Annotated in this window: 52 protein-coding genes, 1 tRNA gene, 4 pseudogenes and 1 other annotated feature (1 of these 58 cut by a window edge); of the genes and pseudogenes, 20 read left to right on the forward strand and 37 right to left on the reverse strand. The window is 69.8% G+C overall.

Annotation, left to right across the window (positions count from 1 at the left end; translation table 11 throughout):
- Positions 1–237: 237 nt before the first annotated feature.
- From rplA to CJ197_RS03645, 5 genes are all read right to left on the reverse strand, one after another.
- Positions 238–957: a 50S ribosomal protein L1 gene (rplA, locus tag CJ197_RS03625; RefSeq protein WP_102235392.1), complete on the reverse strand. Its 720-nt coding sequence runs from the start codon at positions 955–957 to the stop codon at positions 238–240.
- 5 nt (positions 958–962) lie between these two features.
- The gene (gene rplK, locus CJ197_RS03630; protein ID WP_102235393.1) at positions 963–1,394 is read right to left on the reverse strand and encodes a 50S ribosomal protein L11; all 432 of its coding nucleotides are present in this window, start codon (positions 1,392–1,394) and stop codon (positions 963–965) included.
- A gap of 226 nt (positions 1,395–1,620) precedes the next feature.
- Entirely contained in the window at positions 1,621–2,499 is an 879-nt protein-coding gene (gene nusG / locus CJ197_RS03635) for a transcription termination/antitermination protein NusG (RefSeq protein WP_102235394.1), read from the reverse strand.
- Between the two features lie 66 nt (positions 2,500–2,565).
- Positions 2,566–2,823, reverse strand: a complete 258-nt coding sequence (gene secE / locus CJ197_RS03640; protein ID WP_102235395.1) for a preprotein translocase subunit SecE — start codon at positions 2,821–2,823, stop codon at positions 2,566–2,568.
- Between the two features lie 72 nt (positions 2,824–2,895).
- Positions 2,896–2,968 (reverse strand) — tRNA-Trp (locus CJ197_RS03645).
- A 446-nt stretch (positions 2,969–3,414) separates the two neighbouring features.
- Between CJ197_RS03645 and CJ197_RS03650 the strand changes: the two genes are divergently transcribed.
- Positions 3,415–4,599 (forward strand): pyridoxal phosphate-dependent aminotransferase, encoded by a 1,185-nt coding sequence (locus CJ197_RS03650; RefSeq protein ID WP_233190638.1) that lies wholly within the window; start codon positions 3,415–3,417, stop codon positions 4,597–4,599.
- Between the two features lie 74 nt (positions 4,600–4,673).
- Positions 4,674–5,660: an adenosine deaminase gene (locus CJ197_RS03655; protein WP_369801477.1), complete on the forward strand. Its 987-nt coding sequence runs from the start codon at positions 4,674–4,676 to the stop codon at positions 5,658–5,660.
- Here CJ197_RS03655 and galK read toward each other — a convergent pair.
- The 4 genes from galK to CJ197_RS03675 form a co-directional block, all read right to left on the reverse strand.
- Positions 5,648–6,904: a galactokinase gene (galK, locus tag CJ197_RS03660; RefSeq protein ID WP_255407868.1), complete on the reverse strand. Its 1,257-nt coding sequence runs from the start codon at positions 6,902–6,904 to the stop codon at positions 5,648–5,650. The genes CJ197_RS03655 and galK overlap by 13 nt on opposite strands.
- A 104-nt stretch (positions 6,905–7,008) precedes the next feature.
- The gene (locus CJ197_RS03665) at positions 7,009–8,097 is read right to left on the reverse strand and encodes a beta-propeller fold lactonase family protein (protein ID WP_102235398.1); all 1,089 of its coding nucleotides are present in this window, start codon (positions 8,095–8,097) and stop codon (positions 7,009–7,011) included.
- Positions 8,094–9,593, reverse strand: coding sequence for a threonine/serine exporter ThrE family protein (locus CJ197_RS03670; protein WP_102235399.1), 1,500 nt, complete (start codon positions 9,591–9,593; stop codon positions 8,094–8,096). Before CJ197_RS03670 ends, CJ197_RS03665 begins: the two co-directional genes overlap by 4 nt.
- 93 nt (positions 9,594–9,686) lie before the next feature.
- Positions 9,687–9,977, reverse strand: coding sequence for a DUF3017 domain-containing protein (locus tag CJ197_RS03675; RefSeq protein WP_102235400.1), 291 nt, complete (start codon positions 9,975–9,977; stop codon positions 9,687–9,689).
- A 104-nt stretch (positions 9,978–10,081) separates the two neighbouring features.
- Here CJ197_RS03675 and CJ197_RS03680 point away from each other — a divergent pair, with 104 nt between their 5' ends.
- From CJ197_RS03680 to CJ197_RS03690, 3 genes are all read left to right on the forward strand, one after another.
- On the forward strand, positions 10,082–11,605 hold the full coding sequence (locus tag CJ197_RS03680) for an aspartate ammonia-lyase (RefSeq protein WP_102235401.1): 1,524 nt from the start codon (positions 10,082–10,084) through the stop codon (positions 11,603–11,605).
- Positions 11,606–11,735: 130 nt separating this feature from the next.
- On the forward strand, positions 11,736–12,053 hold the full coding sequence (locus tag CJ197_RS03685) for a transposase (RefSeq protein WP_102235402.1): 318 nt from the start codon (positions 11,736–11,738) through the stop codon (positions 12,051–12,053).
- A complete protein-coding gene (locus CJ197_RS03690) occupies positions 12,050–12,997 on the forward strand; it encodes an integrase core domain-containing protein (protein ID WP_102235403.1) in 948 nt (315 codons plus the stop codon). The genes CJ197_RS03685 and CJ197_RS03690 overlap by 4 nt, the downstream gene beginning before the upstream one ends.
- A gap of 51 nt (positions 12,998–13,048) precedes the next feature.
- Here CJ197_RS03690 and CJ197_RS03695 read toward each other — a convergent pair whose 3' ends face one another.
- The 3 genes and pseudogenes from CJ197_RS03695 to CJ197_RS03705 all read right to left on the reverse strand — a co-directional run bounded on the left by CJ197_RS03695 (position 13,049) and on the right by CJ197_RS03705 (position 17,293).
- Positions 13,049–14,350, reverse strand: coding sequence for an MFS transporter (locus CJ197_RS03695; protein WP_158239357.1), 1,302 nt, complete (start codon positions 14,348–14,350; stop codon positions 13,049–13,051).
- Positions 14,351–14,399: 49 nt separating this feature from the next.
- Positions 14,400–15,764 (reverse strand): radical SAM protein, encoded by a 1,365-nt coding sequence (locus tag CJ197_RS03700; RefSeq protein WP_158239358.1) that lies wholly within the window; start codon positions 15,762–15,764, stop codon positions 14,400–14,402.
- Positions 15,765–16,089: 325 nt separating this feature from the next.
- A pseudogene (locus CJ197_RS03705) lies at positions 16,090–17,293 on the reverse strand (IS3 family transposase).
- 56 nt (positions 17,294–17,349) lie between these two features.
- Between CJ197_RS03705 and CJ197_RS03710 the strand changes: the two are divergent.
- On the forward strand, positions 17,350–17,811 hold the full coding sequence (locus CJ197_RS03710; protein WP_158239359.1) for a transposase: 462 nt from the start codon (positions 17,350–17,352) through the stop codon (positions 17,809–17,811).
- Positions 17,812–18,032: 221 nt separating this feature from the next.
- Here the strand turns inward: CJ197_RS03710 and ppk2 are convergent, their stop codons facing one another.
- The 3 genes from ppk2 to purN all read right to left on the reverse strand — a co-directional run bounded on the left by ppk2 (position 18,033) and on the right by purN (position 21,697).
- On the reverse strand, positions 18,033–18,938 hold the full coding sequence (ppk2, locus tag CJ197_RS03715; RefSeq protein ID WP_102235407.1) for a polyphosphate kinase 2: 906 nt from the start codon (positions 18,936–18,938) through the stop codon (positions 18,033–18,035).
- A gap of 251 nt (positions 18,939–19,189) precedes the next feature.
- Positions 19,190–20,848 carry a bifunctional phosphoribosylaminoimidazolecarboxamide formyltransferase/IMP cyclohydrolase gene (gene purH / locus CJ197_RS03720; RefSeq protein WP_102235408.1) on the reverse strand — a complete coding sequence of 553 codons (1,659 nt, stop codon included), beginning with the start codon at positions 20,846–20,848 and terminating at the stop codon, positions 19,190–19,192.
- 276 nt (positions 20,849–21,124) lie between these two features.
- Positions 21,125–21,697: a phosphoribosylglycinamide formyltransferase gene (purN, locus tag CJ197_RS03725; protein ID WP_233190633.1), complete on the reverse strand. Its 573-nt coding sequence runs from the start codon at positions 21,695–21,697 to the stop codon at positions 21,125–21,127.
- Positions 21,698–21,776: 79 nt separating this feature from the next.
- On the opposite strand from purN, the gene CJ197_RS03730 reads away from it, so the two are divergent.
- Complete coding sequence (locus tag CJ197_RS03730) at positions 21,777–22,193, forward strand: hypothetical protein (protein ID WP_102235410.1); 417 nt, start codon at positions 21,777–21,779, stop codon at positions 22,191–22,193.
- Here CJ197_RS03730 and CJ197_RS03735 read toward each other — a convergent pair.
- Positions 22,173–23,702 carry a DUF6350 family protein gene (locus CJ197_RS03735; RefSeq protein WP_102235411.1) on the reverse strand — a complete coding sequence of 510 codons (1,530 nt, stop codon included), beginning with the start codon at positions 23,700–23,702 and terminating at the stop codon, positions 22,173–22,175. The genes CJ197_RS03730 and CJ197_RS03735 overlap by 21 nt on opposite strands.
- 179 nt (positions 23,703–23,881) lie before the next feature.
- Here CJ197_RS03735 and CJ197_RS03740 point away from each other — a divergent pair, with 179 nt between their 5' ends.
- A complete protein-coding gene (locus CJ197_RS03740) occupies positions 23,882–25,357 on the forward strand; it encodes an isochorismate synthase MenF (protein WP_158239360.1) in 1,476 nt (491 codons plus the stop codon).
- 29 nt (positions 25,358–25,386) lie between these two features.
- Here CJ197_RS03740 and CJ197_RS03745 read toward each other — a convergent pair whose 3' ends face one another.
- On the reverse strand, positions 25,387–26,637 hold the full coding sequence (locus tag CJ197_RS03745; protein WP_102235412.1) for a S1C family serine protease: 1,251 nt from the start codon (positions 26,635–26,637) through the stop codon (positions 25,387–25,389).
- A gap of 5 nt (positions 26,638–26,642) precedes the next feature.
- Positions 26,643–28,478, reverse strand: a complete 1,836-nt coding sequence (gene menD / locus CJ197_RS03750) for a 2-succinyl-5-enolpyruvyl-6-hydroxy-3-cyclohexene-1-carboxylic-acid synthase (protein WP_102235413.1) — start codon at positions 28,476–28,478, stop codon at positions 26,643–26,645.
- Positions 28,479–28,550: 72 nt separating this feature from the next.
- Here menD and CJ197_RS03755 point away from each other — a divergent pair.
- The 3 genes and pseudogenes from CJ197_RS03755 to CJ197_RS15490 all read left to right on the forward strand — a co-directional run.
- Positions 28,551–29,780, forward strand: a pseudogene (locus CJ197_RS03755) (IS3 family transposase).
- Positions 28,829–28,924 (forward strand) — a sequence feature (AL1L pseudoknot). (Overlaps the previous pseudogene by 96 nt.)
- Positions 29,781–29,909: 129 nt before the next feature.
- Positions 29,910–30,848: a hypothetical protein gene (locus tag CJ197_RS03760; RefSeq protein WP_102235414.1), complete on the forward strand. Its 939-nt coding sequence runs from the start codon at positions 29,910–29,912 to the stop codon at positions 30,846–30,848.
- A 110-nt stretch (positions 30,849–30,958) separates the two neighbouring features.
- Positions 30,959–31,180: pseudogene (locus CJ197_RS15490) on the forward strand (KH domain-containing protein); the annotation flags it as partial.
- 21 nt (positions 31,181–31,201) lie between these two features.
- Here CJ197_RS15490 and CJ197_RS03770 read toward each other — a convergent pair.
- The 4 genes and pseudogenes from CJ197_RS03770 to CJ197_RS03785 all read right to left on the reverse strand — a co-directional run bounded on the left by CJ197_RS03770 (position 31,202) and on the right by CJ197_RS03785 (position 34,258).
- A pseudogene (locus CJ197_RS03770) lies at positions 31,202–32,204 on the reverse strand (transposase).
- 214 nt (positions 32,205–32,418) lie between these two features.
- Positions 32,419–32,646, reverse strand: a complete 228-nt coding sequence (locus CJ197_RS03775) for a hypothetical protein (protein WP_102235416.1) — start codon at positions 32,644–32,646, stop codon at positions 32,419–32,421.
- Complete coding sequence (locus tag CJ197_RS03780; RefSeq protein WP_102235417.1) at positions 32,643–33,626, reverse strand: o-succinylbenzoate synthase; 984 nt, start codon at positions 33,624–33,626, stop codon at positions 32,643–32,645. Before CJ197_RS03780 ends, CJ197_RS03775 begins: the two co-directional genes overlap by 4 nt.
- Before the next feature lie 44 nt (positions 33,627–33,670).
- Positions 33,671–34,258 carry a class I SAM-dependent methyltransferase gene (locus CJ197_RS03785; RefSeq protein WP_102235418.1) on the reverse strand — a complete coding sequence of 196 codons (588 nt, stop codon included), beginning with the start codon at positions 34,256–34,258 and terminating at the stop codon, positions 33,671–33,673.
- A gap of 108 nt (positions 34,259–34,366) precedes the next feature.
- On the opposite strand from CJ197_RS03785, the gene CJ197_RS03790 reads away from it, so the two are divergent.
- The gene (locus CJ197_RS03790) at positions 34,367–35,020 is read left to right on the forward strand and encodes a hypothetical protein (protein ID WP_146007693.1); all 654 of its coding nucleotides are present in this window, start codon (positions 34,367–34,369) and stop codon (positions 35,018–35,020) included.
- Between the two features lie 39 nt (positions 35,021–35,059).
- Here CJ197_RS03790 and CJ197_RS03795 read toward each other — a convergent pair whose 3' ends face one another.
- Positions 35,060–35,452 carry a type II toxin-antitoxin system VapC family toxin gene (locus CJ197_RS03795; protein WP_146007694.1) on the reverse strand — a complete coding sequence of 131 codons (393 nt, stop codon included), beginning with the start codon at positions 35,450–35,452 and terminating at the stop codon, positions 35,060–35,062.
- A gap of 4 nt (positions 35,453–35,456) precedes the next feature.
- Positions 35,457–35,687, reverse strand: coding sequence for a type II toxin-antitoxin system Phd/YefM family antitoxin (locus tag CJ197_RS03800; protein WP_102235421.1), 231 nt, complete (start codon positions 35,685–35,687; stop codon positions 35,457–35,459).
- A 280-nt stretch (positions 35,688–35,967) separates the two neighbouring features.
- Between CJ197_RS03800 and CJ197_RS03805 the strand changes: the two genes are divergently transcribed.
- The 3 genes from CJ197_RS03805 (at position 35,968) to CJ197_RS03815 (ending at position 39,321) form a co-directional block, all read left to right on the forward strand.
- Entirely contained in the window at positions 35,968–36,972 is a 1,005-nt protein-coding gene (locus CJ197_RS03805) for a 1,4-dihydroxy-2-naphthoyl-CoA synthase (protein ID WP_102235555.1), read from the forward strand.
- 5 nt (positions 36,973–36,977) lie between these two features.
- On the forward strand, positions 36,978–38,330 hold the full coding sequence (locus CJ197_RS03810) for an AMP-binding protein (RefSeq protein ID WP_102235422.1): 1,353 nt from the start codon (positions 36,978–36,980) through the stop codon (positions 38,328–38,330).
- 94 nt (positions 38,331–38,424) lie between these two features.
- A complete protein-coding gene (locus CJ197_RS03815) occupies positions 38,425–39,321 on the forward strand; it encodes a 1,4-dihydroxy-2-naphthoate polyprenyltransferase (RefSeq protein ID WP_102235423.1) in 897 nt (298 codons plus the stop codon).
- A gap of 149 nt (positions 39,322–39,470) precedes the next feature.
- Here the strand turns inward: CJ197_RS03815 and CJ197_RS03820 are convergent, their stop codons facing one another.
- Positions 39,471–39,779: a DUF4229 domain-containing protein gene (locus CJ197_RS03820; RefSeq protein ID WP_102235424.1), complete on the reverse strand. Its 309-nt coding sequence runs from the start codon at positions 39,777–39,779 to the stop codon at positions 39,471–39,473.
- Positions 39,780–39,941: 162 nt separating this feature from the next.
- Between CJ197_RS03820 and CJ197_RS03825 the strand changes: the two genes are divergently transcribed.
- Positions 39,942–40,298: a PLD nuclease N-terminal domain-containing protein gene (locus tag CJ197_RS03825; protein WP_102235425.1), complete on the forward strand. Its 357-nt coding sequence runs from the start codon at positions 39,942–39,944 to the stop codon at positions 40,296–40,298.
- Between the two features lie 232 nt (positions 40,299–40,530).
- Here the strand turns inward: CJ197_RS03825 and ccsB are convergent, their stop codons facing one another.
- The 6 genes from ccsB to CJ197_RS03855 form a co-directional block, all read right to left on the reverse strand.
- The gene (gene ccsB / locus CJ197_RS03830) at positions 40,531–41,727 is read right to left on the reverse strand and encodes a c-type cytochrome biogenesis protein CcsB (RefSeq protein ID WP_102235426.1); all 1,197 of its coding nucleotides are present in this window, start codon (positions 41,725–41,727) and stop codon (positions 40,531–40,533) included.
- Positions 41,724–43,475 (reverse strand): cytochrome c biogenesis protein ResB, encoded by a 1,752-nt coding sequence (locus CJ197_RS03835; RefSeq protein ID WP_102235427.1) that lies wholly within the window; start codon positions 43,473–43,475, stop codon positions 41,724–41,726. Before CJ197_RS03835 ends, ccsB begins: the two co-directional genes overlap by 4 nt.
- The gene (locus CJ197_RS03840) at positions 43,475–44,305 is read right to left on the reverse strand and encodes a cytochrome c biogenesis CcdA family protein (protein ID WP_102235428.1); all 831 of its coding nucleotides are present in this window, start codon (positions 44,303–44,305) and stop codon (positions 43,475–43,477) included. Before CJ197_RS03840 ends, CJ197_RS03835 begins: the two co-directional genes overlap by 1 nt.
- Complete coding sequence (locus CJ197_RS03845; RefSeq protein ID WP_233190639.1) at positions 44,302–44,856, reverse strand: TlpA disulfide reductase family protein; 555 nt, start codon at positions 44,854–44,856, stop codon at positions 44,302–44,304. Before CJ197_RS03845 ends, CJ197_RS03840 begins: the two co-directional genes overlap by 4 nt.
- 89 nt (positions 44,857–44,945) lie before the next feature.
- On the reverse strand, positions 44,946–45,593 hold the full coding sequence (locus tag CJ197_RS03850; RefSeq protein WP_102235430.1) for a histidine phosphatase family protein: 648 nt from the start codon (positions 45,591–45,593) through the stop codon (positions 44,946–44,948).
- An 80-nt stretch (positions 45,594–45,673) separates the two neighbouring features.
- Positions 45,674–46,237 carry a MarR family winged helix-turn-helix transcriptional regulator gene (locus CJ197_RS03855; RefSeq protein ID WP_158239361.1) on the reverse strand — a complete coding sequence of 188 codons (564 nt, stop codon included), beginning with the start codon at positions 46,235–46,237 and terminating at the stop codon, positions 45,674–45,676.
- Between the two features lie 146 nt (positions 46,238–46,383).
- Between CJ197_RS03855 and CJ197_RS03860 the strand changes: the two genes are divergently transcribed.
- Positions 46,384–46,914 (forward strand): YceI family protein, encoded by a 531-nt coding sequence (locus CJ197_RS03860; RefSeq protein WP_102235432.1) that lies wholly within the window; start codon positions 46,384–46,386, stop codon positions 46,912–46,914.
- A gap of 98 nt (positions 46,915–47,012) precedes the next feature.
- A complete protein-coding gene (locus tag CJ197_RS03865; RefSeq protein ID WP_102235433.1) occupies positions 47,013–47,318 on the forward strand; it encodes a glutaredoxin family protein in 306 nt (101 codons plus the stop codon).
- A gap of 102 nt (positions 47,319–47,420) precedes the next feature.
- Here CJ197_RS03865 and CJ197_RS03870 read toward each other — a convergent pair whose 3' ends face one another.
- The 4 genes from CJ197_RS03870 to CJ197_RS03885 form a co-directional block, all read right to left on the reverse strand.
- A complete protein-coding gene (locus CJ197_RS03870) occupies positions 47,421–47,519 on the reverse strand; it encodes a 30S ribosomal protein bS22 (RefSeq protein WP_019174583.1) in 99 nt (32 codons plus the stop codon).
- Between the two features lie 135 nt (positions 47,520–47,654).
- Entirely contained in the window at positions 47,655–49,349 is a 1,695-nt protein-coding gene (locus tag CJ197_RS03875) for a dynamin family protein (RefSeq protein ID WP_102235434.1), read from the reverse strand.
- Positions 49,346–51,121 (reverse strand): dynamin family protein, encoded by a 1,776-nt coding sequence (locus CJ197_RS03880; RefSeq protein WP_102235435.1) that lies wholly within the window; start codon positions 51,119–51,121, stop codon positions 49,346–49,348. The genes CJ197_RS03875 and CJ197_RS03880 overlap by 4 nt, the downstream gene beginning before the upstream one ends.
- A gap of 61 nt (positions 51,122–51,182) precedes the next feature.
- Positions 51,183–52,457, reverse strand: a complete 1,275-nt coding sequence (locus tag CJ197_RS03885; protein WP_102235436.1) for an acetoin utilization protein AcuC — start codon at positions 52,455–52,457, stop codon at positions 51,183–51,185.
- A gap of 136 nt (positions 52,458–52,593) precedes the next feature.
- On the opposite strand from CJ197_RS03885, the gene CJ197_RS03890 reads away from it, so the two are divergent.
- Positions 52,594–54,030, forward strand: a complete 1,437-nt coding sequence (locus CJ197_RS03890; RefSeq protein ID WP_369801473.1) for a TrkH family potassium uptake protein — start codon at positions 52,594–52,596, stop codon at positions 54,028–54,030.
- Between the two features lie 113 nt (positions 54,031–54,143).
- Positions 54,144–54,809, forward strand: coding sequence for a TrkA family potassium uptake protein (locus CJ197_RS03895; RefSeq protein ID WP_102235437.1), 666 nt, complete (start codon positions 54,144–54,146; stop codon positions 54,807–54,809).
- A gap of 65 nt (positions 54,810–54,874) precedes the next feature.
- Here the strand turns inward: CJ197_RS03895 and proC are convergent, their stop codons facing one another.
- Positions 54,875–55,729 (reverse strand): pyrroline-5-carboxylate reductase, encoded by an 855-nt coding sequence (proC, locus tag CJ197_RS03900; RefSeq protein WP_102235438.1) that lies wholly within the window; start codon positions 55,727–55,729, stop codon positions 54,875–54,877.
- Between the two features lie 22 nt (positions 55,730–55,751).
- Positions 55,752–55,916, reverse strand: partial view of a DUF368 domain-containing protein gene (locus CJ197_RS03905; RefSeq protein WP_102235439.1) — the end only. 771 nt of this gene lie beyond the right edge of the window; only the last 165 of its 936 coding nucleotides appear in the window; its start codon lies off the right edge, out of view; its stop codon occupies positions 55,752–55,754.

The following is a 55,916-nucleotide window of genomic DNA, read 5'->3' on the forward strand; positions in this document are numbered from 1 at the left end:
GCCCCCAGCGGTCCCTGTGCGTCCCCCGGAGGCGCGCGGAGCTTCTCTGCTCCGGCGCATACAGGGTCCCGGTTCCCGAGCGCGACTTCTACCCCAAAGGTCCCGAAACCACCATGATGACTCATATCCCGGACTTAACCGTTTTGTGCGCGGACGCATCGGTCTCCGATGCCACATACGACGGCGCCCCGCCCACCGCTGGGGTGGACGGGGCGCCGTGAGAGGAACCGAGGAGTCTCAGGACTCGTCGGTGTCCTCCAGGAGGTTGCGGGTGCGGTTCACATCGACCGGGATGCCCGGGCCCATCGTCGTGGACACGGTGATCTTGGTGATGTAGCGGCCCTTCGAGGATGCCGGCTTCAGGCGCAGGATCTCATCCAGCGCCGCGACGTAGTTCTCCACCAGCTGCTGATCGGTGAAGGACACCTTGCCCACGATGTAGTGGAGGTTCGCCGCGCGATCGGTGCGGAACTCGATCTTGCCGCCCTTGATGTCGGACACGGCCTTGGCGGTGTCCATGGTGACGGTGCCGGTCTTGGGGTTCGGCATGAGGCCGCGGGGGCCCAGCACACGACCCAGCTTGCCGACCTTGCCCATGAGGTTCGGGGTGGCCACGGCCGCGTCGAAGTCGGTCCAGCCACCGGCGACCTTCTCGATCAGCTCGTCGTCGCCCACCTCATCGGCGCCCGCCTCCCGGGCGGCCTCGGCCTGCGGACCAGTCGCGAACACGATCACGCGGGACGTCTTGCCGGTGCCGTTGGGCAGGTTGACGGTGCCGCGCACCATCTGATCCGCCTTGCGGGGATCCACGCCCAGGCGCATCGAGACCTCGACGGAGGCATCGAACTTCGCGGGGTTGGACTTCTGGGCCAGACGCAGCGCGTCCAGCGGGGAGTAGGTGCGGCCCTCTTCGATCAGGGCAGCGCCGTTCTTGTACGCCTTGCTACGGAATGCCATCTGTCTCAGCCCTCCACCGTGATGCCCATGGAACGAGCGGTGCCCTCGACGATCTTCGCCGCGGCCTCGATGTCGTTCGCGTTCAGATCAGGCATCTTGGTCTCCGCGATCTCGCGGGCCTGCGCCTGGGTGATCTTGCCGACCTTGTCGGTGTGCGGGGTCGAGGAGCCCTTCTGCAGGCCAGCGGCCTTCTTGATGAGCTCCGCCGCCGGCGGGGTCTTGGTGATGAAGGTGAACGAGCGATCCTCGTACACGGTGATCTCGACCGGCACGATGTTGCCGCGCATATCCGCGGTGCGATCGTTGTAGGCCTTGACGAACTCCATCATGTTCACGCCGGCCGCGCCGAGCGCAGGGCCGACGGGCGGCGCAGGCGTGGCCTGGCCGGCCTGGATCTGGAGCTTGATGACGCTCGCGATCTTCTTCTTGGGAGCCATTGCTCTTCCTTACTGTGGTGTGGTTCGGGCGGAGCTCATCAGGCGCTCCTCCCACGGCTGGACGGTCCCGCGCAGCGCGCGGCACAGTCCGAGGTTCGACGTTACCTGCACATCGGGGCGGCGTCGAGGGAGATCACGCGTGATCTCGGCCCTACCGCGCGGCGGGTCCGCCGCGCACCGCCCGAAACCCGGGATGGATCCGGCCGACGGGGCCGGGTCCGGCGGGTCAGATCTTGGCGACCTGGTCGAAGGCGAGCTCGACCGGGGTCTCGCGCCCGAAGATGGAGACCAGCACCTGCAGCTTGCGCGCCTCGGTGTGGATCTCCGCGATGGTCGCGGGCATGGTCTCGAAGGGACCGTCCATGACGGTGACGGACTCGCCGACCTGGAAATCGGGCATCTTCTGCGCGGCCGCGGGCTTGCTCGCAGAGCCGCCGGAGGAACGCTTCTTCTCCGGCAGGCCCACGGAGGGGGCCAGCAGGGAGTAGATCTCATCGAAGGTCAGCGGCGTCGGATCGGTCGCGTTGCCGACGAACCCGGTCACGCCCGGGGTGTCGCGCACGACGCGCCAGGACTCGGTGGTCAGGTCCATGCGCACCAGCACGTAGCCGGGCACGCGGACCCGTCGGACCATCTTCTTCTGGCCGTTCTTGACCTCGGTCGCGTCCTCCATCGGGACCTGGACCTCGAAGATGTACTCCTCCATGTCCTGGGTCTCGATGCGCGTGGCCAGCTGGGTCTTCACGCGGTTCTCGTGCCCGGAGTAGGAGTGGATGACGTACCAGTCGCCGGGGGCGGAGCGCAGGCGCATGCGCAGCTCGGCGAGGGGATCCTCCTCCGGCTCCTCCTCGGCGGCGGGCACCGCAGACGCCTCAGCGGAATCAGCCGCGTCGGCGGACTCAGGAGCGTCGGTGCCATCGGCGGTCTCGTTGTCGCCCGGGGTCTCCGGCTCCGCGACCTCCGCCTGCTCCTCGACCTCGACGGTCTCCGGGGCGGGCTCGGGGGCAGCGGACTGCTCGGCCTCGGCCTGCGGGGAGGAGGAGAAGCTCAGGGAATCATCGACGTCCTGGTAGGACTCCTCGGGGGTGGAGCTCGTATCGCTCATCGGGGCGGAACCTGCCTTCCTGGCGGCGGTGGTCTGGTGTCGTGGAGGGACGCGGTGCGGCGGGCGTCAGGATGCCGTGAAGGCGATCTGCGAGAGCCAGCCGAAGGCCGAGTCCAGGCCGAAGATCAGAAGGATCATGAAGGTGACGAACAGCAGCACCGTGAACGAGTAGGTCACGAGTTCCTTGCGGGTGGGGACGACGACCTTGCGCAGCTCGGCGATGACCTGGCGGATGAACAGCCCGATCGCCAGGAACGGGTTCGAGGACCCGGAGCCCGGGGCGTCGCCGGTGGGCGTCGCCTGGGTGTTCTGGCTGGAAGTCACAGGTGCGGTTTCCGATCTGGTCGTGATCTCGTGGTGCGGCCTCGTCCCGGCCGGATCAGCCGACCGGTTCGGCAGGGCAGACAGGACTCGAACCTGCAACCTGCGGTTTTGGAGACCGCTGCGCTACCAATTGCGCCACTGCCCTTCACGGAGGAACCCGTGAGACCTCAGGTCCGTGCCGATCGGGTGGATCAGGGCGCGGGCCGTTCGGGCCAGCGAACAGCATACAAGCCCCGGGGCGGCCGTGCGAATCGGTCGGCAGCAGATCACATCTCTCATCCCCCGGCGCTCAGCCCGCCAGGAGCGGCGCGCGGGGGCTCAGCCCCGCCGGGACCGGCGTATGGGGGCTCGGGTCTTCCCGGGAGCGGCGCGGGGGCTCGCGGGCAGCGGCACCGTCCCATCGGCCGCCCCAGACTGCGGCGCCGGTCCGGCCGATGGGACGGCGCGGCCGCGCACCTGCTGGCACCGCGCCGCCGGTTTTGCGAGGATTGGCAGGTGAGCACCGACGACGCATGCACCACCGACCACTTCGACGCCTCGGCCCCGCAGCCCGCCGCCTCTCCCGCGGACGCGCCCTCTGCCGAGCGTCGGATCTCCGCGCGGATCAGCGCGATCCAGCCCTCTGCCACCCTCGCCGTGGACTCCACTGCGAAGGCGCTCAAGGCCGCGGGCCGTCCCGTGATCGGCTTCGGCGCCGGGGAGCCGGACTTCCCCACCCCCGAGCACATCGTCGAGGCCGCGGTCGCCGCGGCGCGGGACCCGAAGAACCACCGCTACTCCCCCACCGCGGGCCTGCCGGAGCTTCGCGAGGCCCTGGCCGAGCACGTCGGCTCCACCAGCGGCCTGCCCATCGAGCCGGCGCAGGTGCTCGTCACCAACGGCGGCAAGCAGGCGGTGTTCCAGGCCTTCGCGACGCTGCTGGATCCCGGGGATGAGGTGCTGCTGCCGGCCCCGTACTGGACCACCTATCCGGAGGCGATCCGCCAGACCGGCGCGGTGGAGGTCCCGGTGCTGGCCGGCGCCGAACAGGGGTATGTGCCCACCGTCGAGCAGCTCGAGGCCGCACGCACCGAGCGCAGCCGGATGCTCGTGCTGTGCTCCCCGTCGAACCCCACCGGCGCGGTGCTCACCCCCGAGCAGGTCACCGCGATCGGCAGCTGGGCACTCGAGCACGGGCTGTGGGTCGTCACCGATGAGATCTACCAGGCCCTCACCTACGGGGACATGCCCTTCACCTCCGTGCTGCGGGCCGTGCCCGAACTCGTCGAGCGCACCGTGATCCTGGGCGGGGTGGCGAAGTCCTTCGCGATGACCGGGTGGCGCGTGGGCTGGATGGTCGGCCCGACCGACGTCATCAAGGCGGCCACGAACCTGCAGTCCCACCTCACCTCGAACGTCAACAACATCGCCCAGCGCGCGGCCCTTGCCGCCCTCACCGGGCCGACGGAGCCCGTGGAGGCGATGCGGGAGGCCTTCGATCGGCGTCGCCGCCTGATCCTCGACAAGCTCGCGCAGGTGCCGGGCTTCTCGGTGCCCACCCCGAGCGGGGCGTTCTACGCCTTCCCGGATGTCTCCGCGGTGCTGGGCCGCGAGATCCGGGGCCGCCGCGTGGACAGCTCGAGCGAGCTGGCCACCGTGATCCTCGAGGAGGCGGAGGTCGCCGCCGTGCCGGGCGAGGCCTTCGGCGCCCCCGGGCATCTGCGGTTCTCCTACGCGCTCGGCGATGACGAGCTGATCGAGGGCATCGACCGGGTCATCGCCCTGCTGAGCGAGTGAGCACCCCGGCAGGTCCGGGCCGGGACCTCGCAGCGCTGCCGAAGGCACATCTGCACCTGCACTTCACCGGCTCGATGCGGCAGAGCACCCTCGAGGAGCTCGCGCGCGAGCGCGGGATCCGCCTGCCGCGCGGCCTCACCGACGGCACGGCCCTGCAGGTGGAGGCCACTCGGCGCGGCTGGTTCCGCTTCCAGCGGCTGTATGACGCGGCGCGCGCCGTCGTGGATTCCGAGTCCGCGATGCGGCGGATCCTGCATGAGGCCGCGCAGGATGATGGGGCCGAGGGCTCCGGGCGGCTCGAGCTGCAGGTCGACCCCACCAGCTATGCGCCGTTCGTCGGCGGGCTGACCCCGGCGATCGAGATCCTGCTGGATCAGGCGGAGATCTCCGAGCGGGAGACCGGGGTGAGCATCGGCCTGGTGATCGCTGCCAGCCGCACCCGGCATCCGCTGGATGCCCGCACCCTCGCCCGGCTCGCGGCGCGCCATACCGGTCGGGTGATCGGGTTCGGGCTGTCCAACGACGAGCGGCGCGGCGTCACCGCGGAGTTCGGCCCCGCCTTCCGCATCGCCAAGGATGCCGGGTTGCTGTCGGTCCCCCATGGTGGGGAGCTGCTGGGGCCCCGCCACGTGCGCGAGGTCGTGGACTCCCTGCAGCCGGACCGGCTGGGCCACGGGGTGCGCTCCGCGGAGGACCCGGCGCTGCTGGAGCGCGTGGTCGAGGCGGGGATCGGCCTGGAGGTGTGCCCGGCCTCCAATGCCTCCCTCGGCGTGGTCGAGGAGGCGCACCACGTACCGGTGCGCGCCCTCGTGCAGGCCGGGGCGCAGGTGGCGCTCGGGGCCGATGATCCGCTGCTGTTCGACTCGCGCCTGTTGGATCAGTACGCGATCGCCCGCAGGATGGGCTTCTCCGATGCGGAGCTCGCGCAGCTGGCGGCCGCGTCGATCCGCATCTCCGCCGCGCCAACGGAGGTCAAGGAGCGCCTGCTCAACGGGGTGCGGGAGTGGCTGGAGGGGCCGACGGACACTGCAGGCCCGGCCCCCGCCTCTCAGCGGTCCTGACCGGCACCCTCTGAGGGCAGGGCCAGGAAGAACTCCGGCGCGTCGAGGCCCTTCTCAGCGAAGGCCGCGGCGATCGCCTGCGCGATGCTCTGCGCCTGATCAGCCTCCACCAGCGCGATCGTGGAACCGCCGAAACCGCCGCCGGTCATCCGGGCGCCATGGGCCCCGGCTGCCCGGGCCGCATCCACTGCGGTATCGAGCGCCTCGACCGTCACCTCGTAGTCATCGCGCAGCGAGTCATGGGAGGCGTTCAGCAGGGCGCCGAGCTCCGCGACATGCTCACGCACGGTGCCGGATTCGAGCAGCGCATCGAATGCCTTGACCCGCTGGATCTCCGTGATGACATGGTGGGCGCGGCGGCGCACAGTCTCGTCGGCGATGGCCGCCAGGCGCTCCTGCAGCTCCTGGTCCCCCTCAACCTCGATATCCCGCAGGGTCTGAACGCCCAGCTCCTGGGCGGCGCGCTCGGAATCGGCGCGGCGAGCCGTGTACTCGCCATCCACATGGGAGTGCTCGGCGCGGGTGTCGGTGATCAGCAGGGCGAGGTCCTGGGAGGCGAGATCCCACGGCACCAGGCGGGTGGAGAAGTCACGGCAGTCCAAGAACAGGGCGTGCCCGGAACGGGAGAGCACCGACGCGGACTGATCCAGGCCCCCGGTCGAGGCACCGGCGAAGTCGGTCTCCGCGGTGATCGCGGCCTGCACGCGCTGCAGCGGGGTGGTGCCCAGCGTCAGCAGCGACTCGATCGCCTCCGCGGCCGCGCATTCGAGCGCCGCCGAACTGGACAGCCCCGCCCCGAGCGGCACCTGCCCGTTGATCATGATGTCCATCCCCCGGGTGGTGGCACCGGAGATATGGGAGCGCAGCGCCCACAGCACCCCGGCCACGTAGGCGGGCCAGCCGGTGATCGCGCCGGGTTCGAGCTCGGTCGCGTCGATCTCCAGGATCTGGTCCTCCTGGGCGGAGCGCAGGCGCAGCAGGTTCGTGGGGGTGCGGGCGGCGGCCGCGAAGCAGCGGTGCGAGATCGCCATCGGCAGGCACAGCCCGTCCTGATAGTCCACGTGCTCACCGATGATGTTGACCCGCCCCGGGGCGGACCACACCCCATCGGGCTCATAGCCGAAGGCCTCCACGAACATGGCGTGCACGCGCTCGGCGGCCTCCGTGCGCTCGGGGGCGGCGGACAGCGCCACAGTGTTCTCCGCGGTGGCGGGGGCGCTGGTCGCAGGGGTCTGAGAGGTCACGGGGATTCCTTTCACCACGGTCAGGGATATAGGGCGTGCTGAGCGCCGGGTGAGGCCAGCGATTCTAGGCCACCACGGCCGAAAGCCCCGAGACCATCCCTCCCTCAGGGGCGCACGGTGAGACAGGCCACCGATGGCAGCGGGATCGGCTCCCCGGCCACCTCGAGCGTGCCCTCGCTGCGGCGCAGCACGTCGATGCGATCCGCCTCCTGCGCCGCGACGAGCACCAGGTCACCGATCTGCGTGAAGTGCCGCGGGTGCTCCCCCACCGGGGTCTCGGCGACCAGGCTGGGGCGCATCCCGGCCAGGGACAGCAGCGAGAGGGAGTCCGGTCCGCGGTTGGCGACGAGCAGATGCGATTCATCGGCCGTGAGCTCAATGTGGCTGAGGGCGTTGGGACCCTCCGCGCTGCTGGCCGGAACGACGGACCGCACGCCCCAGCGGTGGCGAGAGACGGGCAGGCTCGTTGTGCCCCGCTGCTGGCCGTCGTCCTCGCGGTGGGCGGTCACGATGGCGCCGGAGAGCTCCCCGGCGATGTGCAGCTGCTGGGATTCGTGATCGGCGGCGAGGTGGCGCGGCCCGGTGCCTCGGCCCACCACGATCTCCCCGGCCAGGTCCATGCCGCCGCCGGGGGCCCGGCGGTACAGCATCACGGTGTCCAGGCCCAGGTCCGGCACGGCGATCACGTCGGTCCCCGGCAGCACCACGGCCTGGTGCGGGTGGGGATCCATGTCCGCGCCGCGATCCCGGCCTTCGCGGTGGTCATCGAGGTCGATCTGCGCGGTGGGGACCCCGTCGGCGTCCAGGGCGATCGTGGCGACGGAGCCGGAGCCGTACTGGGCGATGACGAGGGTGCGGCCACCGGGCCCACCGGGCCCGTAGGCGAGGTGGCAGCCGCCGGAGCCGTCGATCGGCAGATCCGCAATCACCTTTGCGGCGGTGCCGTCCGGGCTGACGCGCAGGGTCACCACGCGGGTGGGTTCGGTCTCCAGCACGGCGTGCAGCAGGGTTCCGTCGGGGCTCCACAGCAGGAACGAGGGGTTCGGCAGATCCACGGTGGCGAGGGTCTGCGCGGTCACGGCGGGGCCGTCGCCGGCGGGGCGGATCTCCAGGCGCAGCAGCGCGATGCCGGGGCCGCGGCCGCGGTCGCTCGTGGAGTAGCCGCCGGTGGCGAGCAGGGCGGTGGTGGTCATGGGTGCTCCTCGCGCTGCTCGCGCGGCCCGGGCGGGTCCTCGAAGCCGGCCGGCGGGTCGAGGTCCGCCAGCAGGGCGGGATCTTCGAACATGGCCGGAGACAGCGCTGTCATCTCGGAGGTCATCGTAGAGGGCTCCGCCACGGCCGGCCCAGGACGTCTGCGGCGTCGCGCCAAGCCCAGGGAGCTGCGGCGTCGGCGCAGGGTGGTGAACGGCGCGGAGATCGCAGGGGTGTAGGCGATCGCGGTGCGGCGGAAGCGCGGCATGATGCGGGCGGCCACCAGCTGGCCGAGCACCACCCCGGCGGCGATCGCCACCGCGACTTCCCCGGCGACCAGCAGCTCCGAGACCCCTACGGAGAGGTCATCGCCCAGGCCCAGCAGGCCGCGGTAGATCCGGGACCCGGGCACCAGGGGGATCACCCCGCACATGACGAAGGCGAGGGCGGGGGCGCGCAGCACATCGGACAGGGCGGTGGCGAGGATGCCGGTGATGAACGCGACGATCCCGACCGAGAAGGAGCGGTCGAGCCCCACCCCGGCGACGAGCAGGTGGTCCAGCAGGGCGGCGAGCGCGGCGATGCCCGAGCCGATCACGAGCAGCCGGGCGGGCACCTGGGTGCCAATGCCGAAGCCGAGCCCGATCCCCACCCCGGAGACCACGACGACGAGCGCGGTGGTGAGGGTCAGCGGCATAGAGGCGGTCACCGAGATGTCCGCACCGATGAGGTCGGCGACGAGGATGCCGGCCCGGACGCCGGCGACGATGCCGACGGTGAGCATGAGGGTCTCGAGGACCCGTCCAGCGGCGGTGACGTACCAGCCGGTGACGGCGTCCTGCACGGCGCTGATCGAGGACAGTCCGGCCAGCTGCACGATGATGCAGGAGACGACGACGATGGATGGGTTCGCGGTGGTATCCAGCAGGGCGACGATCACCGCCATGCTCACGGCGATGAATCCGCCCAGTGCTTGCCCGTAGAACGGGGGGATGGACCAGCGGGCCAGCAGCTCACCCAGGCCGATGAGGATCCCGGCGGCGAGGGTCGCGGCGAGGACGACGAGGCTGCCGGCGCCGAAGCCGAGTGCTGCGGCGCCGCCCATCATCGCGAAGGCGACGATCACCAGCGGCAGTCGGTACAGGCTGGGCTCCTGCGGGATCGCGGCGGCGCGCTGCCGCGCCTCGGCGAGGTCGAGCTGGCCGCCGATGTACTGGTGGGAGACGTCCTCGAAGGCGGCCAGGCGCGCGAAGTTCTGCACCCGCTCCCCTGCCGAGCGCACCCTCGTGAAGGGAGTCGCGGACTCGTCGGCCAGATAGGAGATCGTCACCTCGTTGAAGGTGACCTGCACGGAGACATTGCGCAGTCCGGAGGAGCTGGTCACCCGCAGCACGGTGGCGGTGACCTCGGAGGCGGCCGCACCGTTGGTCAGCAGGCCCTCGCCGATCCTCATGGCGAGGTCGAACACGGCATGCAGCCGGGCGGAATCGGTGGGCACGGGTCGATCCTTCCACAGCGCTGCGCGGGGCGGACAGCCTGGGCGCACACCGGAAAGGTCACAGCGCCAGGTCAGCGGGCCGGACCGCTGTGCTCACAGGTTCGGGGAGGTGGACAGCACGCCGATGGCGATGGCGAGCACCGCGAGCGCCGTGACGTCCAGGGCGCGGGACCGCACAGCGAGGGCGCCAACGGTCCGCACCGGCAGCACGGCGCGCAGCAGCGCGAGCACCCCGAGCTCCAGGCTCAGCAGCATCCCGGCCAGCGGCGCGGAGTGCAGCGCGCCGATCAGCACGATCACGCCGAGCACCAGGAGCGCGACGATCAGCACCGCCTGTCTCTGGAAGGCGGCGCGGAGGGTGAAGGGTGATCGTGTCCGGCGCACCGGACCATGCTACGTCGGGCCGTGGTCGTGGCGCGGGATCGCTAGGCTGGTCGGCGGTCGGCAGTGCCGCCGACCCACACCGATCTCGAGGAGAAACCCTTCCGATGACCAGCCCCGGTTCCGCTCCCGCACCGGTCCGCACCGAGCACGATCTGCTGGGTGACCGTGACGTTCCCGCCAGCGCCTACTACGGCGTGCAGACCCTGCGGGCGATGGAGAACTTCCGCATCACCGACGTTCCGGTGTCCCACTTCCCGAAGCTCATCATCGCGCTCGCCCAGGTGAAGCGGGCCGCAGCCCGGGCGAACCACGCGCTGGGCCTGCTGGACGACCGGGTGGCCGGCGCCATCGAGCAAGCCTGCGAGGAGATCGCCGACGGTGCCCTGCACGAGCACTTCACCGTGGACATGATCCAGGGCGGTGCGGGCACCAGCACCAACATGAACGCCAATGAGGTGATCGCCAACCGGGCCCTGGAGATCCTGGGGCACGAGAAGGGCGACTACCAGTACGTCCACCCGAACAACCACGTGAACCTGGGGCAGTCCACGAACGACGTGTACCCCACGGCGGTGCGCCTGGCGATTCTGCTGTCCTTCCCGGCGCTGGCCGAGTCGATGGACTCGCTGATCTCGGCGCTGCGCGCCAAGGGCGAGGAGTTCTCCCACCTGCTGAAGATGGGCCGCACCCAGATGCAGGATGCGGTGCCGATGACGCTGGGCCAGGAGTTCACAGGCTGGGCCACCACCATCAGTGAGGATGTGGAGCGCCTGACCCGCACGGCGCGGCTGTTCCAGGAGATCAACATCGGCGCCACCGCGATCGGCACCGGTATCACCTCCGATCCGCGCTACGCCCAGCTGGCGGTCAAGGAGCTCGCCGAGATCACGGGGCTGCCGTTCGTGCTCGCCGGAGACTTGGTGGAGGCCACGAGCGACACCGGCGCCTTCGTGACCTTCTCCGGGGTGCTCAAGCGCATCGCGGTGAAGATCTCGAAGATCTGCAATGACCTGCGACTGCTGTCCTCCGGTCCGCGCGCGGGCTTCGGGGAGATCACCCTGCCGGCGGTACAGCCGGGCTCCTCGATCATGCCGGGCAAGGTGAACCCGGTGATCCCGGAGGTCGTGAACCAGGTGGCTTTCGAGGTGATCGGCAACGACCTGACGGTGACGTTCGCGGCGGAGGGCGGGCAGCTGCAGCTGAACGCCTTCGAGCCGGTGATCGTGTTCAACATCCTGGAGTCCACGCGGGTGATGACCCGGGCGATGCAGACCCTCACCGAGCGCTGCATCGTGGGGATCGCGCCGAACACCGAGCGGCTGGAGGAGTACGTCTCGCGCTCTATCGGCCTGATCACCGCACTGGTGCCGGTGATCGGCTACGCCCCGGCGACGGAGATCGCGCAGAAGGCGCTGGTGGAGAACCGGCCGGTGAAGGAGCTGGTGCTCGAGGCCGGGCTGCTGGATGAGGCGCATCTGAACTCGCTGCTGTCCGCCGAGGCCATGACCAAGCCGTACCGCCCCACCGCGACCGGCTCCATCCCGGTGCTCGCGGACCTGCCCTCGGACAGTGGAGAGTCCGGCAGCTACCCGCACGAGCAGCCAGCCCCGGTGCAGGACACGGTCTGAGCTCGCGGGGCGGTAGCCCGCCGCCGCCGCGTTTTCCCTGTTTCCTTGCATCCGCGTGCCGGGTGTCCCGCGTCAGACTGTGTGGCAGAGTCCGTTAGTTGCGGGTCTTACCTGAAGGAGTCTGATCATCATGACCCGACCACCCGTCGTTGCAGTGGAGGAGAAGGTCCGTATCGTCCTGTCGATCCTGGCAGGCGAGGTGACTGTCGCAGAGGCTGCTCGCCGCGCGAAGGTCTCCGAGCAGTCCGTAGGTAACTGGAAACGACAATTCCTCGAAGGAGGGCGCTCTGGCGTAGCTGCCGGGAAATCGAAACCGAGCAGCCGCGAGAAACAGCTCGAGGAGGAGATAGCGGATCTCACCCAAGCGCTTGGCGAGGCTCACCTCGAAGCCCGCGTATGGAAGAAAAGTGCTGAGGGCCGCCTGGGCCCTTCGAGGACCTCGAGATGATCCGCCAGGAAGCGGGCATGTCGACCTCGAGGTTCTGCGAATTATTCGACATGCCCGAGCGGACCTGGCGTCGCTGGCAATCTCGCCACCGGGACGGTGAAAGCGTTCGCGGTCCGTGGCCCACGCCCGCACGCGATGCCGCCCATGACATGGTCATCGACATGGCGCAGCAACACCCCGCCTGGGGGCATCGGAAGATCTGGGCGATGACCAGATACGAGGGCGGGCAGGCCTTGGCGTCCACCGTCATGCGGATCATGCAGGACGCGAACCTCCTGCTGCCCACCAACTACCAGAAGCACCAACGCGACCTGGCAGGCGCCAGGAGAGCGGCGTTCGCCCAGACGCCCACCGGAGCGAACCAGGTGTGGCAGCTGGACTTCAGCGAGTTCGAAACCATTTCAGGGGGTGTGTGGCGCCTGGCGGGATGCCGCGACTACTGGAGCAAATACGAATACCCCTGGCATATCTCACCGACCGCCAATCAACACGACGCCATCGAAGCGGTCGAGCTTGCCCTTGCCGAGTATGAAGCACTGGCCGGAGCGGCACTCATCGACTCCTGCAACATGACACCCGATGGCGAGATTGAGCCATGTCTCACCATCGTCACTGAAAACGGTGGCCCGTTCCGCTCCTTCCGCTTCGAGCACTTCATCACGTCACATCCCGAATTGCGTCACGTGCGCACCCGCGTGAAGTCTCCCGGGCAGAACGGTTCACGAGAACGCGGATTCGGATCTCTTAAATACGAACGGCTCTACCGAGAAGAGATCCACGACGCCCTGGAGCTGACCCGCCACGCCGAGGAGTACCGGCTGGAGTACAACACGGTGCGGCCCCACGAGGCCATCGCCTGGAACCGGCCCCTGGACGTCCACCTCGGGCACGCCAGCCCCGACACCCCCAACTTTGCTGGCCCCACAATCCTGCCAACAACTTGACACGGGACAACGCCACCCAACCCAGCTCCCGAACCCGAAGAAACATCGAGGCTAGGCTTCATCGCCCCATTCCGTGGCGGCCGCTACACGACGCAGTGCCGGCGATGCCCAACAGATAATGGCCCCAGCCGCCAAGAAACCTGCAAAGGCTAGGGCAGCACCGAACTGGCCCAGAAACTCTACACCTACTCCGGCTAGTGCGGGACCAAGAGGCGCAGCCGCGGACCCTAATAATCCCGCTGCAGCACCCGCCCGACCTTGGTACTTATTGGGGATAGAGGCAACACTGTACGCCCCAAGCACGGCATTAAGGAAAGGAAACGGAAATACTACCACAGCGAATGCGGCCAGAGTAAGAATGACACTACCTGTTGAGAAGGAAACCCCGAGGGCTCCGATGGAAGATAGGGTCAGCGCTGTTGTCGCAATTGGATATGCGCGAATCTTCGAAGCAACCGACCCGGCAAAGAATGATCCGATAATAACACCAATGCCGGTCGCGGTCCCCAGTCCCCCGATCAAAGCGTACACAACACCCCTCTCTTGCCATGAAAATACGATCGTAGTGAAGAGCCCGCTGAACCCCAAGTTGCCTACCGTCACAGCCAGTATCAACGTAGGAAGGGCGGCAATTCCCCAGACAATCTTGAACCCTACCAACATGCCCGCCAGGCGACCCACCTGCTCGCCTTGCGGCTCCAGCTTTGAGCGTTTTTCCGATTCATCCCTCGTGGGATGCAGATCCTGAGGTATAAGCTTGATTGACACGATCGTGACAATATTCCCAAGCGCCGTAAGCGCAAATGGGATTGATTGCGAAAATGCAAACAGGAAGCCTCCCACAGGGGCGCCCGCGAGCGACGCTGCCGCATCTCGGCCCTCCTCTAGAGATGACGCGTAAGGAAAGAGCTGCGGGGGGAGTATGCTCTTTAGTATAGCGTTTACGGCTGCATTAGATATAGCGAGTGCGATGCCGGCGAAAACAAGCAGTGGGATCAGTGAAGCGGTATTGACCAGCCCTACCTCTAACCCTAGAGCTAATGCGCCATATGAAACCGCTGCGAGCGACGTCATTAAGTACACAATTTTACGGCGGTCGACAGTGTCAACGACCATGCCGGCCGGTACCCTTACAAGCAGGGCCGCTAGCGTTACTACACCTTGAATAATCCCAGCCATCATCGGGGATCCGGTGACCGCTAGAGCCAAGAGTGGAACGGTTATGACAGAAATTGCTCTGCCAAACTCAGTAAAACTGTCCCCGATAAACCATGGTACGTATCCTGGGACCTGTCGAAGATCACGTCGACCGTGGGAAGAATCTCGACGGTGAGATTCGCTATGGGTGGCCATCTTACCCCCGCTGAATCGGTTATCTCGCTCTATAGTGTAGTTCCTCCCCCTACTCCGACGTGGCGCGTAGACCACCCATCGGCGCAATCCGGTCAAGGCGCTCAGGCATGTTATATCTCCACGGAGGGCATGGAACGTTGCCATCAAACCATTGTTTGGGACAAGCTCCGCCACAGATTGGGAGAATGGGGCAACGGCGACATGTCGATACGCCACCGTTGATGCCAGCTTCGACCCAGTCGTCGTAGTCCCCGCGAGGCCGCGGCTTCTTAGGATCAAGGCTAAGTACATGACCAACGGAACGTTCCGGGTCTAGGCCCGGTGCGAGCGGCTGTTCGGTGCAAGTGAAGACGTGTCCCCGGGTGCCGATAACCTCCTTGTCCAGGTCTGTTGCGGTGCAGACAGCTCCAACAAGACTACGAGGGAAGAGGGAGAACCGGAAATGTAGTGTACGTGCATAGTCAAGAAGCACGAGCTGTTTTTCTGCAAACTCCTTCCGGTCAATCTTTCCAACCGCGGTGTCGGTGCCCCAATCGTAGACCGGAACGATGTTCAACGATACGGCTGGGGCGTTCAGCCCTCTGTCTGCGAGATCCTGCAGTAGGTCTTCGATAGAGTCGACGTTCCCCTCGTGTACATTCACCCGGACTGACAGGCGGAGATCCTTGAACTTGTTAATGTTAGAACAGATGTACGCCAGATTAGAAACGATTGATTGATAGTCAGTCCCCGGCTTAGAATTCTTCTGTGGGCGGCTTTGATCATGTATATTCTCGGGCCCATCAATTGTTACCTCGGCGAACCTGAGGTTAGCGTCGCCATACATGGTGTGTGCTATTTTTGGACTCAGCAAGAGGCCATTGGTGGGCATTTGAGACACCCATGTTAGATTCGCCTCAGCGGCAATTTCAGTGATTCGCCTGGATAGACGCAGGATAGAGCGAATTCCGAGGAGCGGCTCGCCGCCGAACCAGCTGACACGGAATTCAGTGGCTCCCGGGGATCGGCTTATGCGATGTTCGAGTCGACGTAACACCCTATCTTCTATCGGATTCGGCATATTCCCGGCAGAATGCTGCTGGCCACAGTACTCGCACCCAAGATTGCACTGCGATGTTGGCATGATCACCATCGATACCGTTTGGCTGTTGAGCCCTGCCTTGAGCTGGTTATCGAGTACTTCGCGTACCTCATGGTCTCGCTCATCATTAGTTAGGGGCCGTAACCCCGCATCGGCGAGGAATGCTTGCTCACGTAAGGTCAGGCGGTCATACTGGGCTCGGTTGATACATCCGGAGAGAAGCTCGGTGCTTACTGCCTTAAACGACTGAGTCTTGGTATTGTGGGCAATTCGGTACCGCACGCCATCTTGTTCAAATAGCGATTTGGACAGGATCGTGAACTGTGAATGCATAATGTCTGCCTTTCCGAACGGCGGTCCGACCATGGGAGGTCGACCCGCCTGGTTCAGAGGGTCAGGGGCGGCAGCCCGCGTTCAGGCAACTTTCATTGCCGGGGGCGAAGATGGTGTCTTCATCTTCAATCATGTTCTCCAGGTCGATCACTGCGGCACCTCCTCTCCGATGAGGACTTGACAACACTGGACTCTCGACAATAACAGCGCGTGATGTTAGTCACCAGTCAGTGGGCTTGCCCGCAAGTCGTTGACGGTTGATCAAGCTGCTTGGGCTTGATCTGCGTGTTCGGGACTGCCGCACGATCAGGTGACAGTTGGGCTGTCAGGCCGCGAGGCTCACGGCCGGGTTCATGACAGTCTCGTATTCGATGGGGGTCAATCGGCCCAGGCGGGCCTGTCGGCGACGGTGATAGGTCCGCTCGATCCAGGTAATGATCGCGATCCGCAGCTCCTCGCGGGTCCGCCAGCGCTTGCGGTCCAGGACGTTCTTCTGGAGCAGGGCGAAGAAGGACTCCATCGCGGCGTTGTCCCCGGCGGTACCGACTTGCCCCATCGATCCGATGAGGTGGTGACGGTTCAGGGCGTGCACGAACTTCCGTGATCGGAACTGAGATTCGCGGTCTGGATGCACGATGCACCCAGCGACGTCACCCCGGCGGGAAGTAGCGTTGTCCAGGGCATTCACGGCCAGACGCGCCTTCATCCGGTCGCTGATGGAGTAGCCGACGGTCCGGCCGGAGAATGCGTCCTTGATGGCGCAGAGGTAGAGCTTGCCCTCGCCCGTGGGGTGTTCGGAGGGGGCACCTCCCGCTGCGATGATGCGCGGAGCGCGCAGCGGGGGAATGTCGGTCAGCCACAGTTCGTTGACGTCATCAGCAGTGAAGTCCCGCCGCACGAGGTCATCGTGCACCGACGGGCGGGGCCGCTTGCCGTTCTTCCCACGCTTCTTTCCGAACGCGGACCAGCACTGGTTGTTCCGGCAGATCCGCCACGGGGTGCGCTTACACATGCGCTGACCAGCGTTCTGCGCTTCGCTGGCCAGGAGCCGGTAGCCGTACTCGGGGTCGTCGACGCGGGCGTCCAGCAGGGCGTTCGCCCGGTACGCCTCCACCAGCTCAGAGGTGGTGACCTGCTGGTGGCGCCAGCGGTAGTACGGCTAGCGGGGGAGCTTCAGGACCCGCAGGGACATCGTGATGGGGATGCCGTCGACGGCGATCTCACTCACGAGCGGGTAGTACCTTGCCCGGCAGGTTCGCCTGGGACAGGTAGGCGGCGCGGCGGAGTACCTCGTTCTCCTGCTGAAGCAGCCGGATCTGCTTGCGGGCCTCGCGCAGCTCGGTCGATTCCTCCCGGGTCCTGCCGGGGCGGTTGCCGTCGTCGATATCGGCGTGGCGGATTCATTTGTGCAGCGTCATCTCGTGGACGCCGAAGTCCTTCGCGATCTGCGCGATCGTGATGCCGTCCTCACGGGACCGGGCCACTCGCACGACGTCTTCGCGGAACTCCTGGGGGTAGGGAGCGGGGATGGTGCACATCCATCCAGGCCGCCCTACGGGCAAGCCAGATCAGATGTCACCTACCCGTGCAGCAGTCCCTGCGGCGGGTCAAACGGTTGGGGCAAGCTCCTGCTGGTCAGGAGGGATTGTTCGAGACGTATCGCTACCACTGCTTCATCACCAACTCGACTCTGACCACCGTGGAAGCAGATCGAACGCATCGTCATCACGCGGTGATCGAGCAAGTCATCGCGGAGCTGAAGGATAGACCCCTCGCGCACTTGCCCTCGGGGAAGTTCACCGCGAACCAGGCCTGGCTCAGCATCGCGGTGATGGCCTTCAATCTCTCGCGCGCTACCGCGCACGCTGCCGGGATGGCCAGAGCGCGGATCCCCACGATCCGCAAGCGGCTCATCAGTCTGCCTGGCCGGATCGCTCACCGCGCACGACGCCTCGTGCTACACCTGCCAGAAGCCCGGCCCTGGCAGCACCAGTGGACCCGGCTCTGGAACACCGCAACCAGCCCACCACCAGCAACAGCGTCCTGACCATCCTGCCGAAACGGCGCAACCGGAGACCCTGCAGTGGAAAAGCTGGTCCAGGCCAGCAGCCCCCTCACGCCCGCCACCCCGAGATCACCGATCCAAACACAACACCAAGCCAATCTCAGCCCCGATCAACACCATCGGTGGATCAGGGCTCAGGCGACCAGGGCCGACGGGGCGCCCCGTGGCCGGGACCGAAGGCCCGACGGCTCAGGCCGCGCAGGTCACTCGTCGGCCTCCTCCATCTTGCCGCGCATCACGAGCTTCGGGTCCGGGGTACTGACGACCTCGTGGTCCTTGTCCTCGTACTCGAACTGGGAGAGGAAGAAGCGCATGGCGTTGATGCGGGCGCGCTTCTTGTCGTTGGAGCGGATGATCGTCCACGGCGCGTACTTCTTGTCCGTGCGGCGGAACATCTCCTCCTTGGCCTCGGTGTATGCCTCCCAGCGGTCCAGGGACTCGAGGTCCATCGGGGAGAGCTTCCAGCGCCGCACCGGGTCCAGCTGGCGGATCGCGAAGCGGGTGCGCTGCTCCTTCTGGGAGACGGAGAACCAGAACTTCGTGACGTGGATGCCGGCGTCCACCAGCATGCGCTCGAAGTGCGGGACCTGGGTCATGAACGTCTCGTACTCATCCGGGGTCGCGAAGCCCATGACTCGCTCGACGCCGGCGCGGTTGTACCAGGAGCGGTCGAACAGCACCATCTCGCCCTCGGTGGGCAGGTGCTGGACGTAGCGCTGGAAGTACCACTGGCCGCGCTCACGGTCCGAGGGTTTGTTCAGGGCGACCACGCGGGCGGTGCGCGGGTTCAGGTGCTCGGTGAAGCGCTTGATGGTGCCGCCCTTGCCGGCCGCATCGCGCCCCTCGAAGATGATGATCGCCTTCTGGTCGTTGTCCTCGAGCCAGTACTGGAACTTCAGCAGCTCCACCTGCAGGCGGTACTTCTCCACCTCGTAGACGTCGCGGTCCATGCGCGTGTCATAGGGGTAGCCCTGCTGCCAGGTGTAGACGGGATTGCCCTGCGGGTCGATGAGATCCGGGTCCGGGGTGTGGCCGTCTTGGACGGAGTAGCCCTCTTCGCGCAGATGCTCGATGTACTCGCGCAGGCTCTGGTTGTCGGGGATCTTCACGGCCACTCCTTCGCTACGGCGTCGTATGCCTCAACTCTAGAGGCCGCGCGTGGCCGTCAGGTGAACAGAGGGCCCGACGCGACCGCGTGCCGCGGCCCCGCCTTGCCCGCCGCGGCCCGGCTTTTGCCCGCCGCGGCCCGGCCTTTGCTACCGCGGCCCGGCCTTTCCCGCAAATGTCAGCTTCCGAGGCATGTTGGCGACGAACATGCCTCGGAAGCTGACATTTGCGAGGGAGGGACCAGAGCCCGACGTCAGTGCGCGAAGTGGCGGGTGCCGGTGAAGTACAGCGTCACGCCCGCGTCCTGGCAGGCGGCGATGACCTCGCCGTCGCGGATCGAGCCGCCGGGCTGGACGATCGCCCGCACCCCGGCCTCGATGAGGATCGCGGGGCCGTCGGCGAAGGGAAAGAACGCATCCGATGCCGCGACCGCGCCGCGCGCCCGCTCCGGGGCAGCCTCACCCTCGGCGTGCTCGCCCAGGGTGTTGGCCCGTTCGACGGCCAGGCGGCAGGAGTCCAGGCGGTTGACCTGCCCCATGCCGATGCCGACGGCCGCACCGCCGGAGGCCAACAGGATCGCGTTGGACTTCACGGCCCGCACGGAGCGCCAGGCGAAGGCGAGGTCCGCGAGGGTCTGCGCATCGGCTGCCTCGCCCGCGGCGAGGGTCCAGGTGGCCGGATCATCGCCCGCAGCCTGTAGAGCATCGACGTCCTGCACGAGCGTCCCGCCCCAGATCTCGCGAATCTCCACGGCGCGGTCGTACGCACCGGAGAGCTGGAGAATCCGCAGGTTCTTCTTGCCGCGCAGGATCTCGAGCGCCTCTTCCGCGTAGCCGGGGGCGAGGATCACCTCGGTGAAAATCGGCTTGATCTGCTGGGCCATCTGTACGGTGACGGGCCGGTTCGCGGCGATCACCCCGCCGTAGGCCGAGAGCGGGTCGGTGGCGTGGGCGCGGGCATGCGCGAGGGCGATGTCCTCACCGTCGGCGCAGATCGCGACGCCGCAGGGGTTGTTGTGCTTGACCACGGCCACGCACGGCTCGGGGTGGTCGTAGGCGGCGCGCACGGCGGCGTCGGCGTCCACGTAGTTGTTGTAGCTCATCTCCTTGCCGCCCAGCTGCTCGGCGCCGGCCAGCCCGGGATCGTCGTCGTCGATGATGGCGACGCGGGCGCGCTGGTGGGGGTTCTCGCCGTAGCGGAGGGTGCGCATGCCGATCACGGCGGCGTCCTCATCGCTCATGTCCAGCACATGCGTGGGGCTGATCTCCTCGCCCCCGTCCTCCCAGTCCTCGTCCTCATCCGCGGCGGCGGGGTCGCTGAGGCTCAGCATCCAGTCGCTGATCGCCAGGTCGTACTCGGCGGTGCGGCTGAAGGCGGTGGTGGCGAGCTCCTGCCGCTCGGCGAGGGTGAAGCCCCCGGCCTCGGCGGCACGGCCGGCGAGCGCGTAGTCCTCGGGGTCGACGACGACGGCGAGGCTCGCGTGGTTCTTCGCGGCGGCGCGCACCATCGTCGGCCCACCCACATCGATCTTCTCGATGATCTCCGCGTCGGTGCCGCCAGCGGCGACGGTCTCCTCGAAGGGGTAGAGGTTCACGACGACGAGCTCAAAGGGGGCGATGTCGTGCTCGGCCAGCTGGGCACGGTGGTCCTCAAGCCGCTGGTCGGCGAGGATCCCGCCGTGGATGCGGGGATGGAGGGTCTTCACGCGGCCGTCGAGCATCTCGGGGAAGCCGGTGACCTCGGCGACGTCGGTCACAGGCACACCGGCCTCACGGATGGTGGCGGCGGTGGAGCCGGTGGAGACGATCTCCACGCCCTGGGCGTGGAGCGTGCGGGCGAGGTCCGCGATGCCGGTCTTGTCGAAGACGCTCAGCAGGGCGCGGCGGATCGGAAGGCGATCGGGCGTGGTCACAGGGGGCTCCTTGTCGAATCACAGGGATTGCACGGGCGGTGTCGGCTCGTGTGCTGCGGGCGGATGTCCTGCGCGGCACCCAGGCGGTCGATGCGCGCGCGTCACTCCCCGGTGGTCACCCACCTGCGCCAGTCGTGTGCGGCCATCGTAACGGGGCCGACGGGTGGGGTGCGTCGGCGCACCGGCAGCCGACGGTTCAGCGCGCGCCGGGTGGCTCAGCGCCCAGCGGTTGGTTCAGCGCACCGGCAGCCGACGGCCCAGCGCGCGCCGGGTGGTTCAGTGCGCGGCGGTGAGGCGGCGCACGACGTCCACGAGCATGGGCTGTTCGGCGGCTTTGATGCGCTCGTGCAGCGTCGCCTCGGTGTCGTCCTCGCGCACCTCGACGGGGACCTGGGCGAGGATCCGCCCGGTGTCCACGCCGGCGTCGACCTCGATGACGCTCGCGCCGGTGACCTTCACACCGTGGGCCAGGGCGTCGCGCACCCCGTGGGCGCCGGGGAAGGAGGGCAGCAGGGCGGGGTGGGTGTTGATGATCCGGCCGCCGAAGGCTTCGAGCAGCGGCGCGCCGACGAGCTTCATGAACCCGGCGAGGACCACGAGCTGCGGCTCATGCGCCACGACAGCAGCAGCGAGCGCGCGGTCCCAGGCGGCGCGGTCGGGATGGTCGGCCAGGCGCACCACCTGCGTGGGGATCGAGGCGGCGCGGGCGTGCTCGAGGCCGGCGGCATCGGTGTCGGCGAGCACGGCGACGACCTCGTAAGGGCAGCCAGCCTCGCGCGAGGCGTCCAGGAGGGCGGCGAGGGTGGAGCCGGTGCCGGAGATCAGAACGACGATGGGGGTGCGCTTCACCCCGTCAGGGTACGGGCTGAGCGGGGTGCGCCGCTGGTCATGAGGACGCATCCAGGCAGGCGCGGCACAATGGGTGGTGATGAACAGCGAACCCGATGCGAAGCGACCCGACGACACCTCCCTGACGCGCCAGCGCCGACTGCTGGGCGGGATGGTGATCGCCATGCTCAGCGCCTGGCTGCTGTCGCTGGCCTCTCTGCCCTGGAAGCTGCTGGCCGGAGCGGCGGCGCTCGTGGCGCTCGTGCTGCTGGTGATGCTCGTGGTGAGCGCCCTGCGCAACGGGCGGATCGGGACCGCCCTGTTCGCGGTGCTGCTGGGCATCCCGGCGACCCTGCTGATCATCGCGGGCACCGGCATGGGCATCGTGTTCTACGGGCCGATGTCCGAGTACGAGCAGTGTCTGGACACCGCGATCACCGAGCGGGCCCGCGCTGCCTGCAACGACCAGGCGCAGAACTCGATCATCGAGTGGTTCTCAGGAGTCTTCGGCGGCTGAGCGCTGATCCTCCGCGGGGGACTCCTCATCAGCTGACTCGGAATCCACGTCTGCGGTCGACCAGAGGTCCGCCTCGTCCTCGCCCGGGTTCGCTTCCACACCCGCGTCGTGCGTGTCCGCGGCGTCATCCGTGTCCGCACCGGCAGAGCCGGAAGCACTCCTCGCATCTGACTCGGCCGCACCGTCGGCCCCGTCACCGGCTGTTGCCGCCGTGCCCTGCTCCCGCGGGCTCTCGCCACGCTCTTCCTGCTCGGCGCGCTCCACGCGCTCGCGCAGGGAGTCGACCGCGCGGCGGGTCCAGGGGATCAGCGGCGTGCCGAGCACCCCGTAGACCGCCCCGGCGCCGAGCACGGCGATGCCCAGCAGCGGCAGCAGCATCGTGCCCACCTGCGGGCCGACGTGGGCCAGGCGGTCCTCGCCGATGCCGCCGCCGGACAGCCCCGCGATCAGCAGCAGCGCCACGACGATCACGAGCGGGTAGGCGATCCAGGCGGTGAGGCGGTCACGCTGCTCGAGCTCGGCGACATCCCGCACCAGGCGCGCCGCCCCGAGCCCCACCGCGATCGCGGGCAGCAGCATGAGCGCCCAGGCGGCGGCGGGGAACTCGCCGGGGCCGGGCAGGGCGCCGAGCATCGGCAGGGCCGGCAGCACGCCGGTCTGCGCGCCGTCCAGGGAGATCCCGGTGCCGGTGCCGACGCCGACGGTGCCGCCCACGAGCACGACGAGCGCCCAGATCGCCAGCAGCGGCAGCAGGGCCAGCTGCAGCAGCGCGAGCACGATGCCGCCGATGATCCCGGGCTGCAGCTGCTCGAACAGCGCGGCCTGCGCTGGCAGCGCCAGCAGGATGAGCACGAGCATCGTCGCGAGCCCCAGGCTGAGCAGCGTGGCCAGGGTGATGAGGGCCGCGCGGGCCACCTCGCCGTACGGGGAGGGCAGCAGGTCCAGCACTCGCACCCCGGGCAGCTCATCGGTGGGGTCTCGGCGCAGTGACCACAGCAGGCCGGTGAGCCCGCCGAGCACGGCGACCATCGCCCCGGAGACCAGCGCTGAGGGCACGAGCGGGGAGGTGTCCGCGGAGCGGCCCATCGCGGCGAGGACCGCCAGACCGCTCGCATAGGCGGTGGCGTAGGCGCCGAGCGCGACGCCGAGATCGCGCAGGGCTCCGTGGCGCAGCATCCCGTCGTCCCGGACCGGCACGAGCTTGCGTCCCACCCCGCGCAGTGTTCTCGCGGACAGGGCCAGCAGCAGGATCAGCAGGCCGATGGGGGTGAGGGTCACGGCGCCGTCCACCACCCCGGTGGTCAGCACGATCCCGCCGCCGTGCCCCAGGATCAGGACGTTCAGGGCGATGATGATCGCATCCAGCGCGGTGGCGGTCGAGGCGGTGCCGGCCACCTGCGCGGCGAGCGCGGGGACCACGACCACGGCGATCGCGATCCCCAGTGTGGTGAGGGCGGCGAGGAGTCCGCGGACCACGGGGGTGGCGATGCTCTGGGCGCTGTTGCTCACGCACTGCTCCTCGGTCCGGCTGGGGGTCGTGGGAAGTCGGCCCCCGCGCCCGTCAGAGGGGCGCCGGTCCATGGTCGCACCTTCCCGGGGCGCTCGAGCGCATTGCCGAGCAGGGCGCGCCTCACGCGGGCGGCGCCGCACCACCCCCGGCGCCGACGGGGTAGCGCATAATGGCCCGGATGTCCCCCTCCCCTGCCGCTCCCCGCGACCCCGCCGCCCAGCGAGTGGCCGATGCTGCCCTGACCGGGGGCGATGCTGCGCCGGGACAGGAACAGACGGGCGGCAGCGTGGTCCAGCTGCACGTGCGGACGGTGCGGATCGAGGAGCCGGTGGACCTGCTCGCGCATATCCCCGCGGATCTTTCCGCGGCGTGGATCCGGCACGGGCAGGGCATGGTGGCGCTCGGCTCAGCGTGGTCGGTCCGCACGACGGGTGAGCAGCGTTTCGCGGCCGCCCGCGCGGCGTTCACGCAGCTCGCGGCCCGTGCGCGGGTGGATGACGAGGTGCGTGCGCGGGCGAGCGGCCTCATTGCGCTGGGCAGCTTCTCCTATGCCGCGTCCTCGCCGCGGCCCTCCCGGCTCACGGTGCCGCAGGCGGTGCTGGGGGTGATCGAGGGCGAGGCATTCCTCACGGTGGTGGGCATCGAGGAGGAGCCGACGCTCCCGGACTCCTGGCAGGACCTGTTCCCCGCCGCCCCGGCCGAGGAGGAGAGCGACGACGCTGCGGCGCGCGCTGTCCCCACGGGCGCTGCCTCGTCAGGCACTGTCCCCTCGGGGGCTGTCCCCTCGGGCACGCCCCCGCCCGGCACTCCCCCGTCGGCCCACACCGGAGAGCTCACGCTTGAGCCCGCGCATACGCCCGCTGAGTATCAGCAGCTGGTGCGCGAGGCGATTGCGCGGATCCGGGACGGGCAGGCGCACAAGGTCGTGCTCTCCGAGCGGATCACCGCGACCAGTCCGCAGTCGCTCGACCCGGCGCTGCTCGTGACCCGCCTGGCGCGCGCCTACCCCTCCACCTGGGTGTATTTCCTCGATGACGTGGTGGGGGCGAGCCCCGAGATGCTTGCGCAGACGCAGGACGGGCGCGTGTTCTCCCGGGTGCTGGCCGGGTCCCGCCCGGTGGCCGATGACGGGGAGCTCGAGGAGGCGGATCGGCGGGCCTTCCGCACCGATGCGAAGGAGCGCTCCGAGCACCTGTACGCGGTGGAGTCGGTGACCTCCCGGCTGGAGGATCTGGCCGCGCAGCTCGAGGTCAGCCCGGAGCCGTTCGTGCTGCGTCTGCCGGGGCTCGAACACCTGGCCAGCGATGTGTCCGCGCAGCTGCGCGCGGGGGTGACGAGCCTGGATGTCGCCGCGCGGCTGCACCCCTCGGCCGCGGTCTCCGGCACCTCGCGGGAGCAGGCGGATCAGATCATCGCCGCGCTCGAACCGGCCGACCGCGGCGGCTACGCCTCCCCCGTCGGCTGGATGGATGCGCGCGGGGACGGGCAGTGGGCAATCGCGCTGCGGATGGCGCACCTGACCGGGGAACGCGAAGCGGTGCTGCAGGCCGGCGGCGGGCTCGTCGAGGCTTCGGACCCGGTCGCAGAGCATGCGGAGGTGCTCGCCAAGACACGCCCGATGCTGCGGGCGCTGCGCGGGGACCGCGCGGGCTGAAGCGGCGCGCTACCCCCGTCGGCCCGTGATCAGGTGGGGCGTTCTGCCAGGGTGACCTCGAGCATCACCACGTCGCCGTCGCGCACCAGCTGCAGTTCATGGGTGGAGCCGATGGGCATTCCGCGCACGAGGCCGGTGAGGGCGCCAGCGCCGTCCACCGGGATGCCGTCCATGCTGATCAGCAGATCGCCCTCCTGCACGCCGGCCTCGGCGGCGGGGCTGTCCGGTTCCACAGCCGCGACCTCCGCGCCGCGGTAGCCCACGCCCTCGCTCTCGCCGCTGCCATCGGAGCTGGTCACGCCGAGGAAGGCGTGGCGGGCGGTGCCGTCCTCCACGAGCTGTTCGCCGATCATGAGGGCGGTGTTGGAGGGGATCGCGAAGCCCAGGCCGATGCTGCCGGAGTGCCCGGACTGGTGCGGGATCGCGGCGATCGCGGTGTTGATGCCGATGACCTGCCCGGCGGCATCCACGAGCGGACCGCCGGAGTTGCCGGGGTTGATCGCGGCATCGGTCTGCAGGGCGGAGGTGTAGGCGGTGTCCGAGCCGTCGCCCTTCTCGCCGCTCGCGCTGACCGGCCGGTTCACGGCGGAGATGATGCCGGTGGTGACGGTGTTGCTGAGGCCCAGCGGGGTGCCGAGCGCCATCACCTCCTGGCCGACGACCACGGTCGAGGAGTCGGCGAACGTGGCGGGGGTCAGCTCGGCCGGCGGATCCTCGACCTGGATGACGGCGAGGTCGGTGCTGGGGTCGGTGCCGACGATCCGCGCCGGGTAGCTGCGGCCCTGGTTCGTGCTGATCGTGACATCGGTGCCGCCGGAGACGACGTGCTCATTCGTCAGCACATGCCCGTTGTCATCGAGCACCACGCCGGTGCCCTGGCTGGTGCCGTCCGGGCCGGCGACGAGGATCGCGACGGCGCTCGTGGAGACCTGCTGGGCGACATCGGCCCAGTCGGAGCCCTGCTGGCTCGCAGGCTGCACCACCGGGCCCGGAGCAGCGGGGTCAGCGCTCGCGGACGCGGACGGCTCCGCGCTCTCGGGCAGCAGCTGGTCGTAGGCGATGACCCCTCCCAGGGTGAGGCCGCTGGAGAGCAGCATCCCGGCGGTGACCAGGCTGATCGTGCCCAGCCAGCCGGGACCGCGACGGGGCTGGCGAGCCGGGGGTGGCGAGGTGGGAGCGGGAGGGGCCGTGGTGGGAGCGTGCCAGGCGGGCGGAGCAGCGCCCTGAGCAGGTAGCGCCGGGGTGGCGGCCTCCCTGGGGTTGTCCTGCGGAGCTGTCATGCTCCTTATCTCAACAGAGTCGGCTGTGCCGGGGACGGGTTCTGGCTGGTCTTCTCCTGAACGACCAGCACGCGCAGGCCCTTGGCGGGCTCGTCCAGCTGGTCGGGCAGCTGCTCGGCGGTGGTGCGCACGGGCTGGGCGCCGAGGGCGCGGGCCGCGACAGCGATATCGGCGCCATGCGGCGTGGTGAAGAAGCGGCGCAGCAGCTCCGGCGGGGCGGCGGCGTGCTCAAGGCCCGAGAAGATACGGCCACCACCATCGTCCATGACGATCACGTCCAGGTCAGGGCGGGGTTCGTCGGGGCCGATGAGCAGGCCGGTGAGGTCATGCAGCGCCGTGAGGTCCCCGAGCAGGACGCGGGTGCGGCCAGGGATCTCGGGGGCGGCGCTGGAGTCGGGGTGGCCGGGGGTGTCGGGGTGGGCGAAGGCTCGCGCGAGGGCGATCCCGCCGGCGCCGGCGATGGTGCCGTCGATCCCGGCGAGACCCCGGTTCGCGATGACGCGCGCGGGCGTGGCCCCGGCGTGCTGCTCGAGGTCGCGGACGAGGGAGGAGGAGCCGAGGACCAGGGTGTCCTGGGCGGTGGCGCTGTGCCAGACAGCGAGAGCGGCGCGGACCTGCCAGGGCAGGTCGGCGGGATCGGCGGCGAGAGCGCGGCCGCGGTCCTGCCAGGCGGTGAGGTGCTCTGTGCGTTCGGTGTGTTCGGTGGCGTTCGCGGGGGCGGCGGTCGCAGCGGAGACGACGAGCGCGGCCGTGCGGGAGGCGTCGTTCCAGGTGGGGTGCGGATCCACGACGATGACCTCGACGTCCGGGGCTGCGAGCAGGCCCCCGAGCACGGGGCGAGAGAGCGTCGGGTGCCCGAAGACGATCGCGCGGCGGGGCCGCAACGGATCGACGGGGCCCTGTTCCTGGGCCGCCATGATCTCGGCGAGGAGGCGCGGGTAGGCGGGGACCAGCTGGGCGCCGTCGCCGCCGCGGGCCCCGGAGCTCGGCTCGGCCAGCAGCGGCAGGTGATGCTCGGCCGCGAAGGCCCGGGCGGCATCCCCGGCATCGTCCCCGGCCACGACGACGGTGCGGGCGTCCACGGGGATCTCCACGGGCTGGGCGGGGCCGATGGGGATGCGCCGCGTGACGGTGATCGGGGAGGAGGGGCCCGTGGTGCCGCCTGCGGGGTCGCGTCCGGGGTCGGCCGGAGGTACGCCCGCCCCGTCGGCCGTGGGGATCCGTCCGCCCGTCGGCACCAGGGGATCACGGAACCCAAGGTTCAGGTGCACCGGGCCGGGGTGCTCGCCGGTCGCGGCGGCGACGGCGCGGGCGGCCTCATTCGCGATAGTGCGCAGCTCAGCGGGGGTCGCCTCGGCGGCGGTCGGGGCGGGCAGATCCACGCGATGGCGCACGAAGGGAGCGAACAGCTCGGTCTGGGCGGTGGTCTGGTTCGCGCCGGTGCCACGCAGCTCCGCAGGACGGTCCGCGGTGAGGACGAGCAGCGGGATGCGGGAGTGGTGGGCCTCCATGACGGCAGCCAGCAGGTGCGCGGTGGCGGTGCCGGAGGTGGTCGCCACAGCCGCGGGGTGCGCCCGGTCGGCGCGGGAGAGGCCGAGGGCGGTGAACGCGGCGGCACGTTCATCGATCCGTACGTGAGCGGTCAGCGGATGTTTCCGACCAGGGTCGGCGAGGGCATAGACCAGGGGCGCGGAACGGGAGCCGGGCGCGAGGACGGCATGGCGCACCCCGAGCGCGGCGAGCGTCCGCCACAGCACGACCGCCGCATCCACCGCCCCGGAGCCGGTGGCGACCGGGGTCACGGACAGCGGCTGTGGGGCGGAGCGGTGCGGGTCCGGCATGGTGGCCAGGGTAGTGGGAATTGAAGCGTCCGGGGTTTTGTTCCGATCTATTTCCTCAAGGAGAATCGGAACATACCCCAGAAGTACAGTCCTGAGTTCAAGGCCCGAGCCCTGGAACTCATCAAAGAGCGCATCCGTACCGAGCAGTGCTCCGGCTGGGTCGCCTGCACCGCCGTGGGCGAAGCCCTCGGTGGCATCTCGCCCCACACGCTGCGGAACTGGTGGAAGCAGGGACGTATCGATCGTGGCGAAGCCCCAGGCCTCAGCACCGCTGAGGCCGAGGAGATCACGAAGCTGCGCAAGGAGAACCTCGAGCTGCGCCGCGCGAACGAGATCCTGCGCAAGGCTTCAGCTTTTTCGCCGCGGAACTCGACCGCCCCACGACGAGATGATCCGGTTCATCGACGAGCACCGTGATCAGTTCGGGGTCGAGGCCATCTGCCGCGTGCTCAGCGCGACAGAATGTGGGTTCATCACCTCCCGCGGCTACCGGGCCGCCAAGGCGCGTCCAGCCTCTGCCAGGACGCTGCGGGATGAAGTGCTCCTGCCGGAGATCCGACGGATCTACAGCGAGAACTACAGCGTCTACGGGGTGCGGAAGATGCACCACGCGATGCGCCGCGCCGGCTGGGACGTGGCCGTGACCAGGTCGCCCGCCTCATGCGAGCAGCTGACCTGCAGGGAGTGAGGCGTGGCCGCAAACCAGTCACCACACGACCTGCCCAGGTGCCCGATGCCCGCCCGGACCTCGTCGAACGCCGCTTCACTGCGGAGCAGCCGAACCGCCTGTGGGTCGCTGACATTACCTACGTGCGGATCCTCGCCGGGTTCTGCTACGTCGCGTTCATCACTGATGTGTGCACCCGCAAGATCGTCGGCTGGGCCGTCTCTGTGACCCTCCACACCTACGGCCTGCCGCTCCTGGCGCTAGAGCACGCACTGCTGACCAGCGGCGCAGTCCGCAGCGAGAACGGCTTGATCCATCACAGCGATCGAGGAGCCCACTATGTCTCGCTGGCCTACTCCGATGCGCTGATCACTGCCGGGGTCACCGCTTCGGTCGGATCCGTCGGCGATTCGTACGATAACGCGCTGGCCGAGACCGTGAACGGCCTGTTCAAGGCCGAGCTGATCCACTCCCAGCGGATCTGGGAGTCCACCGAGACCGTCGAGATCGCCGCCATGGGCTGGGTCCACTGGTGGAACAACGACCGCCTCCACGAAGCTCTCGGCTACCGCACCCCCGCAGAAGTCGAAGCGTCCTACACTCACACCACGACGACCGCGCCAGCGACCGTCTAACCACGGAACAAAACCCAGGGCGCTTCAGTGGTAGCCTCTCTGAAGCCGAGCTGAATGTTGAACAGTTCGTTCACAGTTCACTTCAGATCTCGACCACCAGTCACTCCAGACCTCGAGGAGGGGTCCCCCTTGGCCAACGAGCAGACGCGCTCGATCGATCGCAGAACCATCACTGCCGGCATCGCCTGGGCCGTCCCGGCCGTGGCCACCGCCGTCGCTGCCCCGGCCTATGCGGTCAGCCCCTCGAACTGCACGCCGAAGATCGAGGCATACGCGGACCTCACCTATGACTGGGGCAAGAACAACTCCCGCGACACCACGCAGGTGTTCGATTTCGTCGGCACGTGGATGAACGTCATGAACATCCCCGCGGACGCCGAGATCGTCAGCATGACCCAGTCGTTCATCTTCATGGCCCGCGATGACTCGGTGAACGAGGGCCGGGGGCCGGGCTTCTACGACCTCGGCAACTCCCACGTCAAGGATTCCAAGAATCAGTGCAACTCCAGCTACCAGAACATCACCGGGTGCCGATGGACGGCGGCTGGGACCACCCGGAGCCAAACCGACATCAGCTTCTACCAGCTCGCGAAGGAGCCCATCGCGAAGGTGTGGAATCCGGCCAACGGTGCCACGGGGGCCATGACCCGCAACTGGTTCGACTACGACTTCAGCCAGTACGCCACCGCCTTCAAGAACAACTACCCCAACTACACGGGCACGTTCGGGGTCAGCAAGGCGTGGGAGTTCACCTACACGGCCGCCACGCGGAACGGCGTCGTGCCGGCCTCCCTGCTGCCCGCCCCGACCTACAACTCGGACCGCACGTGCAAGAGCTACCTCTTCGCGACGGGCGTGACAGACGGTAAGCACCCGCACACCTACGTCCCGCAGAGTGCCGGCGGCGGTGCCACCCCGAGGCTGACCTACCACGCGACCGCCAAGGGCCTGACCAATATGTCCACCCAGTTCGCGGCCGCCGCCGTCTCCGTCCGCAAGGTCACCTATCGGCTGCCCAGCGGCCAGACGCAGACCATCACGCGTCAGGCACCGTTCTACATCAACTGAATCCCTGTGGCATCTTCTTCGCCCGCCCCGGCTTCCTGCCGGGGCGGGCGGTGTCCTATCCGCGCCGGCCACGGCCCGCCTGCTACTTCCCGGCCGCACGGGGTCCTCGTGCCAGGCCGCTCGTGGACGTCTGGGCCTCGCTCTACGTGGAGCGGGACAGCCAGAAGGGCATCATCATCGGCAAGATGGGTGCGCGCCTGCGCAAGATCGGGCAGGACGCCCGCGCCGGCATCGAAAGGATGCTCGGAACTCCCGTCTACTTGGATCTGAGGGTCAACGTGGCGCGGGACTGGCAGCGGGACCCCAAACACCTGCATCGGCTCGGAATGTAGGGGCTGTCCCTATGTTCCGAGTCAAGCCGCGAGAGCGGCCGGCTCGGGGGTAGGGGCGGTGGTCGGTGGCTGGTAGTAGGTGCCGTCGCGGAGCATCGCGAAGATGACGTTGCAGCGGCGGCGGGCCAGGGAGATCACGGCGGCGTTGTGGCGCTTACCTTCAGCGCGTTTGCGATCGTAGTAGGCCTTGGAGATCGGGTCGTGGTTCGAGGCGACCCAGGCTGAATAGAACAGCGCGTTCTTCAGTCGTTTGTTGCCCGCTCTGGCGGGGAATTCTCCGTGGATCGAGGTGCCGGATCTTCGCGTGACCGGCGCGATCCCGGCATACGCCGCCAGATGTCCTGGGGTCTCGAAAGCGGAGGCGTCGCCGATGGCCATGAGGATCTGGGCGGCGGTCTGGGGGCACCTCCCGCGCGGAGCGTGGGGGAATGCCGATCCCCGGCGTGCTCATCAAGACCCCTGCGAGAGGGAAGTCCTCCAGCATGGCCTCGACCTCCCTCGCCACCACTGCCCGCTGCTCCTTCAGTTCCTTCACTTGACCAGCGACTCTAGGAATCACGAGCTCCACTGCCGCGGTCGCTGGCACGATGACGGTCTGCTCCGCGAGCGCTGTGAAGATCTGGTCGATCAGCGCTTCGGGATCGCGGCGCGAATGAGAACGGGCGAAACGCAGGACCCTGGCCCGATCTGCGGTCTTGCGCCCGGTGGGGCCGACGAACTTCTCCAGCAGGTCCAGCACGAGCCCGGTAGCAAGACTGCCGCCGGCGAAGACGCGCTCGAGCGCGGGATGGATCTGAGTCAGCAGCGATCGGATCCGGTTCAGTGCCCGGGTGGTCTCGTGGGCGAGGTCCTCGTCAAAGCCCGCGAGGACCTTGAGCGCGGAGAGGACTTCGTTGTCTCGGTCGACCTGGCGAAGCGTGTGGGGCTTGTCGAACAGCTTGTTCCCCTCCGGGTCGAGTGCGCACGCGTGGTGAGCTGTCTTCCCGACGTCGAGCCCTACGACGACCATGAATCGTGTGTTCATGATGCTGTCCTTCCTTGGAGCATCATCGCTGGTCGCAGTCATGACACCCGATGCCGGCACCCACGTTACAAAGAGACCTCAGCAGTGCTGGGCCGTGTCCCTATCAGCGGTCAACGCGTGTCTCTCGACCGGGCGGCAACACCCCCCGGACCATGGATGGCAGGGCAACAAAGCCATACCCGGCCGAGCGACCAGACCCCGTCCATCGGGGCACTCACAAGGTAACGGGCGGTGGCACGTGGTCCTCGCAAAAGGCGTCGCCGTAGTGCTGCTCCATCTCCTCCCCGAAGCGGTGGATGCGGGCGCGGAGCTCGGCGGGCAGCACGTCCTCGACGGGCGGCGGGTCTGGGAGGGTGGGGCCAGGCTCGAAGGTCGCGTCGTCCCAGTCGAGGATCACGCAGTAGTCCCAGTCCCACCAGATCCCCGTCGGCAGCGCGGTCATCGCGCGAGCACCTGCGCGCAAGCGGCCAGGCGCTGCTCCCAGGCCTCGGCGAGGGCGGGCGGTGCGGCGTGACGGGTGAGGAGGTCCTCGTCGGGGTTGGGGCGGCCGACGGGCAGCTCGCCGCCCCGGGCGAACAGCGGCTGCGCGGTCAGGTCCCCCGTGAGCAGGGAGGCGGTGCCGAGCCCACAGGCGTGTTCGAGCTGTGGCAGCGCGGCCGCGAGGGCGAGGCCCGCGGAGAGGCCGATGCTGGAGTCGATCGCGGAGGAGACGACGACGGGCAGGTTCGCTTCCTCGGCGAGCTCGAGGCAGCGGCGGATCCCACCGAGCGGCTGCACCTTCATGACCAGTACATCGGCGGCCTCGGCGCGGGCCACGCGCAGGGGGTCCTCAGCGCGGCGCACCGATTCGTCGGCGGCGATGGGGATATCGAGCGCGCGGCGCAGGGCGGCGAGGTCGGCGATGTCCGCGCAGGGCTGCTCGGCGTACTCGAGTCCCCCAGCGGCGCGGTCCAGCTGCGGCAGGGCGTCACGGGCTTCGTCGAGGGTCCAGGCGGTGTTGGCGTCCACGCGGATCCTCCCGGTGGGGCCGAGGGCCTCGCGCACGGCGGCCACGCGGTCGAGATCCTCTGCGAGGGAGCCGCCGGGGTCGGCGACCTTGACCTTCGCGGTGCTCGCCCCGCCCACGCGGGCCAGGCGCCCGGCGAGCGCGGGGCCCACCGCCGGGACGGTCGCGTTCACGGGGATGGCGGTGCGCTGGGGCTGCGGGCGCTCGGTGGTGGCGTCCTCGATCGCGGCCGCGAGCCAGGCGGCGGATTCTTCGGCCTCGTAGTCGTGGAAGGGAGAGAACTCGGCCCAGCCGGCCGGGCCGTGCAGGAGCACGCCGTCACGCACCTCGATGCGGCGAAAACGCGTGGTCATGGGGATTGCCCAGGCGTGGGCGCGGTCGATGCCGAGGTCACGGAGCGAGCCAGGGATCTGCATCCGGCCAGGGTAGTCGGGGTGGAGTGGGGGCGGGCTGGCGGTCGTCAGCGGTGCGCAGCGAGATCAACATGTGGTCGAACTCCAACGTCCTGCCGGGTCCTGACCACGGAGACCGTGAAGCCGGTTTGCTCGAGCAGGTCGGAGAGCTGCGCAGGTGGCCAGAAATATGCGGTGGTCACGGCGTGGTCGAAGGGCTCGCATCGCTCTCCTGCGAACATGCCGAGCAGGATCTGCCCGCCGGGCCGGAGCGCGCGATGCAGGTGACGCAGCTGCGCAGGCAGCTCGGGCGGTGGGGTATGGATGAGGGAGTACCAGGCCAGGATCCCGTCGAATGCCGCCGTGGGGAGGGTCGCGGCGGTGCCCGCTCGGAAGGCTCCGTCCGAATAGGCACTCTGCGCGAGGGCTAGAAACTCGGCGACCGGTTCGATGCCGATCACGTCGTGGCCACGCGAGGCGAGATGCGCAGTCCAGTGGCCTGGCCCGCAGCCGACATCCGCGATCGGACCATCCACCTGCCGGGCCCAGTCTTCGATGCTCGAGCGGTCGATCAGGGAGGTAGCGTCGATGCGGCCGAGGCGCGCGGTGTACTCCGCGGCGCGCTCGGCATACGCCGCCCGGACCCCGTTGCGCATGAGTGCACAGTAGCCGAGGTGGAGGAATTCGACCTCTGAGCGGCACGCCGCATGCAATATGCAGGGCACGTGCCGCTAAGAGGTCGATTCCCTCCGCACGGTCTCGACATGACAGCCGTCATGGGTCCAGAGCACGAGGCTCGTGCCACGATGCTGCGCATGACCTCCGTGGACTCCCCTGCCCGTGCCCGCTCCTCCGCCGCTACCAGCCGCGGGCTCGATCAGCCACTGCACCCCTCGGTGACCGGCAGCATCGTCGGCCTGGTGGGTGGATCACTGTTCATGCTTGCCAATCGGGGCGCGCTGCCGGGGCCATGGCCGATGCTCGCTCTGGTGGCGTGGGTGGTGCTGGCCGCTGCGACCGTCTGGGCGGTGTTCCTAGCGCGGCGAGGTCTGCCGGAGCTGCCTGCGCCGCATCCGCGGGCCGGCATGGTCTACGGCCTTGCGATGCTGGGGATGGTGGCGCTGTTCCTGCTCTCGCGCCCGCTGTCGCTGCTGCTCTCGCAGGTGGCCGACCAGGAGCCTGCGGCGATCCAGCCAGCCCTGATCGTGCTGGCCGTCGGGGCGCACTTCCTGCCGTTCGCGGGGGTGTTCCATGCGCCGGTATTCGGCCGTCTGGGCGCAGCGCTGTGCCTGCTCGCTCTGGCCGGGGCGGGGCTCGCCGCAATCTTCGGGGCGCCGTGGGGTGCGGCGACCGCGGTGGCCGCCGGAGCGGTCATGCTCGGCGCGCTGGTCATCGCGGCGCTACGGCCCGGGCGCTGAGGCGTCTGGGCTACAGGGCCAGCGTCCACCTCGGTGCGTTCAGGGCGTCATGCAGCGAAGGCCCGGCACCTCTTGAAACACCTCGTCCGCACTGACCAGCGTGAGGCCGCGACGTGCCGCCTGTGCGCAGAGCATGCGGTCGAAGGGGTCGCGGTGGTGCCAGTTCATACTGCCTGCAGCCGCCATATCCTGCGCGGTGAGGGGGACATCCTCGATGCCGTAGTCGTGCAGACGTTCGGTCCACGCCCATGCCAGCGGTGCAGCCTGGGGCCATTTTCCGAGGCGAACCTTCTGGGAGACCTCGAAAGCACTGGCGCTGGAGGCCCACAAGCTGCTGCTCGGGTCTTCGAGGACGGAACGGGTAGAGGGTGACAGCTCGTCAGGGCTGGCCATCATCCAGAAAATGACATGGGTGTCGAGAAGAAGGTCCATCACCTCACTCCCACTCCGCGAGCTCGTCCTCGTCCATGGGGGCGAGGAGAAGCGCTCGATCTACGGCGAGTTCGGGATGCCGACCGAGCTCACGCCGCGGAGGCTCCTCCAGCGCAACGATCCGCGCCATTGCGGTACCCGACCGCGCCAGGGTGATCTCCTCTCCCTGGACTGCCCTCGACACCAGCTCCGAGAGACGCGCCTTGGCCTCGGCGATATTCACCTGAGTTGACATATCACCAGCATACGGCCAGCTGACCACGCTGACCAGATCAGGGTGGTCAACTAGCCCTCGCTCCGCATCCCCACCCGCCGACGTGCTCACTCCGCGACAAGCCGCGGGCGGTGGAAGCCGCGCCAGCTGCCGGGCCCGGACCGTCCATGCGGGTCGCGTGGTGTGCTGCTGTGTCCACGGTCCTGATCTGCACGCCCCCCGTCGGCCCTGACCCATGACCGGGGTCATGGGCGGGGCACCGGCGAACGTGGCGGGAACCGGTCCCGACTACCCTGGCCCCATGCCCGAAGCCACCCCGCCCACCAGCCCGCTGCCGCAGAAGGTGTCCGACACCTTCGACCCGACTCGCTGGCGCGATATCCCCGCCGCCGAGCATGGCGGCGCAGCGTTCACCGATATCACCTACCACCGCGGGGTGGAGCGTGTGGAGTCTCCCGATGGGGAGCGCACCGAGCGTGACCTGCCTGCGGTGCGCATCGCCTTCGATCGGCCCGAGGTGCGCAATGCGTTCCGCCCGCACACAGTCGATGAGCTGTACCGGGCGCTCGACCACGCACGGCTGGACACCGGGGTGGGGGTGATCCTGCTGACCGGCAATGGCCCGTCGGCCAAGGATGGTGGGCATTCCTTCTGCTCGGGCGGTGACCAGCGCATTCGCGGGAAGTCGGGTTATGAGTATGACGCCGCCGAGGAGTACGCCTACACCGCCGCCGTGCGCACCCGCTCGGCGGGGCGCCTGCACATCCTCGAGGTGCAGCGCCTCATGCGCACGATGGGCAAGGTGACGATCGCGATGGTGAACGGCTGGGCCGCCGGCGGGGGGCATTCCCTGCACGTGGTGGCCGATCTGTCGATCGCTTCGCGCGAGCATGCGCGGTTCAAGCAGACCGACGCGAACGTCGGCTCCTTCGACGGCGGCTACGGCTCCGCGTACCTCGCCAAGCAGGTGGGGCAGAAGCGGGCGCGGGAGATCTTCTTCCTCGCCGAGGAGTACTCCGCCCAGGACGCCTACGACTGGGGCGCCGTGAATCGCGTGGTCGACCACGCCGAGCTCGAGGACGAAGGGCTACGGATCGCGTCAGTCATCGCCACGAAGTCCCCGCAGGCCATCCGCATGCTGAAGTTCGCCTTCAACCTCGCCGACGACGGTCTCATGGGCCAGCAGGTCTTCGCCGGGGAGGCGACGCGGCTGGCGTACATGACCGATGAGGCGCAGGAGGGGCGCGATGCATTCCTCGAGAAACGCGCCCCGAACTGGACCGACTTCCCCCACCCGCAGGGCTGAGCGCCATGACCGACACCACCACGGGCCTGCCCTGGCTGCAGCCCGAGCCTTACGACGCCTCCGCTCCCTCGCTCACCGCCCACGCGGACGCGATCGGCCAGGTCATGGCGGGGACGGGTCGGCTGTGGCTGGGCACCTTCGCCCCACCCGCCCAGCTGCCCGAGGGGTTTGAGGAGACCGCGCTCGTGGTCCCGACCTCCGGGTCCACGGGCCTCGCCAAAGCGGTCGCGCTCACCCGGGAGGCGCTGCTCGCCTCGCAGGACGCGACCGCTGCGGTGTTCGCAGCCGATGGCACCGCCGCCGAGACGCGCGGGCACGGGTTCTGGCTGCCGCTGCTGCCGCCCACCCACATCGCCGGAGTGCAGGTCATCGCCCGCGCCCACCGCACCGCCCAGGTGCTCGGGCTCGACGCCCCCGCCCTGCCGCGGGTGCTGCCGGACCTGCGCGGACACTTCGACGCCACCGCCTTCGTGGCCCTCGCCGAACCGGCCCTCGAGCAGGCCCGCACGGCCGGTCTGCCGGCCTTCACCTCGCTCGTGCCCACGCAGCTGACCCGCATCGTCACCGGCGCCACCGGGGCCGACGCCCGCGCCCGCGGCCTGCTGAAGAAGTTCGCCGCCGTGCTGGTGGGCGGCGCCGCGACCCCGCGGGAAGTACTGGGCCGCGCCCGCGGGCAGCGCATCCCCGTGCGCACCACCTACGGCTCCTCCGAGACCGCGGGCGGCTGCGTCTACGACCGCCAGCCCCTGCCCGGCGTGACCCTCACCGTCGAACGCCCCGACGCCGAGGGCGCCGGACGGCTCCTCGTCGGCTCCCCCACCCTCGCCACCGGGTACCTCACCGACGGCGGCGGCGCGGACACCTCGGACTTCAGTCTCGCGCCGGGGGCCGGGACCGGGGCTGTCGGGACTGGCGCTGGGGCCGTCGGGACTGGTGCTGGGGCCCGTCGGACCTTCCGCACCTCGGACCTCGCGATCGTGGGGGCCGACGGGGCGCTGACCGTCCTGGGCCGCGCCGATGACGTGATCACCACCGGCGGGCTGAAGGTGCAGCCGCAGGATGTGGAACGCGCGATCGACCGCTCCCTCATGCTGCGCGGCCTGGTGCGCGCTGCCGTGGTGGTGGGCGTCGAGGATCCCGAGTGGGGGCAGCGGGTGGAGGCGCTCGTGGTCCTCGAGCCCGGGGCGGTGCCCGCCGAGGCCGGTTCGCTGGTCCGTTCGGCGCTGCGCACCACGGACGTGGATCCGCACATGATCCCGCGGCGCGTGCACGTGGTGGAGGAGCTGCCGCTGCTGGGCATCGGGAAGGTGGACCGCGCCGCGGCCCGCCGGATCGCCGCCGAGCGCAGCCGGGATTGACGCAGCACCTTGCCCGGGTGGGGAGCGCTCGTGACCGAGATGGGCGCGCTCCGGGGCCGACGTACACTCGGGGCGTCGTCGCAGAAGGAGCAGCATGGCCAGCCTGTCGCAGTGGGTGCAGGGCGCCCGCCCCCGCACTCTCCCCGCGGCTCTCGCCCCCGTCGCCGCCGGCACCGGCGCCGCGATCTGGCAGCTGAACTCCAGCCAGGGCGGCATCGACCTCGGGCACGTGCTGCCGCGAGCGCTGCTCGCCCTGCTGGTGGCGTTTGCGATGCAGATCGGCGTGAACTACGCCAACGACTACTCCGACGGGATCCGCGGCACCGATGAGGACCGGGTCGGGCCCTTCCGCCTCACCGGCTCCGGCGCCGCCGTCCCCACGACCGTGAAGCGCGCGGCGATGCTGTCCCTCGCGCTCGGCGGGGTGTTCGGCGTGGTGCTCGTGGTGATCTCGCAGATGTGGTGGGCGCTGCTGGTGGGCGCTGCCGCGATCGCCGCCGCCTGGTTCTACACCGGCGGGAAGAAGCCCTACGGCTATCTGGGGCTCGGCGAGCTGTTCGTGTTCATCTTCTTCGGGCTCGTGGCCGTGAACGGCACCGCCTTCGCGATCACGAAGCAGCCCAGCTGGGTGATGCTGCTGGTGTCGGTGACGATCGGGCTGCTGGCGGTGGCGCTGATGCTCACCAACAACCTGCGCGACATCCCCACCGATGAGCTCGCCGGGAAGCGGACGCTTGCGGTGCGGCTCGGGCAGCAGGGCACCCGGGCGCTGTATACCGTCACCGTGCTGGGGCCGTTCGTGCTGCTCATCCCGCTGTTCGTGGAGCACTGGCCGACGCTACTGGTGCTCGCCGCGCTGCCGCTCGCGATCGGGCCGGTCCGCGCGGTGCTGGGCGGGGCGCGGGGACGGGACCTGATCCCGGTGCTCGGCGCCACCGGGCGGCTCGAGCTCGTCTACTCGCTGCTGCTGCTCCTGGGCCTCGTGCTCTGAACCCCGGGGGCGCGGACCCCCGGGGGCGCGGCCAGCCGCATACTCGCCCCTCGCGCCCCACCCCTAAGCAGAAACGGCTACGTTTGCGTGGAAATAGCCCCCGCATTCCCACGAGAACGCAGCGGTCTGCGCACAGGAGGCAGAGCTCTTCAGCGCCCTCGGCTCTCGTCAGCCCGGTCCTCGGCGTCCACCCGGTCCTCGGCATCCAGGAACTCGTCCTCGTACTCGGCGTCCTCATCGCGCTGCTCCTTGCCCGCGGCACGGCGCTCATCGGCCTTCCGCCACTGCTGCGCCGCATCCTCCCGCAGACGTGCGAGGAAGAGGATCGAGATCAGCATCGCCAGTGCCGCCGCGAGCACCGCGGCGAGGGCCAGGCCCACACCGAGCTCGGCCAGAAGCCACCACAGCGCCAGCCACAGGGCAAGGCGGATCACGGCGTAGAGCAGGAACGAACGCATAGGTCGAGGGTATCTGCCGCTGCGGCATGGAATCTGCGAGCTCGGCGCGGGCCAGCGCATCGGCCGAGCCCACGCCTCACCCACCGCCTCCGCGCCCAGCCCCGCGCACGCCGCCCGGGGCTCTCTGCGCACATCCCCAGGTGCAGTGCCTACACTCGGGACATGCTTCGCGTCGTCCTGCCCGTGCTCTCCGTGGCCCTCACGGTGTTCGCGCTCGCCGACTGCGTCCAGACCCCCGAGGACAAAGTGCGCGGCATCCCGAAGTGGGCGTGGATTCTGCTGGTGGTTCTGCTGCCCTGGGTGGGGCCGATCACCTGGCTGGTCGCGGGCAAGGAACGGGCCGACGGGGGCGGTGGCGGGCATCGGCCGCGCCGCGAAGGGCCCCTGGCTCCCGACGAGGATCCTGACTTCCTGCGCAAGCTCGATGAGGACATCCGCCGCGAGCGCCGCGAACGGATGCGTCAGGAGCAGGAGCGCCGCAAGGACGACGGCGAAGACGGCACGCCCCCCGAGCGCTGACACGCCCGCACCGCTCCGCGCCCCGGGGCTCGCCGTGAAGCACCCCGCACCTCCCGCCCAAGACCGCTACGTTCTCGTGGGAATAGCACGCTCATTCCCACGCAAACGTAGCCGGATCCGCTGACGGGGATGAGGGGCGGCACGAGGCCCCGCACCGGTCAGGAGCGCATCACAAACGCACGCTGAGCGCGCGTCCCTCAGAGCCCCGGCCGGCCTCTGCGCGCCCTGCGGCTCAGAGCCCGGAGTAGGAGTGCAGGCCGTTGATGACGGTGTTGACGATCGTGTAGTTAAAGACCACGGCCACGAAGCCGGCGATCGCGAGCCATGCCGCGCGGGAGCCGCGGAAGCCGCCGGTGGTGCGGGCGTGCAGGTAGGCCGCGTAGATCACCCAGATGATGAAGGTCCACACTTCCTTGGGGTCCCAGCCCCAGAAGCGGCCCCAGGCCTCGCGCGCCCAGATCGACCCGAAGATCAGGGTGAAGGTCCAGCACACGAACGCGACCGAGTGGATGCGGAAGCTCAGGGTCTCCAGCACGGTCGAGGACGGCAGCCGGTCCAGCACATGCCCGAAGCGGCCCCAGTGCTCGGGCATCTCCTGCCCGGCCTGCGCCTGCTCCACGAGGGCCCGCTCATGCCGCGCCTGCAGCAGCTGCAGACCCGCGATCACCGCGCCCAGGATCGACAGGGCAGTGGAGATGATCGCCACGCCGATGTGGATGTAGATCCAGTGCGAGTTCTGCAGGCTGGGGGTCAGCTGCGCGGCCGGCACGATCCACACGGTCTGCGCGAGCAGCAGCACCAGCAGCACCGGACCGACGACGAAGGTGCCCAGCGCCCGTAGCTCGACACGCTTGATACTGAAGACCAGGAAGGCGAGAGTCACCACGGCCGTGGACGTGGTCGCAAACTCGTACATGTTCGCCCACGGCACCCGCTGCGTGGCGGTGGCGCGGGTGATCACGCCCAGCAGGTGCATGAGCGTCGCCGCGGACACCAGCAGGAAGGCGAAGCGCTGCGCAGACATCCCCTGCCGCGCACCCGCATCCCCCGACGCAGCACCAGCATCCCCCGACGCAGCACCAGCGCCTGACACGGCCCCAGCGCCCGCCGCAACAACATCGGCGCCGCCCGACACAGCAACCCCGGCATCACGCCCGGCTCCCCCGGCACCGCCAACAGCCATACCACCGCCGACGGCCGCGCTGCCCCCATCGGCCCCGGCCACCCCGCCCCCGCGGCCACCGGTACCGGCCGCGACGGTCTCCCGTTCGAGGGCCTCGGCGCGGTCCTGCGCGGCCAGGCGCGCATCCGAGCGGCGCTGCGACGTCCCCGCAAGGTCGGCGGCGAAGCCGATGAGTGCGAGCACGTACAGCACGATCGCGAGCACGACGGCGAGGTTCGAGACCTCGGCGAGCTGCTGGTTGATCACGAGGGATCTCCTCCGGGGGTGTCATCGGCCGCGGGCGCGGGCCGGGAGCCATTCGTCCTATCCTGCTCCCTCGCGAGCGTTGCCGCCAGCGCGCGCACGTCATCGGCGAGAGCGGGGTCATCACTGCGGGCCAGACCCGCCACCTCGAGCACCGCTCCCCCATCGCCCGGACGCACCCGCACCCACACGCGGCGGCGCGGGATGAACAGCGAGAGCATCAGCCCGCCGGTGGCGGCGAGCGCGAAGCCGAGGGTCCAGGCCTCGAAGGGGTTGTGGGCGAGGTCGAAGGCGGCGTAGCGGCGCAGACCATCGAAGCTGACGGTGGTGCCGTCGGGCAGCTCGTACTCCTGCCCGGGGTACAGCCGAATCAGCACGGGATTGCCGTCCTCGCCGACCACGGGCGTGAGGGTCTCGAGGTCCACTTCGTACACGTTCTGCGGGATCCCGGAGTCCAGGCCCAGGTCGCCCTGGTGGACGGTGAGGGCGAGCTGCGGATCCAGCGCGTCGGGGTACAGGGAGTGCGGGCCCTTCTCGTCGATCGTGCCGGTGGGCAGGAAGAAGCCGACGACGGCGGTCTGCTCGGGGCGTGCATCGGGCGCTTTGATGACCACCTGCGAGGTGTAGCCGGTATCCCCCATCGGCACGGTGATCACGGGGCCCTCAGCGACGACGGTGCCCTCGGGGTCGGTGACGGTGATCTCGGGCGCGTAGCCGTTGCCCAGCAGGTACATCGACGCGCCGTCCAGGTGCAGGGGCTTGTTGACCTGGACGGTGCGGGAGATCGTCTCGCCGTCCTCCTCGGTCACGACGACGTCGGCCTCGAAGGAGCGCGGTTCGCCGACGGTCCCGGCCTCGCCGGGCTGGACGTAGGTGGCGCGGAAGTCGTCGAGGGTGACGCGGAAGGGCGGCAGGTCTGCGGGGTCGAACCAGGCGCCGGGGGTGAAGGAGTCGTACTGCGTGAGGGAGTTCGAGAAGCTATCGCCTTCGATGATGGTGACCTGGCCGCGATAGGTGGTCAGCTGCCCGCCGGCGATGCACACCAGCACCCCGACCAGGGCGATGTGGAAGATGAGGTTCCCGCTCTCACGCAGCAGCCCGCGTTCGGCGCTCACGGAGCGGGCGCCGCCGCGCTCCTCGCGGATCTCGGTGCGGTAGCGGGTCCGACGCAGCCGCGTCTGCGCGGCCTCGATGACCTGCTCGGCCTGCTCAGCGGGCAGCACGGTGCGGGTGTAGCCGGTGAAGCGGCGCAGCCGCGAGGGGGTGCGCGGGGGCCTCGCGCGCAGCTGCTTCAGGTGCACGCCCACGCGCGGGACGATGCAGCCGATCAGGGAGATGAACAGCAGCAGGTAGATCGCGGAGAACCACGGGGAGGAGAACACCTCGAAGAAGCCCAGCGCATCGAGGATCTCGCCCCAGCGGCCGTTCTCGGCCAGGAACTGGTCAGTCAGCGCCGGGTTCACGCCGCGCTGCGGGTACAGCGATCCGGGCACCGCCGCGATCGCCAGCAGCATCAGCAGGATCAGGGCGGTCTGCATGCTGGTCAGCTGCCGCCACAGGAACAGCAGGGTGCCGCGCAGTCCGAGCGCGGGGGCGTTCACGCCCGCGCCATCGACCTCCGGCTTGCTGCTCCACTCCTGCGTCGGCTCCGCTGTCTGCGGCCCCGTCGGCTCCGCGGGTCGCTGTCCCGTCGGCCCCTGCGTCTCGTGCTCCCCCGCCCCGCCGGGGGTCTGCTGCTTCTTGCCCGTCATCACACCACCGGTTCAAAAGTCGCGATCATGCCCTGCAGGGCGGCCATCCACTGCGCCCACACCCCGGTCATGAGCAGCACACCGATGGCGATCAGCAGCGCGCCGGAGAGCAGGCCGATGGTCCGACGGTGCCGGGCAAGCTTGCGGCTGAGCCCGAGCGCCCGGTCGAACAGCAGGGCGAACAGCACGAAGGGGATTCCGAGCCCAAGGGAGTAGGCGAGAGCGAGGATGCCGCCGCGCAGCGCCGCGCCGCTGCCGCCGCCATCCAGGGACAGCGCCACGATCGCGGCGTAGGTGGGGCCGATGCAGGGCGTCCAGCTGAGGCCGAAGATGAGGCCCATCAGCGGGGCGCCCCACAGGCCTGCATCGGGCTTGGTGGAGGTCACGGGCCGGTTCGCGCCGAGCCCCGGGAATACGCCGAGGAACACCAGGCCCATGAGGATCACGATCGCGCCGGCGATGCGGTTGATCCACACCTGATGTTCCTGCAGCAGGTAGCCGATGGTGCCCGCGAACCCGCCGAGCAGCATGAACACCACGGTGAATCCGGCGACGAACAGGGCGGACCCGGCGACCATGCGCCCGGAGTGCGGGCGGGCGTTGGCGGCGGACCGACGGGCACCGGCGCCGACGGTCCCGCTTGCGGCGGTGGCGCTCTGCCCGGCGAGCCCGGAGACATAGCCGAGGTAGCCGGGCACGACGGGCAGCACGCACGGGGAGAGGAAGGCGACCAGGCCCGCGGCAGCGGCCACCGCGATCGCCAGCAGCAGGGAGCCGGACAGCGCCGTGGCCTGGAACGCGGCGCCGATCCCCTCGTCGGCCAGGATCATTCGGCGATCACCGTGTCGATCATGGTGCGCAGCACGGAGGGGTCGATGGCGCCGGAGATGCGGGCGGCCACGCGGCCGTCGCGGTCGATCACCAGGGTGGAGGGCACGGCGTTGGGGGCGACCTGGCCCCGCAGGGCGTACATGATCTCGGCGCCTTCGTCGGGGATCGACGGGTAGGTGATGCCGTAGGTCTTCTCGAAGGCCTGCGCGGGACCGGCGTCATCGCGCACGTTCACGCCGATCATCACGACGTTCTGCGCGCTGTAGTCCTCGTGGATGGCCTGCAGGTCCGGGGCTTCCTTGCGGCAGGGCGGGCAGGAGGCGTACCAGACGTTCAGCACGAGCACCTCGCCGCGCACATCGGCGGCGGAGAACTCCTCGCCGTCGTAGGTGGTGCCGGTGATGTCGACCGCGTCCCCGCGGTCGGCGGGCGGGATCTCGGTGGCCACGCCGTCGCCGGAGACGTAGCCCGATTCGTAGCGCTCGGAAGTGTCGGAGCCGCACGCGGCCAGCACCGCGCCAAGCGGCAGGGCCAGGCCGACGGCGAGAATGCTGCGCCGCGCAGCGGGCCGGGCCGGGCGCGCAGCGGGCCGGGCTGGATGGGCGAGGTGAGCAGCGGGCCGACGGGTGGGCTGGGGACTCACGTGAGCTTCCCCCCGGTGGCGTCCACGGCCCCCGCGTACAGGGCGGCGGCGGGCTCGGCGTAGTCCACGCCGGACTGGTGGGGGCCGATGAATCGCAGGCTGGTCACCGAGCACAGGCCGCACTGGCGCCGACGGGGGTCGTGCACGAGCGGCTTACCCTCGGCGCTGCGTCGGGTCAGCCAGATCGGCAGCTGGTGCAGCACGAGCACCGCCTCGCGGCCCTCGGCCTCAGCGCGGGCCTGCTGCACGGCGGCGATCACGCGGGTGACCTGCTCGCGGTAGGGCTCACCCCAGGAGGGGCGGAAGGGGTTCAGGAAGTACCGCCAGTTGCGGGGGTCGCTGAAGCGGGCCTCGCCGTGACCCATCCGGTGGCCCTCGAAATGGTTGCCGGATTCGATGAGGCGCTGATCGGCGCTGACCTCGAGGCCGTGGGCGGCGGCGATCGGCGCGGCGGTCTGCTGGGCGCGCAGCAGCGGGGAGGCGCGCACGAGGGCGATGTCGTGGCCCTCCAGGTGCTGGGCGGCCAGCTGCGCCATCTGCTCGCCGCGCTCGCTGAGGCGGTACCCGGGCAGGCGGCCGTAGAGGATCTTCTCGGGGTTGTGGACCTCGCCGTGGCGTACGAGGTGAACCGTCGTCGCGGTCATCGGCGCGTTCCTCCTGATCCCGTGCTGCTGCGGCCCGGCCGGGCGCCGAGCTGCCTCACGGTACCAATCGAACCTCCATATCAGCGGTGGAGGTCAGCGGCGGTGGGCGATCCCACGCCCACGGGCGCATCGGGGTCGATCGCACGGCCCAGGATGCGGCCCAGCTCGAGGAAATCGTCGTGGCCGATGACATCCAGCAGGAGCTCACGCACCGAGCGCACGTGCACGGGGGCGGCCCGCTCGAGCAGCTCCCGGCCGGCGGCGGTGAGCTGGGCCTGGCGGCCGCGGCCGTCATCGGCGCAGCGAATCCGTTCCACCAGGCCCCGTCGCTCCATGCGGGAGATGGTGTGGGTCAGGCGCGAGCGGGAGTGGACGACCTGGTCGGCGAGCTCGGACATGCGCAGGAAGCCGCGTTCGGCCTCGGACAGGCGCACGAGGATCTCGTACTCCCCGAGGGCGAGGTCGATCTGCGGATCGGCCTGCAGCGCCTCGGAGAAGCGATCGGACAGTCGCGTGGTGGCGTACAGGAAGATGCGCCAGGCCTCCTGCTCACTGGGGCTCAGCCACAGGTCCTCCGGCGTGGAGGGGCGGTCCGGGGCGGGCTGCTGGGGCGGGGTCTGTTCACCGCTCGGCGTTGACTTCATGACGCACATCACGCTTTCCTGAGTCTGGCTCGTTCTGCAGTTGCCATCCTGCCCGAGATTAGTTTATCTTTCAAGCAAGACGGTGGTGACCCCGGGCCACGAGCCCGGAGCGCCCCGAGAACAATCCATCGATCACGGAGAATCTTATGAGCGACCTGACCCCCGGCACCTGGACCCTGGACCCGACCCACACCTCCGCTGCCTTCACCGTTCGCCACGCGGGCATCTCGAAGGTCCGCGGCCAGTTCACCGAGCCCTCCGGCACGCTCACCGTCGGCGAGGGCGGCAAGGACCTCGCGGTGAACGTCACCCTCCAGACCGCCTCGATCGACACCGGCAACGCCGACCGCGACAACCACCTGCGCAGCGCCGACTTCTTCGACGCCGAGCAGTTCCCCACCGTCACCTTCGTCTCCACGAAGATGGAGGATGGCTCGATGACCGGTGACCTCACCATGCACGGCGTCACCAAGTCCGTGACTGTCGACTACGAGTACGAGGGCGCGGCCACCGACCCCTTCGGCGTCTACCGCGCGGGCTTCACCGGCTCCACCAAGATCTCGCGCAAGGAGTTCGGGCTGACCTGGAACGCCGCTCTCGAGGCCGGGGGCGTGCTGGTCTCCGATGAGGTGCGCATCCAGATCGAGGTGGAGTTCACCGCTCCCACCGCGGCCTGATGAGCACCACCTGATCTGCTCTGTCGCCCCAACGGGGCGCCGACGGGCCGTCCGCATGCTGCGGGCGGCCCGCTCGCATGCCCGCTAGAGTCCCGGCCATGAGCACCGAGCGCCTCCCCCGCCCCACCGACCCCGACGCCCGGGTCCTCTACCTCACGCGCGAGGGCTGCCACCTGTGCGAGGAGGCGCTGCCTGTGGTGCGTGCGGAGGCCGATCGCGCCGGGACCACCGTGGAGGTGCGTGATATCGACGCGGACGAGCAGCTGCGCGAGCGCTTCGACTATGACGTGCCGGTGATCATCATCGACGGGCAGATCCACGCGAAGTACCGCGTCGAGGCGGAGGCGCTGCGGGCGGCGCTGCGGCATCGGCCCTGGTGGAAGCGGCTGCTCGGGCGCGGTTGACACACTCCCACCTCCCCACGACGCCCAGCGACGACGAAGGGCTCCTGCCGGATCCGGCAGGAGCCCTTCGTCATGCGCGGCGCGCACAGGGCACGCCACTGCTCACTTCTTGTTGCGGCGCTGGTGGCGGGTCTTGCGCAGCAGCTTGCGGTGCTTCTTCTTCGACATGCGCTTGCGGCGCTTCTTGACGACAGAGCCCATAGGTGCCTCAGTTCTGCAGGCGGCCGCCTGCGATGGTCAGCGGATCTGGAGTGCGCGGCCCCGCGGACGGCGCACGATGCGCGTGCGGGTCCGGCGCCACGGTCGACCCACGATTCTACACGCCCGCCCCGCACCTCACCCGCGGGCGAGTGCGAGATCTCTCGCAGCGTCGGCGGCGCGGGCGAGCTGCGCATCCACCGGATCCACCACGAGATCCTCCGCGACCGCCCGCACCCGGGCGGTGAGCACGCGGCGGGCGCGGCGCCGGTGCGCCGCCCCGATGAGCGCGGCGATCGCCGCTCCGGCGGTGCCGAGCAGGATCCCGACGGCGATCCCCAGCACGATGAGCACCGTGGGCAGCGGCAGGGGGATCCACAGCTCTTCGACCATCGGCATCGGCGGTGGGGGCACCCCGAGGGAGATCAGCAGCGTGTTCAGCGCGAGCCAGCCGAGCCCCACCACCCAGGTGAGCAGCGCAAGCCACTGCAGGATGTCCAGAAGCGGCCACCACCAGGAGCGGTCCATGGCGCGCAGGTCCGCTTCGGCGACCGCCTGGTCCAGGGCGTCGGGCAGCTCGTCTTCGTAGGTGCGGGCGGCGCGGCGCACGGCGGAGCGCCAGGCGTCCCCGCCGCCGGCGGAGGATTCATCGGCGAAGCGGCGCAGCCCTCCAGAGGCGCGGGCGGCCGCAGCGGCATCGGGGGCGGGCAGGGAGGTGCGTTCGAGGCCTTCGCCGTCGCGTTCCTGTCCGATGCCGAGGCGGCGCAGCGGGTCGGCGCGCAGTCCGCGCAGCCAACGCACGGGCGGCCAGCCCACGCGCCGCGCGGCGCGCATGCGGTAGGAGGCGCCGACGGCCTGCGCGACCGGCTCCACGCGGGCCGCGGTCGCGAGGTCGTCGACGAGGGCATCGACGTCGGCGGGGGCGGCGCGTTCGGGCAGCCCGGCGGGGTCGGCGGCCTGCTGCAGCTGCTCGGCGGCCGAGCGCACATCGGCGCGCTGGCGGGCGGCGCTCGCCTCCTGGCTGCGGGCGATGCCGATCAGCAGCTCGCGCAGCTCCTCGAGCCCCTCCCCTGTGGTTGCGGAGACCGCGAGGACCGGGGCCTGGTCGAGTCCGTCGGCCCGGGCGATCGAGCGCAGGGACTCGAGCACGGCCTCGCGTTCGTCCTCGCGCACGAGGTCGATCTGGTTCAGCACCAGCACGGTGACGGCGTCGTGCCCGGCGAAGGGGCGCACGAACTGGTGGTGCAGCACCGCGTCGGCGTACTTCTGCGGATCGGTCACCCACACGAGCACGTCCACCAGGCCCGTCATGCGTTCGGCGATGTGCCGGTTGGCGCTCTCCACGGAGTCGAGGTCCGGCAGGTCCAGCAGGATCAGTCCGGGTGGTGCGGTCTCGGCCTCGCGGAGCCGGAGGCGGCGGCGCGGCGCGCCCGCGCGGGCGAGCGGGCTCTCGGCGTCGAGGTGGTGACGCTGTTCGACCTCGAGCCAGTCCAGCAGGGGGTCGCTGTCGTGTTCGCCGAGCACCGCGGCGACGGGCACGGAGGTGGTGGGGCGGCGCACGGCGGCGCGGGTGATCTCGCGGCCGATGAGGGCGTTGGTGAGGGAGGACTTGCCGGATCCGGTGGCACCGAACAGGCCGATGACGGTGTGCTCGGCCGAGAGCGCCTGGCGGTGGTCGATGCGCTGGAGGACCTCGCGGGAGCTGTCCACGGCGCCGCTCGGGGCGACACCCTCCAGGGCGTCGGTCACGGATTCGAGGGCGTCGATGCGCTCGAGCAGGCTCACGCCGCCACGGCGGGAGCGGCGCTCGGTGCTGCTGGGGCGGGTGTTCATGCGTCCTCCCGGATCCGGGCGGCGAGGGAGGCGAGCGCTGCGGCATCCTCGGCGAGCGCGTCACCCGCGCCGGGCTCACCCAGCTCCTCGAGACGGTCCAGGAATGGGCCGGAGCGTTCGGCGACCAGGGCATCCAGCCGCGCGGTGAGGCGTTCCCGGGCGATTCTCGCCATCTTTCGCACAGCGTCGTCGCCGAAGATCGTCTCCAGCAGCTTCTGGCCGACGACGGCGGTCGCGGCCCCCGCACCGACCTCCAGGCCGGTGGGGATGAAGGCGGTGGAGGTGAATACGACGACCATGAGCGCGACGCCGACGGCATTGACCCCGAGGGACATGAGGCGGGCCTTGGTGCGGCGGTCGGAGCCTTCCGCGCGGACGAGCTCGAGCACATCGCCCTGCCAGGCGCGGATCGAGGCGGCGACCTGTTCGGCGTAGCCGTCGGGGATGCGGCCGAGGTCCTGCCCTTCGGCGAGGAACCGTCCGGCGGGGGTGGAGCGCCAGGCGGCTTCGGCGCGTTCAGCGCCGCGCGCGGACTCATCGATCACCACGTGCACCAGTCCCGTGCCGAGGGCCTGCTCGGCGGCGACCGCGGGGGCGGGCTTACCGCCAAGGGCCTGGGTGAGGCGGTCGCGGACCCTGCCCACCAGGCCCTCCAGTCCGCGAATGAACTCGCCGGTGCCCACGACGTCCTGCCAGCGGGCCAGCACCTCGCCGCGCAGCAGGGAGCCGTCACCGAGGGCGTCGTCGATGCGCTCGCGCGCCCCGGAGAACGCCGCGATGGCCTGCTCCTTGAGCTGGGTGCGCTCCTGGTCCTGGGCGGCGGCATGCGCGGCGATTTCCCCGGCGGAGGCGGCCAGGGAGTCGACGGCCCCGGCAAGGGTACGGCGGGCGATGCGGCCGCGGGCCCCGGAGTCGGCGGCGAGGTGGGCGAAGTGGTCCTTCAGCTCGGTGACGAAGCGGGCGGGGAGCATTCCATCGGCCTCGAGCTCGGTCTCGGGGACGAGGAACAGGTGCTCGACGTCGATGCCCTGCTTCTCGAGCATGCCGCGCAGGTCCGCGGCGAGCTCATCGGCCACACCCGGGCGGTCGGGGATGCGGTTCATGACCACGTCGACGGTGACGTCGGTGGCGGCGGCGCTGCGCAGCACCTCCCACGGGACGGCGTCCGCGTAGCGGTTGGCGGTAGTGACGAACAGCCACAGGTCCGCGGCGCGCAGCAGCTGGCGGGCGAGCTCGCGGTTGCCGGTGGCGACGGAGTCGATGTCCGGGGCATCCAGCAGGGCAAGGCCCTGGGGGATCGCGTCCTCGGCGTGGAGTTCGAGGGAGGTGGCGGGGTCGTGGTCGCCGGTGGTGTCGCCCGGGCGGGGCGCTTCCGCGTCCCCCGCCGCCCCGGCATGCACGCGGGCGAGGCCCGGCAGGATGCGGGTACCGGTGAACCAGGGCTCATCGGCGCTGTGGTGCAGCAGGACGGGCCGACGGGTGGTGGGGCGGATGGCACCGGAACGGCTCACGGAGCGGCCGACGAGGGCGTTGACGAGCGTGGACTTGCCGGCACCGGTGGAGCCGCCGATGACCACGAGCAGCGGGGCGTCCAGGGATTCGAGGCGCGGGATGACGTGGTCGGCGAGCTGGGCCTGGGCGGCGCGGGCCTCGTCGCGGGCCTGCTCGGTGCCTTCGAGCGGCAGGGGCAGCTCGAGGGTGCGCAGGTGCTCTGCGAAGGTGTCGAGCACGGCAGGGGTCGCGGTGTCGGCGGCGTCGGTCTGCTCGGTCATGGGGTCCCCCGTTCCGTGAGGCCGCGCCCCAGGGCGGGGCGCAGGCCCATTGTGGCAGGGCTCAGTCCAGGAACGGGTCCAGGCCCCATTCGGGGAAGGCGGCGCGACGTGCGGCCTGGATCATGCGGTCCAGCTCGTCCTCGGGGTCGAATCCGAGCTCCCAGTCCCGCACCTGCAGGGGCCGACCATCGCCCATCATGACCAGTCCCGGTTCCGGGGAGAGGCCGTGCTCTGCGCGGGCCTGCGCCGCCGCGACCAGGTAATCCTCCGGCAGGCGGGCGTCCAGCGGCAGTGCCTCGCCGGTGGCGACGGCGAGCAGCTGCGCCCAGGAGCGCGGGACCACGTCGATCACGGCGTATCCGCCGCCGCCAAGCGCAAGCCAGCGCCCGCCGCAGACGTCGTCGGCCAGATCCCTCAGCATCTGCATGACCGCCACCTGCGCTTCGAGGGTGACCGTCAGGTCGGCCAGGGGATCGGCTCGGTGCGTGTCGGCGCCGTGCTGGGTGACCAGCAGGGTGGGGCGGATGGCGCGCACGAGCGCGGGGACGGTCGCGCCGATGGCCCGCACCCACCCGTCGGCCGTGGTGCGTGGGGGCAGCGGGATGTTGATGGCGGAGCCGAGGGCGCCCTGCCCGCCGCGATCCTGCACGAAGCCGGTGCCGGGGAACAGCTGCGCGCCAGTCTCGTGGAGGGACAGGGTGATCGCGCGCGGCTCATCCCACAGGGCGCGCTCCACGCCGTCACCGTGGTGGACGTCCACGTCGATGTACAGCACGCGCTGCTCCCCGGCATCCAGGGCGTGACGGATCGCGACGGCGGCGTCGTTGTAGACGCAGAAGCCGGAGGCGGAGGCGGGTTTGGCGTGGTGCATTCCGCCGGCGATGTGGACGGCGCGGCGCACCTGCCCGGCGCGGATCGCGTCGATCGCGGCGATCGCGCCACCGACGATGCGGGCGCTCGCGGTGTGCATGCCCGCGAAGGCCGGGACGTCATCACCGCCGATGCCGAAGCGGATCAGCTCGGCACGGTCCGCGGCGGTCAGCGGCCCCTCATGCGCGGACGCGCGCTGCACGGCGGCGATCAGCTCCTTCTCATGCACCAGCGCGATCTGTTCCTCGCTGGCCACCGGGGCGGGCAGCTCCGCGATCCCGGGACGCTCCAGCACCCCGGCGCTGCGGGCGAGCGTGCGGGTGAGCTGCAGGCGGATCGGCGCCATCGGATGGAAGGGCCCGAAGTCGTACTCGAGCAGCGCCTCATCCCACACGATCCCCGTGGAGCCGGGATCGGCGGCGGCCGGGGACGGCGCCGAGGTGGTGGGAGGCACAGCAGCGGGCATGCCGTGAAGCGTACCCAGGCCGAGACCTCGCCGTAGACTGCCGCGCGAACAGTGGACCACACCTGCGGGGGTGTGGCTGCCCAGCGCAGGGGCGATAAAGCGCAGGAACGGCACCGTGGGACAGGAGGGGCGGCCGATGTCGGATCACCAGCACACGCGGCTGGAGCATCAGCAGCGCCCCACCCGGCAGCGCCTGCCCCGCTCAGCGTCCAGCAGGATGAAGCAGCGGCAGCAGGACCGATGGCGGGAATGGACGAAGCTCACCCCGGCCCGGGCGGCGCTGGTCGTGTTCACGCTGATGATCGCGGTGTTCACGGCGCTGCTGTCCCTGCCGGCGGCGACCCTCTCCGGGGAGCGCACCGCCTTCGTCGATGCCCTGTTCACGGCGGTCTCCGCCTTCTGCGTAACGGGCCTCACCACCGTGGATACGGCGAGCCACTGGTCCACCTTCGGGCTCGTGGTGCTGATCGCGGCGATGAAGCTGGGCGGCCTGGGGCTGATGACGGTCGCCTCGCTGCTGTCGATCTCGGTGATGCACCGGCTGGGGCTCGCGCAGCGGGTCCACACCGCCAAGGAGACCCGGGCGGAGCGGCTCGCAGAGGTGGGCGGGGTGCTGCGCACCATCCTCATCACCTCGACCGCCTTCGAGATGGCGACGTTCGTGGCGCTGACCCCGTACATGGTGGTCACCGAGCACGGCATCGGCGAGTCGCTGTTCCTGGGGTTCTTCTACGCCATCAGCGCCTTTAACAATGCCGGCTTCGTGCCGGAGCCAGCGGGCACCGAGCAGTATCTGGGTGATCCGTTCTTCACGATCCCGATCGCGCTGGCGGTGATGGTGGGCTCGCTGGGCTTCCCGGTGATCCTGGTGCTGGTCAAGAAGCTGCGCACTCCGCGCCGCTGGTCCCTGCACGCCAAGCTCACGCTGGTCACCACGGGCCTGCTGCTAGTGATCGGGTACGTCGGGTTCCTGGCGATGGAGTGGACGAACCCGGCGACAATCGGCGACCGCTCGGTGGAGGTCAAGCTCATGTCGGGCCTGTTCGCCACGGTGATGCCACGCTCGGGCGGTTTCGCGACCCTGGACATCGGCGCTCTCACCGGGGAGGCGCGACTGCTGATGGAGCTGCTGATGTTCATCGGCGGCGGCTCCGGATCCACCGCCGGCGGGATCCGGGTGACGACCTTCGCGCTGCTGATCCTGTCGATCTGGGCGGAGATTCGCGGCAACCCCGATGTGGAGGTGTTCGGGCGCCGCATCCCGCATGAGACGATCCGCCAGGCCATCGGGGTGCTGGTGCTCGCCACCGCCGTGGTGTTCGCCGCGACGTTCCTGCTGCTGCGGATGACGCCGTATTCGCTGGATGAGACCCTGTTCGAGTCCCTCAGTGCTTTCGGCACGGTGGGTCTGTCCACGGGTATCACCCCGAATCTGCCGCCGGATGCGAAGGTGGTGCTCATCGCGTGCATGTATGTGGGGCGGCTGGGGCCGATGACCCTGGGGGCGGCCCTCGCGGTGCGCTCCCGGGTGCGGATGGTGCAGCTGCCGCAGGAGCGGCCGATCGTGGGGTGAGCACCTGCCGGGCAGTGCCCCATCGGCCCCGACCGTAGACTGGCCCGGCCCTGATTCCCGCCCGCGCGCTCGCGCGGTACCGTGACCGTCCTCGACACATTTTCGGAGGGACCATGCCCCGCAGTGCCCGCGACAACGGTGTGCTCGTGATCGGACTGGGGCGCTTCGGCACCTCGATCGCCCTGACCCTCGAGCAGCTGGGGACGCAGGTCCTCGCGATGGACACCAATGAGGAGCTGGTCCAGAAGTACTCCGGGCAGCTCACCCACGTGGTGCGGGCCGATGCCACGCAGCTCGAGGTGCTCGAGCAGGTGGGTGCCGCAGACTTCTCCTACGCCGTGGTGGGGGTAGGCACCACGATCGAGGCGAGCGTGCTGATCACCGCGAACCTCGTGGACCTCGGCAAGCCGGTGATCTGGGCGAAGGCGATCTCCGCCGCGCACGGGAAGATCCTGCAGCGCATCGGCGCGAACCACGTGGTGTACCCAGAGGCCGATGCGGGGCGTCGCGCCGCCCATCTGCTCTCCGGGCGCCTGATGGATTTCATCGAATTCGATGATGACTTCGCGATCGTGAAGATGCGTCCGCCGCGTTCGGTGCAGGGCATGACGCTCGCCGAATCAGACATCCGCCAGAAGTACGGCGTGACGGTGGTGGGCGTCAAGTCACCGGGCAAGGACTTCACCTACGCGGAGCCGCCCACGATGGTCGCGGCGCAAGACATCCTCATCGTCTCCGGGCACACGGACCTCATCGAGCGGTTCTCGCAGGTGGGGTGAGTGCGGGGGCCGACGGGGACGGATGCCCCGGGACCAGGTGACCGACGAGGGCCGGGCGGCTTCGATCAGTCGCCGGTGAGCTCGCGGGAGCGCTCCATCGACGCCGCCATGGCCGAGGCGATACCGCCGCGCACGCCCTGACGTTCGAACTCGGCGAGAGCCTCGACGGTGGTGCCGCCGGGGCTGGAGACGCCGTTCTTCGCGACGGCGGCGTGGGTGCCGGATTCGATGAGCATGGTGGCGGCGCCGCGGACGGTCTGCTGCACGAGCTGCGAGGCGAGGTCCCGCTTCAGGCCTTCCCGCACGGCCTCATCGGTCATCGCCTCGATGAGGGCGAACACGAGGGCGGACAGCGACCCGGCGGCGCCGATGAAGGCGTGGACCTGGTCCTCGGTGATGTCCACGACTACGCCGGCGCGGGAGAACAGGGCGTGCAGCAGCTCGAGCTGCGCGGTCGTGAGGCCTGTGCTCATCAGGCCCACAGCGCCCTCCCCCACGCTGATGGGGGTGTTCGGCATGGCGCGGGCGATCGGCTGGCCGTCCGGGAGCACGCCCGCCATCTGATCAAGCGTCACGGCGGCGGCGAGCGACAGCACGAGGGTGTCCGCGCCGAAGTGCTCGCGCAGCTCGGTGAGGACGCCCGTGACCTGGTAGGGCTTCACGCCGAGAACGACCACATCGGCCCCCTGCACGCCCTCCTCCCGGGAGGCGGCGGCGGTGGCGCCGAGCTGCTGGGCGGCACGCTCGCTGGAGGCGGGCGTCGAGTTCGCGATGCGCAGCCGCTCCCCCGGCACCCCGGCGGCGAGCATGCTCGTGACCACGGGCCCGCCCATATTCCCCGCGCCGATCACGGCGACGGTCAGGCGCGAGAGGTCCGGGAGGTCGGCAGCGGGGCTGTCAGGGGTGTCGGTAGTGTTCATGCTCCCAGGGTAGGGCTCGCGCTCACGACGCGCTGTGGTTGCCGATCCGGTTCTCGAGCACCACGAGCAGCTGCACCGCGAGCACGCCCGCGACAGCCAGACCCAGCATGAGCAGCCAGTCCCCGCCCGGGGCGTGCAGGCCGCCGCCCTCGTCCTGCCAGGGCCACAGGCTCTTCAGCGCGCCGAT

The organism is Brachybacterium sp. UMB0905 (assembly GCF_002871795.1).
Lineage (GTDB): Bacteria > Actinomycetota > Actinomycetes > Actinomycetales > Dermabacteraceae > Brachybacterium.

Excerpts from the sequence above, each read along its gene's own strand:
- CJ197_RS03655 (WP_369801477.1), top strand. The coding sequence starts at position 4,674 with ATGCGGCAGAGCACCCTCGAGGAGCTCGCGCGCGAGCGCGGGATCCGC.
- CJ197_RS03690 (WP_102235403.1), top strand. The coding sequence starts at position 12,050 with ATGATCCGCCAGGAAGCGGGCATGTCGACCTCGAGGTTCTGCGAATTA.
- CJ197_RS03665 (WP_102235398.1), bottom strand. The coding sequence starts at position 8,097 with ATGACCACCACCGCCCTGCTCGCCACCGGCGGCTACTCCACGAGCGAC.
- CJ197_RS03865 (WP_102235433.1), top strand. The coding sequence starts at position 47,013 with ATGAGCACCGAGCGCCTCCCCCGCCCCACCGACCCCGACGCCCGGGTC.
- CJ197_RS03825 (WP_102235425.1), top strand. The coding sequence starts at position 39,942 with ATGCTTCGCGTCGTCCTGCCCGTGCTCTCCGTGGCCCTCACGGTGTTC.
- CJ197_RS03685 (WP_102235402.1), top strand. The coding sequence starts at position 11,736 with ATGACCCGACCACCCGTCGTTGCAGTGGAGGAGAAGGTCCGTATCGTC.
- CJ197_RS03890 (WP_369801473.1), top strand. The coding sequence starts at position 52,594 with ATGTCGGATCACCAGCACACGCGGCTGGAGCATCAGCAGCGCCCCACC.
- CJ197_RS03815 (WP_102235423.1), top strand. The coding sequence starts at position 38,425 with ATGGCCAGCCTGTCGCAGTGGGTGCAGGGCGCCCGCCCCCGCACTCTC.
- CJ197_RS03695 (WP_158239357.1), bottom strand. The coding sequence starts at position 14,350 with ATGGCCACCCATAGCGAATCTCACCGTCGAGATTCTTCCCACGGTCGA.
- proC (WP_102235438.1), bottom strand. The coding sequence starts at position 55,729 with ATGAACACTACCGACACCCCTGACAGCCCCGCTGCCGACCTCCCGGAC.
- CJ197_RS03855 (WP_158239361.1), bottom strand. The coding sequence starts at position 46,237 with ATGAAGTCAACGCCGAGCGGTGAACAGACCCCGCCCCAGCAGCCCGCC.
- CJ197_RS03885 (WP_102235436.1), bottom strand. The coding sequence starts at position 52,457 with ATGCCCGCTGCTGTGCCTCCCACCACCTCGGCGCCGTCCCCGGCCGCC.
- CJ197_RS03775 (WP_102235416.1), bottom strand. The coding sequence starts at position 32,646 with ATGACCGCGCTGCCGACGGGGATCTGGTGGGACTGGGACTACTGCGTG.
- CJ197_RS03895 (WP_102235437.1), top strand. The coding sequence starts at position 54,144 with ATGCCCCGCAGTGCCCGCGACAACGGTGTGCTCGTGATCGGACTGGGG.
- CJ197_RS03860 (WP_102235432.1), top strand. The coding sequence starts at position 46,384 with ATGAGCGACCTGACCCCCGGCACCTGGACCCTGGACCCGACCCACACC.
- rplK (WP_102235393.1), bottom strand. The coding sequence starts at position 1,394 with ATGGCTCCCAAGAAGAAGATCGCGAGCGTCATCAAGCTCCAGATCCAG.
- CJ197_RS03785 (WP_102235418.1), bottom strand. The coding sequence starts at position 34,258 with ATGCGCAACGGGGTCCGGGCGGCGTATGCCGAGCGCGCCGCGGAGTAC.
- CJ197_RS03780 (WP_102235417.1), bottom strand. The coding sequence starts at position 33,626 with ATGCAGATCCCTGGCTCGCTCCGTGACCTCGGCATCGACCGCGCCCAC.
- menD (WP_102235413.1), bottom strand. The coding sequence starts at position 28,478 with ATGCCGGACCCGCACCGCTCCGCCCCACAGCCGCTGTCCGTGACCCCG.
- CJ197_RS03850 (WP_102235430.1), bottom strand. The coding sequence starts at position 45,593 with ATGACCGCGACGACGGTTCACCTCGTACGCCACGGCGAGGTCCACAAC.
- nusG (WP_102235394.1), bottom strand. The coding sequence starts at position 2,499 with ATGAGCGATACGAGCTCCACCCCCGAGGAGTCCTACCAGGACGTCGAT.
- CJ197_RS03805 (WP_102235555.1), top strand. The coding sequence starts at position 35,968 with ATGCCCGAAGCCACCCCGCCCACCAGCCCGCTGCCGCAGAAGGTGTCC.
- CJ197_RS03680 (WP_102235401.1), top strand. The coding sequence starts at position 10,082 with ATGACCAGCCCCGGTTCCGCTCCCGCACCGGTCCGCACCGAGCACGAT.
- rplA (WP_102235392.1), bottom strand. The coding sequence starts at position 957 with ATGGCATTCCGTAGCAAGGCGTACAAGAACGGCGCTGCCCTGATCGAA.
- CJ197_RS03700 (WP_158239358.1), bottom strand. The coding sequence starts at position 15,764 with ATGCATTCACAGTTCACGATCCTGTCCAAATCGCTATTTGAACAAGAT.
- CJ197_RS03840 (WP_102235428.1), bottom strand. The coding sequence starts at position 44,305 with ATGATCCTGGCCGACGAGGGGATCGGCGCCGCGTTCCAGGCCACGGCG.
- CJ197_RS03875 (WP_102235434.1), bottom strand. The coding sequence starts at position 49,349 with ATGAACACCCGCCCCAGCAGCACCGAGCGCCGCTCCCGCCGTGGCGGC.
- CJ197_RS03820 (WP_102235424.1), bottom strand. The coding sequence starts at position 39,779 with ATGCGTTCGTTCCTGCTCTACGCCGTGATCCGCCTTGCCCTGTGGCTG.
- CJ197_RS03790 (WP_146007693.1), top strand. The coding sequence starts at position 34,367 with ATGACAGCCGTCATGGGTCCAGAGCACGAGGCTCGTGCCACGATGCTG.
- CJ197_RS03730 (WP_102235410.1), top strand. The coding sequence starts at position 21,777 with ATGAACAGCGAACCCGATGCGAAGCGACCCGACGACACCTCCCTGACG.
- CJ197_RS03870 (WP_019174583.1), bottom strand. The coding sequence starts at position 47,519 with ATGGGCTCTGTCGTCAAGAAGCGCCGCAAGCGCATGTCGAAGAAGAAG.
- CJ197_RS03810 (WP_102235422.1), top strand. The coding sequence starts at position 36,978 with ATGACCGACACCACCACGGGCCTGCCCTGGCTGCAGCCCGAGCCTTAC.
- CJ197_RS03745 (WP_102235412.1), bottom strand. The coding sequence starts at position 26,637 with ATGACAGCTCCGCAGGACAACCCCAGGGAGGCCGCCACCCCGGCGCTA.
- CJ197_RS03795 (WP_146007694.1), bottom strand. The coding sequence starts at position 35,452 with ATGGACCTTCTTCTCGACACCCATGTCATTTTCTGGATGATGGCCAGC.
- CJ197_RS03800 (WP_102235421.1), bottom strand. The coding sequence starts at position 35,687 with ATGTCAACTCAGGTGAATATCGCCGAGGCCAAGGCGCGTCTCTCGGAG.
- CJ197_RS03835 (WP_102235427.1), bottom strand. The coding sequence starts at position 43,475 with ATGACGGGCAAGAAGCAGCAGACCCCCGGCGGGGCGGGGGAGCACGAG.
- CJ197_RS03880 (WP_102235435.1), bottom strand. The coding sequence starts at position 51,121 with ATGACCGAGCAGACCGACGCCGCCGACACCGCGACCCCTGCCGTGCTC.
- CJ197_RS03740 (WP_158239360.1), top strand. The coding sequence starts at position 23,882 with ATGTCCCCCTCCCCTGCCGCTCCCCGCGACCCCGCCGCCCAGCGAGTG.